Here is a 57671-nt window from a genome sequence, read left to right on the forward strand (position 1 = left end):
TAGTGGGTCAGTTTCGAGTTGGCAGGATGGAGGCGAGCCGCCCTGCGTGCCACGGAGACACGAAGACACGGTGAAAAACGCTTTAGAGGGAAAGGCGCTTCATTCCGTTAATCAGAGTGCTCGAGTTCCCAGCAAAGACAACCTTCGTATGTCGATTCCAGCAATCCCAACAACCGTTTTCCTCCGTGTGCTTCGTGTCTTGTGGCAAGTGCAGAGACATGGCTAAACTGACCCACTACCCTGTCCGCCTGAAACCTTTTCCACCCTAAAGTGTCTAATCAAGGGAATCGTTAAGAGAACCCTTAACGCCATACTTGACGCCAGTTGATCGCGGTTGTACATACCGCAACGGCCAAACGGCGCCTTTTTCCAAAGTCGGGGTACCTATGCACGCATTTCCGCAGAAATGATCGGCACAGCTCGACGTCGCCGCACGTCTACCAGCGACCCCCTAAAGAAGATTAGCCTCCAAATAAGCGAGTCCGTCTACGAGGCCGTAAGGACGCTTGTTAGCGCCGGTGAGGTCGCCAGTACTAATGTGTTTGTCGAGGAAGCCGTCAGGGGCAAGCTAAGAGAGCGCCGCAAGGCGAAGATCTATGCGGCATATGAGCAAGCGGCCCGTGACCCTGCCTTCTTGCGAGACATGAACGCCGATCTCGAGGCGTTTGACGTGACTCTTTCGGATGGACAGGCGCCGATCCGTTAGTGCCTTACCTCGGATTAGTTCGCCGGTGGGACACTTATTGGGCTGACCTGGAACCCGGGGTAGGCCGTGAGCAAAAAGGCGCGAGGCGGCCCGTAATCGTAATCTCGAACGATGGCTTTAATGCAAAGTTCGAGATGGTAACGGTCGTGTCGCTGACAAAGCTGGAAGGCAAGCAACGAACGGTATACCCGTTTGAGGCCGTGCTGCCGAAGGGCACAATTACCCCGGACCACGCCAGTATTGTTTTGATTCATCAAATCCGTGCAATCTCGAAGCTACGACTGCTGGAGCCAATCGGGTCAATCTCGGACGAGGGACAACGAGAGGAGATTGAGCTTCGGATACTCGAACACCTGGAAATTGCGTTTGAGGAAGATGACACCTTCTAGAATATGACGCAGGATGACAAAGGATCCGGCCGTCGCAACTACGCGTCCGGCGCACTATGGGAGCCGCTGGTTGGCTACTCGCGTGCGGTGAGAGTGGGCGCGCATGTCCACATCTCGGGGACCACCGCCACCGCGGATGACGGCACGATCGTCGGCCGCGGAGACCCCTACGCGCAGACGGTGAAGACTCTCGCCAACATCAAGCGCGCGCTCGAAGCGGTCGGGGCAACGCTGGAAGACGTCGTCCGGACGCGGATATATGTCACCAACATCGCGGAGTGGGAGCACGTCGGGCGTGCGCACGGCGAAGTGTTCGGCTCCATCCGCCCGGCAACATCCATGGTCGAGGTGAGCGCGCTCATCTCTCCGGACATGCTGGTGGAGATCGAGGCGGATGCGTTTCTCGGACCGGCGGTGGAAACATCGCCCGAGCCGCCGGCCCACTGACCGGATGACATACCGATACCATACCGCCGACGTCTTCACGGACGCGCCGTTCGGAGGAAACCAGCTCGCCGTGATCCCCGATGCGCGCGGACTGACGACGGCGCAGATGAACTCGATCACGCGCGAGTTCAACTTCTCGGAGACGGTGTTCGTGCTGCCGCCCGAGGACCCGAAGCACACGCGCCGCATCAGGATATTCACGCCGGGCTCCGAGCTTCCGTTCGCCGGACATCCGACGGTGGGAACGGCGTTCGTTCTCGCGGCGACTGGCGAGATCGTGTTGGCCGGTGACGAGACTCGTATCGTGCTCGAGGAAGGAGTGGGACCGGTGCAAGTGACGATCCGCGCTGAGAACGGGCGGCCGGTTTTCGCCCAGCTCACGGCGGCCAAGCTGCCCGAGAAGGGACCTGGATCGTACGATGTGGCCACGATTGCGTCGGTTTTGTCTCTCGACACGGCGGACATTGACGCCGGCGGCACTTACGCGATCGAAGCGGTATCGGTGGGCGTCCCATTCCTGTTCGTTCCGATCTGCACCCTCGGCGCCCTCGGGCGCGCCCGCATCAGAATGGACCAGTGGGAGGAGCACCTGCGCGATTCATGGGCATCGGAGATTTTTCTCTTCGTCGAGGACGATGCGTCTCACGCGCGCGACGGCGTGCGGAACGGCGACGGCGTGATGCGCGCGAGAATGTTCGCGCCGACGCTCGGCATTCCCGAGGATCCAGCCACTGGCAGCGCCGCCGCGAGCTTCGGCGGATACCTCGCGTGGCGCTCGTCGAAGCGCGACGGCACTCTCCGTTACACGATTCACCAGGGCGTCGAGATGGGCAGGCCGAGCCGTCTCGATGTCGAAGCCGATGTGAGAGACGGGGATGTTACGGCTATCCGTGTCGGGGGAGCGTCGGTTCTCGTCAGCTCGGGGACGCTGCACGTTCCTCAGCGCCAAAGTCGGTGAGCGCGGCGATGACCAGAATCGCTGCACGAGCGCAAAACGCCTGGCCGGTTTCCCGGCCAGGCGCTCAACGATTCGGCCTGCTGGACTTCGGCGACGGGATCGCCGTCGCCCGGATCGCGCTACTGAACGAAGTTGAACAGTCCGTACAGACCGACGGCGGCACCCGTGACGGCGATCAGCAGGCCGGCCGTACCACCGATTATCGCACCGATGATGAGCGCGGCGCCTCCCACCACCATCAGGGCGACGTTGTTGCCCGCGCCGAGGCGGCGTTCCGCCATCGTAGCGGCCGTCCTCGCCGAGGCGGGAGCCGTGCGACGGATACCGACGGTGCTCGATGCCATCGTCGGACCGGCAGTGCTACGGGGCTGCGAAGCGGCCGGCGTCTGCGCGACCGCAAAGGCGGCCGGCGAAGTCACGCCGAGCACGGCGACAGTGATGAGGGAAATGACCTTGCGTTTCAAATTGCTCTCCTGTGTGCGTTCGTCGGTATTACCTGACGAAAGATAAGCGGGTGTTCACCACCGTCCAGCGGCTTGACTCGCGAACATTGCGCGCGGTCCGCCGGAACGCCGCGCTTCTTTCCTTCTGCAAATAGCGGGCTCTATCCTGGCACCCCGGTCGTTTCCCCTGTCGCCGGCGCGGTGAGCCCGATCAGCCTCGGCGTCTCCGCTCGGGAACTCGGACGGTTCCCTTCACGACGTCGTACCTGATCGTCCCGCTGCCGCCGTTGTCCACGACGAAATCTCCACCCACCCGGTCTACGTCAATGTTGCCGGAGCCGTCACTCACGACGCGCATGGTGCCGCCCACGCCGGACACGTCCATGTTGCCGGAGCCGTCGGATTCCACGGTGAAATCGCCAGTGACGTTGCTCGCCCTGATCTCTCCCGAGCCGTCATCCACGACCACGTTTCCTTCGACTCCGCTGATGACGAGGTTGCCCGAGCCGTCACTGACTCTCACGTCGCCATGCGAGCCACGGATGTTGATCTCACCGGATCCATCGTGGAGAACGAGCGGCCCCGTGTTGATGAACTCCGCGTCGCCGCTGCCGTCGCTCACGTCGAGCGCAATCGAAGTCGGGACCTCGATCACAAGGTCGAGCTCCATGCGTCCATTGTCGCCGTTCATGAGATTCCAGAATCCGATCGTGGTGACCGGCATGTTCGCCTTGATGAAAACGACATCACCGCGTCGCTCGGCGATGAGCTTGATGTTTGCGAGGCGTCCACGCCGGCTCGAGCGCGCGCTGCCGCGCACGCGCACCTTGGTCAGACCGCTCTGACCTTCGACGCGGAGGCCCCCCGCCGCCGCCTCGATTCTCACCGATCGCGCCCCGCGCGCATCCACTTCGGCGTTGCGCGGCGCGGTGAAGAGCTCGAGCGCCTCGGTCCGCACCGGAATGAACGCGGCCGTGACGATGAGCAGTCCCGGCAGTGCCCTCCGTATTCCGATCATTGTGCGTATCATCGAGCCTCCTTTACCTGGCGATGAAGCAATCCACAGGGCTCTTGGAAAGCGGGCGTGCAGCCCCCATTGGCGACTGCTGACTGTCTTTGGATGCCTTCAGAGCCCATACGGTTTGGTTCCTGGCCGGGTTTCAGTCTCCCTGGAGAGCTTTCCTGAGCGCGGCTTCGAGGTCCTGTTTGCCGCCGAGCCCCGTGTAGACGACGGTACCCCTGGCGTTGACGATGACGACGTAGGATGTGGCGGGAACGTCGTACGCCTCCGTGGCGTTTCCGTTCGCGTCCCAGAAAGTCTCGTGCGCATAGCCGTGCTTCGCGGCGTACGCTTTCACCCTCTCGCGCGACTGGTTAACGGATACAGCCACGCCGACGAACTTCACTCGCGACCTGTACTTCTTCTGGAGTGAGAGCAGCGACGGCTCGAGCTCCTTGCAGTTGGGGCACCAGAAGGCCCAGAACTCGATGAGCATCGGCGTCTTGCCGACGTAAGCACCGAGATCGGCGGCCTTGCCGTCGAGCGTCTGCACTTTGGCGCCGGGCGCGCGGGCTCCGACGGCGATTCCCGATTCCTGGGAAGTCGCGACATGAGGCAGGACCACGATGGCAACCACGATGGCAACCGCGATGGCAACCGCGATGAGCGAGGCGCGAAGAATTCCGCGGAACAGTGGCAGGACCATGCTTCGAGTCTAGACGAGGAGCTCGAAGCGCGCCAGTTCAGAAGAGCAGCTGGCCCATCTTCACCAGGTAGTACTCCGCGACGCCGAGCATGATCAGCGCGAAGCCGCGCTTGATCAAGATCATCCACGCGCCAGCGCGCGGGAGGCGCGACACGGAGCCGCTGAAGATGCCGACGACGACAAGCAATGCACACATGCCCACCGAAAAACTCAGGAGATAGACGAATCCGAGCGCGGCGCGCTGGGTAGCCGTGACCCACGTGAGGACGGCAGCCATCACCGGGGCAGAGCACGGTGCGGCGACCAGTCCGGAGACTGCGCCCATGACGAGCGCGCCGGAAACGCGGCCGGCGGTGCCCGCCGTGGAAGCCCGGTTGAGCAGCGACGATGGAATGCGAATCGGAATGACGTCAAGCATAGAGAGCGACGCGAGCACCAGCAGGTTGGCCATGGCGAAGTAGAGCCACGGATTGGTGCTCACCGTGCCGAATATCGTCCCCGTCATCCCGGCGACAACGCCTAGCGACGCGTAGACGATCGAAAGTCCGGCGACGTATGCGAGGGTCAGGACGACCGCTCGGCCGCGGGGTGCGCCGCCATCGCCCACCGATTGCCCGCCGACGATCGCCGCGGTGATCGGGATCATCGGGTAGATGCAGGGCGTGAGACTGGTGAGGACGCCGGCGACGAACAGGACGCCGATGGCGAGCGCCGGACTCGATGAGAGCTGGGCTGAAATACCGGTGAAATCCATGGCATAAAGGTAGTGCGGGGCCGTGGCACCGGCCGTCTGACGACGTGGGAGAGTCCCGCTTCCGGTTGTAGATTTGTTGGCTCATGCCAATCCACCAGCAGAATCTCTCGAACCAGCAATGACAGCAGCCAATACCAGATCGGCCTCAGCCAGGACGGCGGCCGCGTCACGTGCGAACACCGATACGGGCGCGGGCTACGAGCCCTCGTACAAGGCAGCGGGAATCGCGGCGCTCGCGGTGTTCGTCCTCTACTTCGTGACGATCGCGCCTTCAACGGCGATGTGGGACACCGGCGAGTACATGGCGGCGGCGAAGGTGCTCGGCCTGCCGCACCCGCCGGGCAATCCGTTCTTCATGCTGATCGGCCACGTTTTCGGAGAGCTGCCGCTGCCAGGAAGCTACGCGCAGCACATCAACACAATGTCCGCGCTGGCAAGCGCATGCTCTGCCGGGTTCTGGTTCCTGATCACCGAGCGAATTCTTTCCGGGTGGCTGCCGCGAAGCTGGCAGAGACTTACCGGCGCGGCGCTCGCGACTCTGATCGGCGCGACGGCATTCACCGTGTGGAACCAGAGCGTGGTGAACGAGAAGGTGTACACCATCTCGCTCTTCTTCTTCACCGCCGTGTCATGGCTGATGATCTCGTGGACCGACGACCCGGAAGGTCCGAAGGCGGAGCGGAGACTGATACTCGTCGCGTATCTGCTCGGGCTCGGCTACGCGAATCACCCTGCGGGCCTCCTCGCCGCGCCGGCGGTCGGCGTGGCGATACTGGTACGCCGCTGGCAGACATTCCTCAGCTGGCGCCTCATCGTGAAGGGCGTGCTGGTTTTCTGCCTCGGACTGACGCCGTTCATCTACGAGCCGATCCGCGCCGCCTATTTCCCGCCACTCAATGAGGGCGAGCCGACGGCATGCGTGGACAAGATTGAGACGTCGTGCACGTTCAGCGAGCTGACGAAGAAGCGGCTCATGGACAACATCAACCGCGAGCAGTACGGAAAGAAGCTGGAGCGCGGGGCGCCCTACACCGCGCAGGTCGGAATGTGGTGGTTGTACTTCAAGTGGCAGTGGCTGCGCGACGCCTACAACGAGAACGCCGCGCTCCAGGCGATACTCGCCGTGCTCTTCCTGTCGCTCGGTCTGATAGGAGGGTACGTCCACTGGACCAACGACCGGCGAACGTTCTGGTATTTCGGGCCGCTGATGTTCACACTGACGTTGGTGCTGATCTACTACATGAACTTCAAGTACGGATGGTCACAGTCGCCTGAGCTTGGCGACAACGTCGAGCGCGAAGTGCGCGACCGCGACTACTTCTACATATGGAGCTACTCCGCCTGGGGCGTGTGGGCGGCGCTGGGTCTGGTGTACATCTGGCAGGCGGTGGCGCAGATCCTCGACAGGTCGACTGACGACGTTCCCGACAAGGCGGGTTACGCGACCCGTCGCTCGTGGCTGCTGGCAACGCCGCTGCTGCTGATCGCGTGCGTGCCGCTCGTCGGGAACTGGAACGCCGCGTCGCACCGCGGCGACACCTTTGCCGCGGAGTGGGGCAAGGACATGCTCAACTCGGTCGAGCCGTACGGCATTCTCATAACGAACGGCGACAACGACACATTCCCTCTCTGGTACGCACAGGAAGTGGAAGGGGTCAGACAGGACGTGCTGGTGCTCGTGACGTCGTACCTCAACACCGACTGGTTCGTGCGGCAGATCATCCGCCGCCCGATCCGCGAATACGACGCGGCGAAGGGGCCGGCGATCTATCGCGGGAAGACGTGGCCGAAGCCGAAGGGACCGCCGCTCAAGTGGTCGTACGCCGAAGCGGACGCACAACCCGACTACATCGAGCTGCGCGAGCCGCAGATCTTCAAGCAGCGCGACCTCGTCGCGACGATTCAGCCCGGTTATCTGACGCGCGACCAGATCGTCACACTGTCGCTCATCAAGGATGCATACCCGGAGCGCTCGATCTACTTCTCGACAGGCGGTTACGGACGCTCGCTCGGGCTGGCCGCATACACGCTGCGCCAGGGTCTGGTGGAGAAGCTCGTCGAGAAGCCGGTCGTCGCGACGAAGGACACAGTGCAGGTCGGCGACGGATTCCTCGACGTGCCAACGTCATACACGCTGTGGACGCAGGTGTACAAGGGACCGCAGGAGCTGATAGACGAAGGCGGGTGGGTGGATCGCCCGTCGTTCGGCATCCCGTACACGTACACGGTAACCGGTTATGTTCTGTCCGAAGCGCTCAAGGCGAATGGAAAAACGGCCGAAGCGGCCCAGCTGATGAGCAGCGTGCAGAAGATGGCGGCGGCGGCGAGGATAACCGACGTCCTCGCCACCCTCAGCGGAGACCGCTAGTCGCGGACGAGAATTCGTGAGTGGTATCATCGGGGCCTCTGACACTCGATCGCTGAAAACGGTTCTGTCGTCGGAAGTCAGAAGTCGAGATGATTCCAGTTGGCAATGGCATTGATCGCCAGCGCGAACGACCCCTGCGATTGCCACCGCCACAGCGGTCGAATTCCGAACAGGACGACATGCCCCTTCCCGACCGGCGCATCCACGACCGCGGCTTTCCCGGCCAGCTCGCTGCCTCCCGCGAGAAGCCCGGAGACGAGCAGCGAATCAGCGTTCGTGTGGTACCGGAGGATCACCTTTGCCCGCGTAGCCTCGCGCGCGGCGACGATGGCCGGATTCACCCCTGCGGTTTCGGCGGTCGTGTCGCGTGGCGTCACGGACATTACGGGCGCCTGATTGAAGTAGATGGGGAAGCTCCCGCTCTCGTACCCATAAAGAAGCGGACTGCCTGTCGCGACTGGCTGAGCACGATAGATCCCGCCGCGGGCGTTGAGCTGGCTCGTCGTGTTGACGCTGACGCTCGTATTGAAGCCCATGTCAATCGGCAAGCGGCTGGAGTTGCCTGACGTCAGCAGGAGTCCGCCCCTCTCGACGAATCTTCTGAGCGCAGCCAATCCATCAAACCCCATCCCGGGGCGAATGTCATCGGTTTCATCCCACTTGCCGAGGTTGGGGTAGGCTGCCGTTTTCTTCCATGGTATCGGCGGCCCCACCATCGGACGGCCATTCACGAGCGCGGTGACGGGCCCGCTGACGTGCGGATAGACCACGACGTCGAAGCGGTCGAGCGTGCCCGCCTTACGGAGCTGCTGGTCGGAGATGTAGGTGAATGGGATTCCCATCTGCTCGAACGCAAAGCGCACCCAGCCCTCGTTCTGCGTCTCTAGCCATGAGTGCATGAGCGCCACGCGGGGAACCGAGGTAGCGTGCTTTGCCACCGTTATGGGCGATGCTGACGACGCGGCGGTGAGGCCCAGTGCCATGACGGCTTCACGCGCGCTCGCCGGGGCATTCTCGATGATGTAGGTCCCGGCCGGATAGTTGGCGCCGTCCGCCTTGAATGCGGCTTCGGCGACGCTCACCTTCGCCGAGCCCGTCTTCCATGGGAGGACGGCCGACCGCCAATCGCCCATGTGCTTGACGAGTAGCGTACCTGTGGCGGGAACAGAGCCGCGCACCGATGCACCGGTCGTGAGAAGCTGCATCGGCTTCGCGAGAATCGTCGAGTCGGCGACCTTGATCGTCTCGACGTGGCGGAGCGCGTCGAGTGTCCATCCGGTGTCGTCGTAAGGACGAGGATCGTCGGCCTTGTACTTCTGGATCGCGAGCAGAGTCCGGACCGTTGCCGAGTATGGCTGGTCGAGGCGGACGATCCAGTCGCCGGCGTGGACTGCGGTGGAAGTCGTGTCTTTTGCTCCCGATTTCACGCGGAAATCGTTCGTAGCGGCGTGCACCTCCGACCCCTGCGCGCGGAACAGATTCACCAGGTCAGCCGCTTCGGCCGGGTGCCTCTGATTTCGCGGAATCACGAACGCGTACGGCGCCGACGTGCGGCCGCGTTCGATCATTCGCTCTGCCTTGGCAACGTAATTCGTGAGGAAGGTCTGGCGATGATCTGCGACATACCGGAGCGCGATCAGCGCTCCCGACTGCTGGTAATTGATGTTGCTCCTGATGCACCATTTCACGCCGTTCACAGGCGGATTCGGACGATCCCACCTGCGCTCCGTGCTCGACGCGGGCAGGCGCACCGTGAGGCAGTCCGCGCCGCGCGATGTGTACGTCTCGTAGAAGCGGCCGATCGAGTTGTGCAGGTTGGCAACGGCGAGAAGCGTGTAGTTCGGGGCCCAGCCGTCGTAGAAGCCGTGCGTCCACACGCCTGGAAGACCGCGACGCGTGAGCTCGGTGATCTCCTGATAGGCGAGGGTGTGCCACTCGTCCACTACTATTGGATCGAACTCGTCGTTGTACGGGCCGGTGCCGGTGCTCGTATAGAGAAATGGAACAGACTCGTGCAGGTCGTGCACGACGACGGGCTTCCAGCGGAGAAACGCCGCCATTACGTTCTGCGTCAGCTTCTGCGACAGCACGATTCCGTCGCGATTGTTGTCGTGCGCAGTGTACTTGCCCCAGTAGATGAGAGGAACGCCACCCGGTCCGAGCTTCAGGTCGCGCGCCTCCTTGTCCGCATCAACCATCCGGTCGCGTCCGTCCACCTCGGTCACCGGCGTGATGATCGTAATGACGTTGGCGCGTATCGCCTTCGAGTTCTCGGATTCATCCACGGCCAGGCGATAGGCAAGCTCCATCAGCATCTCGGGGCTTCCGGTCTCCGGCGAGTGAATCGAGCCCGAGAGCCAATAGATGGGCCTGGCTTCCTTGATGAGCCGGGCCTTCGCCGAGTCGCTCAGGCCACGCGGATCGGCGAGCTTCGCCAGCTCGGTCCGGTACTTCTCGAGATTCTGAATCGTCGCTTCGTCGGCGATCACGAGCCCGATCATCTCCCGTCCTTCGTCGCTCATGCCGAACGAGAAGAGCTTCGTACGCGGCGATGCGTCAGCCACCGCCTTGAAATAGCGATTCAGCTCGGCGACATGCGACAGCTTTCCGATCGTGCCCGGCACGTAGCCAAGGACCTTGAGCGGAGTCGGAACGGTGCTCGATGCCGGCAACGTCTCGACGAGCTCGGTCGTGAACTTCCACCGCGGATCAGTCGGCGTGAGCTCCTTGATTCGAGCGGAGTAGGCGCTGTCTATCGGCTGCTGCGCGGCGGCGAGCACGGGCACGGCCGCGACAGCCGCGGCGAGGAGAGCGGATCGGATTGACTTCATGTCGAGCGAAACCTCAGGAAGCGGTGGGAACAGGCGTGCGACGCGCACGCATGAGAATGTAGATGAGCGTGAGTACGGCGATTGCCACTCCGATTGCGATGAACTCCTGTCGCGTGGAGCTGCTCATGAGCCAGATCACCATTGCCGACGCCAGCAATGGAATGACAGGTCCTCCCGGTACGCTGAACGGAACCGAGCCGTCGGCGCGAACATCCCTGCGCTGAAGCTGAATCGTGGCGAGACAGCAGATCAGGTAGACGATCAGCGTCGCGAGAACCGAAAGGACCACCAGCGCGGTGAAGCTTCCCGTGACGGCGAACCCGGCGCAGAGGACCACGTGAATCAGGATCGCCACATGAGGCGTGCGGAACCTGTCGTGAATCCTGCTCGTGAACGACGGCAGGAGACCGTCGCGCCCGAGGGCGTAGATCGTTCGAGGGGAGGCCAGGACGTCTCCCGCGACGTATCCGAAGGTGGAGATTGCGGCCCCGGCGAGCATGAGAATCCACCCGGCACTTCCGATCGCTCTTCGGGCAGCTTCGGCGAGCGGCGCCTGCGTGTTAGCCGCAAGATCGGCGCCGAGCACGCCCTGGGAGACTATCTGAATGGAAATGTAGAGCAGTGTTACAACGACGAGTCCGATGAACACGGCGCGCGGTACCGTGCGCGCGGGGTCGCGAACCTCCCCGCTCGGAGTAAGCGCCGACTCGACACCGAGGAAAGCGAACATCAGCATGACCGACGTGCGGGCAACGTCTCCAGCCGCCGGCATGCCAGGCCACGAGAGGTTCGATCCCTTCACCGCGAAGAAGCCCACGGTCACCAACACGAGCAGCGGAATGAGCTTGGCTGCAGTGACCGTCTGCACCGTTCTGCTTCCCGCCTTCACTCCACGGATGTTGATCGCGGCGAACAATGCATACATGGCAAGGAGGAACGCCGTCCGCGCCGCTGGCTTTGCGAACAGAGGAAAGATCTGCGCGAGCGTGTCCACACAGACGTTCGCGACCGCGGCCGATGCGAGTACGTTCGTGCCGAACCAGAGACACATGGCGACCATGAAGCCTATGTATGGTCCGAACGCGATTTCGGCGTAGGCATATGTCCCGCCCGACAGTGAGACTCTGCTTCCCGCCTCGGCGAAGCATATGACGATCAGCGTCATTGCCACCGCGCAGACGAGATAGATCACCGGCGCCGCATTTCCAACCATTCCGGCGACCACCGCCGGGAGAACGAAGATGCCCGCGCCTACTGTGTAGTTGATGATCGCAGCGGAAAGCCCGCGCACTCCCACCGCTCTGATAAGTCCTTCGTCAGTCTTCATTGTCCCTGTCTCACGGTGAGTCTGGCGCTGGCATCCGCCTGCGCGCGCAGCCTGATGGCTGTCCGGCGCGCGTGAACCGAAAGTCCCTGCACACGCTTCACGTCGGCGGCGAGCCTCACACCCGGCGCCAGATCGCGGTTGAGTCCCTTGAGAAGCTGCTCCTTTCCCGTCTGCATGACGTCGCCCACCGACCAGCGGGCCTGGCTTCGGATGAAGTCGCGCACTTCGTCGTGCTTCACCCACTCCACACCGCGCACCAGGAGGCTGGCCGATCCGACGTCGTAGTCCAGATCGGGCACAAAGAGCTCGTTGGTGCCGGGATCGTACCTGGGAGTACCCACGAGGTAGATGCGACCGTTGGTCGCTCCCTTGAAGAGCAGCTCGAGCGCCAGCTTGCCTCCGCCGATTCCGAACAGGCGGACATCCTTTACCTCGAAGGTCTGTCCGCCGCGCTCGATTTTCTTCCCGTTAACGTGCTTGCGCAGCAGATCGGTTGCGAGGTCGTAGCCGATGACGCCTTCGAGAAGAATGTGAAGTCCATCGCCGACCGCCGCGGGATAGAGCGGTGGAAGTGGACTTTCCGTCGCCTCGGGCCGGCGACCCGTAACGACGACTGGCGAGGCCGAGAATCCCAGCGCGGTGACGAGGGTCTTCTTCACGCCGACCGACTGTCCCATCCGAACTGCCGAGGGGTTGATGAGAAGCCACACGCTGTCCGTGAGCGGAATCGGCCGCTCGAGCAGGTGCCACCAGCTCTCGAATCTCGAGCGGATGTCAATCGAGGCGATCTTTCGATCTATCATCGGACGCTGCTTCTCCAGCACTTCCTTCGTTGCGCTTATCACCCGGTTGGTAACGTCAATGTTGAGGAACGTCACCCGGCACTGGTCGCGACGCTCGTCACTGTAGGGTACGACCCGGGCGACGCGCGTCTTTCCGCGCAGATTCCACGCGGGAGTGATCTGGAGATCCGACGACATCGCGACGCGTGCGCGCGGACGCTCGTCGTCAATGCCGCACGAGCTCGATATCTCAGGGCCGACAGGGGGCTTGTACCATCCCCTTCCCTTGTAATGCACGACGGCGGAGATGTTGGCCGTCTGGCCGTTGAGGGAGACTGAGAAAGGGTCTCGCGTGGCCTCGAAAGCGATGTGCATCCGCTTGTTCGCGAGCTGATTCCGCTCGTTGATGTTCCCGAACTTCCTCGGCACCGCCTTCTCCAGCGCCAGCGCGACCGGCGTGAGGTCGTAGGTGAGCGGGATGTCGAGTGTAGAAGTGGGAAGCGTCGGAAGGGTATCGATGTCGGCGAGCATCGCCGGCGCAGGCGCATCGACGTCGAGCCTGGTCTTGCAGCCGGTCGCGACAAAAGCGGCGGCGACGAGCGGCGCCAGAAATCGAAACGCGCGAGCGCCGCGACGCGTAATGAGTGCGCGCGGATCGGTCACGATTGACCGGAAGCCGGTTCGCGTGGTCTCAGGGGTTGGCAAGGGCACCCCAACCTGTGGCTGAACAGGATGATTATCAATAGCGACGGGCTGGGCCGCGGGTATCTTTGACACACTGCGGCCATCCGGCCAGTTGCGCGGTGGTCTGGACATCATGCCTCTGGAGGCGATTCATGTTCGGGATAGTGCTCCTCGCTCTCATCGTCATTTTCGTTTTCTTCGCGATCGGCGCGTACAACCGTCTCGTGTCGCTGAAGAACCAGGTGGCGAACGCCTGGAAGCAGATCGACGTGCAGCTCAAGCGGCGCCACGATCTCATCCCGAACCTGATCAACACGGTCAAGGGCGCGATGAACTTCGAGAAGCAGACTCTCGAGGCTGTAGTGGCGGCGCGCAATCAGGCGATCGCCGCGTCGGGCACCGGCAACGTGGCGGCGACGGCTCAGGCGGAGGCGCAGCTCACCGGCGCCCTTTCGAGACTGCTTGCCGTGGTCGAGGCCTATCCCGACCTCAAGGCGACTGGCAATGTCGCGCAGCTCCAGGAAGAGCTCACCGCGACGGAGAACAAGATCGGTTTCGCGCGCCAGCTCTACAATGACACGGCCACGCAGTACAACACCGCGCAGCAGACATTTCCCACCATGCTGTTCGCTGGAATGGCCGGCGCGTCGCCGGCGACGCTCTGGGAGATCACCGACGACGGTGAGCGCGCTGTCCCGCAGGTGGACCTCACGCTCGGCGCGCCGCCCAAATGACCGTGGCGGGCAACCTGTTCGCCCTGAAGACGCACACATTGCCGTCACGGCCGGGCTACTCGACACGGTAAGCCGCGAAGAGCTGCAGGCCGTCGTCGCGCATGAGATGGGACACGTCGTGAACTACGACGTGAGGCTCATGACGCTGCTCACCGCGCTCGTCGGAATGGTCGCGCTGGTCAAGATCGGCGGCTCGAACGTCAAGCCCACCGCCATTCCGAAGAGCTCCGCGCAGCTATGCATCGCCGACCCGTTCCATTCGGTGTGGGGTGATCGCGAAGGAAAGCTCGCCGATCTGATGGCGACGCATCCGCCGCTGCGCGAGCGGGTCGAGCGTCTTCGCCAGATGGCGTATCAGAATGCGGGTAGTTACGACCCGCCCCCGGGTACAGTGGAGAGTCGTGACATCCCCCCGCCGAATGTTTCGGTTCCGACCATCTCGTGCAGCAGCGCAAGCGCGAGTGCCAGCGCCAGGGGAGTCGCGCTATAGCTGCCCGGATGCACGCGATACGGCCGGCAGCTCCTCGAGCGGCGACGGAGTCTCGGGGGTGAAATCCTCTCCCGGGTTGATGAACCGGTCGCGCTCAATTCCATACTGCTTGTCATACAGCTGGCGATATCGTCCGTTCAGCGCAACGAGCTCGCGGTGCGTTCCACGCTCGACGATCTCGCCTCCTTCGAGAACGAGGATCTGGTCGGCGCTTTCGATTGTCGAGAGCCGGTGGGCTATGACGAAAGTCGTGCGGCCACGGCGGAGCGATCGGAGGCCGTCGCGAATCATCGCCTCGCTCTCGCTGTCGAGACTCGACGTGGCCTCGTCGAGGATCAGGATGCGGGGATCGGCGAGAATCGCGCGGGCGATGGCGACTCGCTGCCGCTGCCCGCCGGAGAGCTTGACTCCGCGCTCGCCGACGATCGTGTCGTATCCGTGCTCGAATCCGTTGATGAACTCGTCGCAATGCGCGATCCGGCTCACCTCGCGGATCTCCTCTTCCGTAGCCTCGGGCCGCGCGAACGCGATATTCTCGCGGACCGTTCCATCGAAGAGAAAATTGTCCTGCATCACGACGCCGAGCTGCGAGCGGTAGTCGCGCAGGCGAACGTCCACCAGCTCCTGGTCGTCCACCAGGATCTCACCGGATTCGGGACGATTGAACGCCATCACGAGTCCGATCATCGTGCTCTTGCCAGAGCCGCTCGATCCGACGAGAGCGGTAGTGGATCCCGCCTCCGAAACGAACGACACTCCCTTGAGCACCGGCACGCCGGGCACGTAGGCGAAGCTCACTTTGCGGAACTCCACCCGGCCGCTGATCTCGCCCATGTGCGCGCGCTGCTCGTCTTCCTGATCCTCGGTCGCCATGTCGCGGATCTCGCGGATGCGATCGAGTCCCGCGAAGGCCTCGCTGATCTGTGTTCCCACCGAAGCAATCTGGATCAGCGGCGCGGCCACGAGGCCCACGAAGAAGACGTACATCACGAGCCCGCCGAGCGTCATGGATCCATTCAGGATCGAGCGTCCGCCAACGATGATCATGAGCACGCCGATCGCTCCGACGATGAGCGTCGCACCCGTACCGACGATGGACGTCCCGGTGATCGAGCGCTTCACGTTGTCGAACAGCCGCTCGACGCCTTCGCCGAACAGCTTCTCCTCGCGATGCTCGGCCACATAGATCTTGAGGATTCGAACTCCGCCGAGCGATTCGGCGAGCCGTCCGGTGACTTCGGCGTTGATGACGCTCCGCTCCCGGAACAGCGGGCGCAGCCGCGCGAACGCCACTGCCATCAGCCCGCCGAACGAGAGGAGCACGACGAGCATGATCCCGGTGAGTCTCCAGTTCAGCGCGAAGAGAACTCCGATGCCGATGATCGCCGTGAGAAGGCCGCCGGTCAACTGGATGAGTCCCGTTCCGACAAGATTGCGGACCCCTTCGGCATCGGTCATGATGCGCGAGATCAGTATGCCGGTCTTGGTGGAATCGAAATACGACACCGGCAGATGGAGAACGTGCTTCTGCACGTTCATGCGCATGTCGGCGATCGCCCGCTGTGCCGCGATGCTCACCACCTGCGAGAGCGCGTACGTCGTCGCGGCCTGTACGAGAACGGCGACGGCCGCGGCGAGCGCGATCGGAATGAGCAGATCGCCGCGGTGCTTGGCGAGCACTTCGTCTATCAAATACTTGGAGCTCGCCGGAAGCACGAGTCCGGACAGCCGGTTGATGAGCATCAGGACCAGCCCGATGGTCAGCGACCGGCGATGGCGCCAGACCAGCTCGCGCGCCTCGGCCCACGCTCTTTGATAGTTGATGCTCTTCTTCGGTTTGGCGCTCAAGGCTGTCGGGACAGGGGCGGTGTGAGGCGGAGCCGGGCCTTACATTCCATCATCCCGGACAGCATAACGATAACCGTCCGGACGCGGTCGCGTGCAAGCGGCCGCGTCGTCTTTGTTCCCATCTCCGAAACAGGATCCGATCGCCGAATGCCGAATCTCCAAAGACTCCGCAGCGCTGCACCTGCAGCCCTGCTTGCCCTGTGCCTCACCGCGGGCGTCGCTCCACTTTCCGGCCAGGTGTTGTCGCCCGCCGAGCAGAAAATGCGTGCCTATGTACATCAGCACGTCGCCGATCAGACCGCATTTCTCGAGAAGGTGGTCAATATCAGCTCGGGCACCATGAATCATGCTGGTGTTCGCGCCACAGGCGACGCGTTCGCGGCGGAGCTCAAGGCGCTTGGCTTCGAGACGCGGTGGGTCGGGATGCCTCCGGAGATGAAGCGCGCCGGTCACCTGTTCGCCGAGCACCGGGCACGAAAGGGTAGAGGAGCGAAAACGGGGATGACTGTTCTGCTGCTGGGGCATCTCGACACCGTTTTCGAGGGCGAGAGCCAGAGGTACACGCTGATTGACGACTCCACGGCGAAGGGAGCCGGCACGGGCGACATGAAGGGTGGAGACGTCGTATTTCTGTATGCGCTCAAGGCGATGGCGGCGGCAGGGACACTGGCCGACGCGAACATCATCGTCGCGTTGATGGGCGACGAGGAAAGCGGGGGAGAGCCGGACAGCGTGTCGCGCCGCGACCTCGTCGAGGCAGCGAAGCGAAGCCAGGCGATTCTGGCGTTCGAGGAAGACGCAGGCAAGGCGACGATCGCGCGGCGCGGCTTCAGCTCATGGCAGGTTGCCGTGACGGCGCGGCAGGGCCATTCGGCGGGAGTGTTCTCGAAGGGATCGGGCTACGGCGCGATCTACGAGGTCGCGCGGATTCTCGACGAATTCAGGGAAGCGCTGTCGTCGGAGCCCAATCTCACGTTCAATCCCGGCGTGATCGTCGGCGGGACCACGGTCACGTTCGACAGCTCGACGCTCTCGGGTACGACGGCGGGCAAGCTCAACATCATCGCACCATCGGCGTTCGTCGAAGGTGATCTTCGATTTCTGACCGCGGATCAGCTCAACAGCGCCCGCGCGAAGATGACCGGGATCGTTTCGATGAGCCTGCCCGGCACTTCGTCGAAGATCACGTTCGCCGACGGCAATCCTTCCATGCCGCCGACTCCGGGCAACTACGCGCTGCTGGCGGTGCTCGACAGTGTTACGCGCGCGCTGGGTCAGGGCCCGACAGAGGCGCTCGATCCGGGGCAGCGTGGCGCGGGCGACATCTCCTACGTCGCGCAGTACGCTGACGCGCTCGACGGGCTCGGCGTGAATGGAAGCCGCTCGCACACGCCGGACGAGACGGTGAACCTCAAGTCGCTTCCGATCGCCACCGAGCGCGCGGCGGTGCTCATCAACCGCCTGGTGCACCGCAAGCGCTAGTCGCTCAGGTACGCTTCATCCCCGGTGAAGGCAGCGACGAGCAGCTCGCTGATTCCTTCCCGGGTGACGGCACGCGGGTTGGGGTACTGGCGCGCCACCGCAAGCTCGGCGGCGCGATCGAGATCTTCCTCGTGCATTCCGATCTCACGCAACGAAAGGGGCGCGCCGATTGCCCGTCCCAGCGCGTGCAGCCGCGTCGGCGTATCGCCACCGTCGAGCGCGCGCGAGACTGATTCCATCGCCCCGTGCGCGGCGGCGCGATTGTACGCGGCGGTGTACGGCAGCAGCACCGCATGAGTCTCGGCATGCAGGAGATCGAAACTTCCGCCAATGGTGTGGCAGAGCTTGTGGTGCAGCGCCATCTGCACCGTCCCAAGCGAGAATCCGGCGAGCCATGCGCCGCGCAGCGCGGCCGATCTCTCTTCACCATCGGACGGAGCGGTGACGAGATTAGGCAGGGCACGCGACAACAGGCGAATTCCTTCCTGCGCGGCCAGCGAGGTGAGCGGATTGGCGTCGGCAGCGTAAAGCGCTTCGACGCAGTGAGCGACGGCGTTCAGCCCGCTGCATGCAGTCGTTCGCGGCGGAAGCCCGAGCGTGAGATCGGGATCGTAGATAACGACCCTCGGCTGCACGCGCGGATTCCGGCCCGTCTCCTTTCTGCCTTCGGTCGTGAGCCCCCAGATCGGGGTCATCTCGGATCCGCCGTAGGTCGTCGGCACGGCCAGGATCGGGAGCGTAGTGCTCAGCGCTACTGCCTTCGCCACGCCGATGGCTGACCCGCCTCCGAGCGCGACGATGCAATCCGCTCTCGAAGACGAAGCGGCCTCGCGCGCCGCGAGTGCAATCGCCTGCGGCACGTGCGCCACCGCCCTTTCGAAGCTTTCGACGATCCGGCCGCCAAGCATCGCGCGCGCGCTTTCCGCGAGTGATGAGCGCCCCGGGGTGGATACGAGCATCACCCGTGTTGCGCCAAGCCGGTCCAGCTCTACCATTGCCTGCGCGAAGCATCCCGCGCCGAAAACGACACGCGATGCCTGCGATTCGAATGTGAAGGAGCTCACGATTCCGTGCCGGCTGCCCCTATCATCATCGCGCGCACGGCCGCGATCTCATCCTCGTTGACGAGATGGCCCATCCCCGGGTACAGCCGCATCGTGACTCGCGCGTTCATCCGCTCGAGTACCGCTGCCGAGTCGCGCACGCGTTGCGCCGGGACATGGCCGTCCACGTCGCTGCACCCCAGAAACGCCGGCGTCTCGCCGAAGTCGCCGTCGTAGTCCCGCGTCGTCCCGTCGGGTCCGATGAGGCCGCCGCTGAGGCAGGCGATTCCTCCGTACCGCATCGCGTGCCGCGCCGCGTACTCGAGCGACAGGCACGCTCCCTGTGAAAATCCAAGCAGCATCGTGCGCCCGGCGGGAATTCCCGCGTCACGGATGCGCGCGATCACGTCACCGATCGCGGCGAGTCCCGACGTGATGCCGGGCTCATTGCCCGGAATCGGAGCCATGAACGAATTCGGATACCACGTGTCGCCGCTCGCCTGCGGAGCGAGGAAGGCGAAACCGCTGGCGCCGAGCGCGGGCACAAGGGTGAGGATGCTTTCGGCGGTCGCCCCGCGACCGTGCACAAGGACCATCGCGGCGGTCGCGCGCTCAAGCGGCTCGCCCGCCATGCGCACGGGTTGATCCTGATGCGGTTCCGCCATTCGCTCGTCTCCCTGATTCACATCATCACCGGTCAACCAACAGCTGCGGCAGCGTCCGGCGTGCGATTCCACGGGTCCACAGTGATCGGCTCGAGCGAGGCTTCGATCCTGTCGCGGCTTGCGGCAAGCCACGGCGGGAGCATGAGACTCTCGCCCAGCGATTCGGCCGTCTCGTCCACGTGGAATCCGGGACCGAGCGTCGCCAGCTCAACGATGTGTCCGTCGGGATCGTGCATGTAGATGCTCTTGAAGTACACGCGGTCCATCACCGGCGTCACCTGCAGGCCGGCGGAGACGAGCTTCTCGCGCCACTCGAGCTGCGTTTCGTCGTCAGCGACGGCGAGCGCGAAGTGATGCGTTTGTCCGGCGCCCATCCGTACGGGCTTCTCGCGATCGGGCTTGCGCTCGAAGTAGGTGACGAGCGTGCCCGGCCTGCCGTCGCCGACTCCCCAGTACCAGTGGAACGATCTGGGATCGTCGAAGTTGTTCGTGCGCTTCACGAGGCGCATCCCGAGCAGCCCGCTGTAGAAGGCATTGGTCCGCTCGATGTCCTCACCGATGGCGGTGAGGTGATGAATTCCATGCTCGAGCCGCATGGAGGGCGTGATCGCGGGCACTGGCTCCGGCCACGTTGTAGCCTGTATGCGCGCCTTGTCGCGATTTCCGGTGAGCATCTCGGGCGGCGGCGCGCGATGCGACATGCCGAGCTGATCGGCGGGCTCGTCGCGCGTCCATCCCGGACCGCGAGTCGCGATCTCCACGATCGTTCCGTCGGGATCGCTGATGTAGATGCTGGTGAAGTAATGCCTGTCGAGCGGACCGTTGACGGCGATTCCCATGTCCACCAGGTGGCGCTTCCACCTGAGCAAACCATCGTAGTCGGCGACGTGCAGCGCGAAGTGATGAGTACCGCCAATGCCCGGAGCTCCGTGAGTGGCGTTCGGCCACTCGAAGAACGTGATGAGCGATCCGGGGTCGGCGGACTCGTTGCCGAAGTAGAGATGGTACGAGGTGGGCGCGTCGAAGTTGACGGTGCGCTTCACCAGTCTCAGACCCAGCACGCGCGTGTAGAAATCAGTGGTGCGCTGGGCGGACTGGCAGACGATCGTGATGTGATGCAGGGAGAGGATGGACATGGCCGGAGGAGATCGGGTCCCGGCCGCCCTCACAGTGGCGGCCTTCCATGAACTTTCGCGCACATCACGCCGCGCCGCTAGTCAGGACGCGCGCGTCGTCCTCCTACCCGCTACCCGCTGAACTTCTACTTCAACGACCGGACATACGCGACGAGCGCCGTGACCTGATCGCTCGACAGATGCTTGCTCTTGTGAGCCGAGGACGAAAGCGTTCCGGTGCCGTTGGCGATGCGGTTGGCGAGATCGGCGTCGCTACGTCCCTGTACCGTGCTGCTGCGGAGATCGGGGATTTTGTTTTTCCTTCCCATCGCCGTGTTGCCGCTGGCGTCGGCGCCGTGACAGGAGACGCACTTGCTCTTGAAGATCGACTGCCCCGTGGAGACCAGCGACGCGTTCGACGAAGGCGCTGGCGAAGGCGTCGAACTCGTCGTGGGAGCGGGCGCGGCGGGCGGCTTCGCCTCCGTCGCCGGCGGCGCGGTATTCGCGGGTGGCGGCGTGCTCTTGCTCGTCGTCGAGCCGGCCGTGCTCGGTGTGGTGTCCGTCACCGGCGCGGACATCGACACCGTCGCCGTCGTCTCACTGCCCGTCGTCTTCACGTTGTCGGTCTGCTTACAGCCGACGGTGGCCAGAAGGAGGAGCGAAGCGCACAAACTGATGATCGTCTTCATCGGAATCCTTTTCGTCTTGAGCCTGACAGCACGATGGGCGCGAGCGGTCGCGACGGCCCGCTCGGCCTGCTGGCGCTGCATCCCACTCAGGCAATTGGCGTACCAGCCAGAGTACCGCCGCGTGACCTGTCCCCGTCGGCCCCTCGGCCTTGTCGGAGCGGCAGGTCACGTGTCTTGCGCCGACGGGCGCGCGCGTCGTGCGCGCCACAGGTTGAACAACCAGGAGCCGAGGAGCTGGCCCGTCACGGCGCTGGCCAGCATGAACGGGACGAACCACCAGCCGAGGCCGAACGAGAGCCGCATCAGGATGACGAAGGGGATGGGCAGGTGAATCGCAAGAAACCACTGCCACGAGAGCCTGCGCACGGTCGCCCGGTATGCTCCGAACGGCAGATTGATGGCGATGGCCAGGAGTATCGTGACTGATTCGAGTTCGAGATTCGTCATACGGAATTTCGTGTAAGGACTCAGACAGTATAGGGCAAAGTCCACCTCGACAGGCACTGTACTCTCCCAGGATGTTCATGTAGGTGTGATTTTGATCACATTCTCCAAAGATGCGGGATTGAGTTTTTATCTACTTGCAGGGAGAAACCATGGCGGATCGGCTTTCGGCGCTGGAGCAGCAACTCCTGGACTTGCAGCAGAGGCTGGAGAAGCTGGAAAAGCGCATGGACGCCGGTGTGCTGCCGGCTGCGCATGCTGGCACCCTGCGGGAGCTGCGCCCGCGGACAGTTGTTGAACCTCCTGGTGAAGATGAAGAATTGGCAGCAATCGCTTTCAACTTCACTTCCTTTCTTACGCTTTCAGGAAGGAGCCTGATCATCCTGGGGGGCGCGTACCTGATTCGGGCTATTACCGAAAGCCGCACGCTGCCCGCGCCGGCAGGAGTAGCGCTCGGACTGGCTTACGCGGTGTTGTGGATCCTTGCCGCAGGTCGTGCAGCGGGAAAGGGCCTTAAGGGTGATGCCACGTTCCATGTCGTGGTCGCGACCGTCATTGCCTTTCCTCTCATCTATGAAGCCACGGTTCGCTTCCATTTTCTCGGGCATCAATCCAGTGCGACTGCTCTGGGTTTTCTATCTGTCCTTTCGCTCGCGATCGCGTGGCGGTTCAGCCATCAGATCATGGCCTGGATCATCACCGTGGCCGCTCTGATCACCGCAGTGGTTATCATGGCAAATACCGGCGCGGTGCTCTCGTTCGGGGCCTTCCTGTTAGTGCTTGGGCTTTCCACCTTGTGGCTGGGATACGACCGGGAGTGGACCCTTCTGCGCTGGCCGGTGGCCTTGGCGGTGGACTTTGTCGCGCTAGGTCTCGTGCTGCGGGCCATTGGGCCGGAGCGACCAGATCCACCCGCCATGGTCATTGGTTTGCTCATGGCCCTGGTGGGTAGCTACATCGCGAGTTTCGCTGTGCGAACCCTCGTTCGCGGTCGCGATATTGTGCCTTTCGAAATCTTCCAAACCGCCGCCAGCATCCTTCTGGGGCTAGGTGGATCGGTGGTCGTGGTGCGGGCCACTCACTCCGCAGTTGAACCGCTCGGTGTGATCAGTCTGGCTCTGGGCGTGGGGTCCTATGCGGTGGCCTATGCATTCATAAGCCGAACGCACGGGAAGAGCGTGAATTTCTATTTCTATACGGCTCTGGCGTTGGTGTTCGCGCTGGCCGGTCTCCGCCTCCTGCTTGGAGACACGCTTCTCGTTCTTTCGTTCTGTGCGCTTGCCCTGATCGTCACGCTGTTAGGGAGACGATTCAACCACCCCGCATTGCTGCTTCATGCATTCACTTACCTGTTGGGAGCCGCCTGGGTTTCCGGCCTGCTGAAGGATGCGGAATCGTCCATTCTGGGTGATGCGGCGGCCCGTCTCCGGGAGTCGGGGTGGATTGGATGGTTGGTGCTGCTGGCCTCCGTCGGATGTGCGCTCACCTTGAATCGCAAGCGGGAATCTCAGGTTGGCCTCATGACCCGCGTGGCCCGGCTGGGTCAGGTAGGACTTCTGGTGCTGCTGCTGGGTGGAACGACCATTTATCTTCTCGTGGTTCTGATCACCCAGCTTCGCGGCCATCCCCTGGAACAGGGCGGGATCGCCACCCTTCGAACGGTGGTATTCGCTTGTTCCGCCGTCACTTTGGCAGCCAGCGCTCGCCGTTGGAAGATCCATGAAATGGGTTGGCTGGCCTGGGTCCTCTTGGGGGGAACGAGTCTGAAGGTGCTGGTCGAGGATCTGCGGTATTCCGGCCCTTCGTTGCTTTTCATGGCCTTCGCCATCATCGGAATCGCATTCATTCTTGTGCCCAGGCTCCTGTCGAAGACGCGATCAGTAACACATTCGGGATAGACTCACCGATGCACGAACTCCGCCTTCGAGCGGGGGCCGTTGGCGAGAAAGCATGTATGGCGTCGGTCCGGCGCAGCGGTCAGCGGCGCTTGGCTCTTGTCGGCGACTCCGGTTTTGGCAGGAAGTTTTCCATCACCCAGACCTCCAGATTCACCTTGACATCGTCGATCGCCACTCGACGGCCGTCGGGGTGCAGCCGCAGCCCCCCTGTCAACTGACCGGCAACGTTTAGCCCCATCCGCTGCGGTTCTCCGCCCTCGGCTGCGACACGCCACAACTGCCATTGCTGATTCCTGTAGGGAACCTGCGCCTCTCGTTTGATACCTTTCAGAAAGGCGACGTAGCGGCCGTCCCGCGTCCACGTCGGCGAACCCCAAAAGGGGATCTCCTTCTCGCCGTCGACCCTGACCAACTCCCGGGTCTCTCCCCCAGCGGCTGGCATGACGAGCAGGATCTGTGACCCGCTCTCGTTCACAGCGATCACGACTCGCCGGCCATCGGGCGACCGCACGCCCGCGTAGAGCCCTCGTTTCTCAATGACTACCGTCTCCTGGCCGGACCGTAGATCGTGGGCCACGAGACCAGACTTCTTGACGTAGAAGATCGTGTTGCTGTCCCGGGAAAACCCGAAGCGCGGCCAGCCTCCCAAAGCCGGAAGCGGCATCAGCGAAGTCACTTGCCCCGTTTGGACATCAACTCGTATCAGGCTCTTGCCCTTCCCAGCCTCATCTGCCGGAACCACGACGGCCTTTCCGTCCGGCGTCCAGCGTAGGCTACCCATCCCGATTGTCCTCTCCCCGACCCGAAGCTCTCGCTCCTCGCCCGTGTCCATTGAGCGGATGATCACAGCCTGGCTTGGCTCGCTGGAGACAATGCCCGCGAGCGAGCGTCCATCAGGAGACCAGTCTGACCCACGCATGTTGCCGTGCCGGAATGCAGATTGTGACGGTGAGAGCACGTTTCCAATGGCCGAGTCGAGCTCGGCAATCTGGACGCCCCAAACGTTGTTGTTGACCGCGTAGTAGAAGGCACCCGAGCGGGTGAACCCCATGGGCAGGAAACCCCAGTCCTTCTTGACGAACACCGGTTCGCCCTGCGCCTTCCCGCCGGCCACCGCGACGAGCCACGCGTCGGCCGATCCCGAACGCTCACTGGAGAACAGAATGTGCTTCCCGTCCGGAGCCCAGCCCATGACGCTGTGGTTCGACCGATCCGGGATGAGCGGCGACTCAATCCCCGTCTGAAGTTCGAACAGCGAGAACCCCTCCATGGTGGACCACGCGATGTACCATCCGTCAGGCGAGAACACTCCGCCCGGAGAGAGTCCTCTTCCCGCCGCCTTCAGCAGTTTCGCCGAGCCGTCAGCGACGGCCACCAGCATCATGTCGCGGGATCCATCGATCTTCGTGAATTCGGCAAGCAACTGCCTGCCGTCAGGCGACCATGCCAACGGGATGTGGTGTTGGATTCCACTTTCGGCGGCCCGCAGAACCCGCGGCTTCGAGCCGTCGAGCCCGACGACGTAGAGGTCGTACCCGCCGCTCGAGCCGCTCGAGCCGCTCCAGGCGTAGGCGATGCTCTTGCCGTCGGGCGAGGGTACGGAGTACTCGGCGAACCCCCCCGACCCAGTCAGGCTGCCCTGGTCGGTCAACCGCCGGTTCTGGCCGGTGGCGAGGTCGCGGATGGCGACATTTCCGCCAGCCTCCCAGTCCGTGATCGAGAGGAAACGGCCGTCGGGCGAAACCTTGCCCGTCACATCCGCTCCCGCCCACACCCTCCTCACGGCCAGCGTCGAGCCGTTTGTCGCGACTGTCGCACCCGCCGAGAGAGCGCCGAGGCGTGCACGGGCGACCGCCACTTGCTCGGACTGATCCGCGTAATCGCGAATCACGCGCTGATACGAACTCGTGGCGTCCGCGTTCCCCAGCTTCTCGTACGCCTGCCCAAGCTGCACAAGTGTCCTCGCGCTCAGCGCGCGATCGGTGGAGTGCTCGTTGAGGATGCGCTGATACAGGGCAATCGCGGACTTCAAGTCGCCATCAACGCGCTCCTTCCGGAGTGCCTGCTGAAAGAGATCGGTCCCACTCTGCGCCGACGCCGGTGAGGTGCCGGCAAGGGTCAGGAGCACGGCAAGACATGTCAGGACGATGCGCTTCATGGTGCCCTCTGTGTGGATCAGGAGACGTTCTGGTTGTTCTCCAAACTGGAGCATGCTGCCCCGCCATGTGTCACGTGCGCTTCCAGTAAATGCAAAGTTTTTGTCACGAGACGAACTTGTAGCCCACGCCATGTACCGTGAGCAGATGCCGCGGATTGCCTGGATCGTCTTCGATCTTTGCGCGCAGCGACGCCACGTGATTGTCCACCGTGCGCGTCGTGGGATACTCGCGATACTCCCATACCTCCTCCAGCAACTCGGACCGCGTGACGACTTTTCCCGCGCGGCCGACGAGCAGACGAAGCGTTCCGAACTCCTTGCGCGTCAACTTGAGCGGAGTTCCACTTCGCTGCGCCTCGAAGCGCCGGAAATCCACGACGACATCGCCAAACCTCACCTCGTCGGGAAGTTGCGTGGTGGGGTTGCGACGGCGAAGCAGTGCGCGCACGCGCGCCTGCAACTCACGGAGCGAAAACGGCTTGGTGAGATAGTCGTCCGCGCCGAGATCGAGGCCATGCACGCGATCCGTTTCTTCGCCGCGCGCGGTGAGCATGAGAATCGGAACGCTCGCCCCTGATTCGCGGAGCCGCCGGCACACGTCGAAGCCGCTCAGCTTCGGCAGCATCACGTCGAGGATCACCAGATCGAACCCCCCATCGCGAGCCATGCGAAAACCCGAATCTCCATCAATCGCCGTCACCACATCGTACGACTCAAGCCTGAGATTGTCGCTCAACCCGCGCAGGATTGCAGGATCGTCCTCCACCACGAGCAGGCGGCTCATCTGCCTGGCTCGAGCGGGAGGTGAATCGAGAACGTGCTCCCCCGTCCCACCTCGCTCTCGATTTCCAGACGGCCGCCGTGCGCGGTTACGATGTGTTCGACGAGTGTAAGACCCAACCCGGCGCCTGGAATACCTGCATTTTCTGCCGAGGGTACGCGATAGAACTTCTCGATCACGCGCGCCTTGTGCGTGGCGGGAATTCCCACGCCGCGGTCCTGAACGTCGATGATCGCCTCGCCATTCACGCGGCGCAGGCGCAGGTCGATGTCGCGGCTCTCGCCCGAGTACTTCATGGCATTGGTGAGCAGGTTGAGCACCGCTTGCTCCACGGCATCCTCGTCGGCGGCCACGCGTGGCAGCGCGTCAGCCGTTTCCACGTGAAGGCGAAATCCGTGCTGCGCCAGTGGATACTGCAGCATCCGCGCGCAGCGCTCGACGACGTCGGCCAGCGTCGTCGGCTCCAACCGGTACTGCTTCTGGCCGCGCTCGATCTTCGAGAGGTCGAGCACATTATCGAGGAGCCGCGTCAGGCGTTCCGTCTCGTTGACGATTGTGTCGAGGTATTCGCGCCGAGTGGCGGGATCCTGGAAATGATCGAGCGACAGCGTTTCCGCGAACATTCGGATCGCCGTCAGGGGCGTTTTCAATTCGTGCGATACGCTGGCGACGAATTGCGACCGCAGGTTGGCCAGGCGCAGCTCGCGCCGCACGTCGAACCAAAGCAGGTAGGCGCCGAACAGCGTGACGCCAAGGACGACAATGAGCGTGCCGAGGTAGAACGGTCGCGCGATGCCACGGTCCCCGGACAGCCCGCTGACGGGCCCGAGCTCCATGCTCAGAAAGGCGAAGTCAGGGCCCAGCAGCCGTTCCGCTGTGTCGCCAGGCAGCGCCATACGAATGTGGCCGCTCACCCCGAGTTCTGATGGGAGGGTGCGGTTGACCGTCGTCAGAAAGCGTGCAGCGTCGATCGCAATGAGCACCGACGCCCTATCTCCTGCGATCGTCGCCGCGCCCACGAACCAAGGCTCGCGCCCATACATGATCCAGCGCGGCGCACCAGACGTCGCACCGGCGTGCAGCAGCGGGCGAAGTCCAAGCTCAGGAAGCTCCGACTCCAAGGCGACGGTTTGCTCCGCTGTACGGATGCGCTCATCGAGAAGGCGTCGCAGCGACGCGGACTGTTCGACCTCGCGCTCGCGCGACGCACGAGGCGTCAGGGTATCGACAATCTGTCGAAGCATATAGAGCGCTTCAGGCGCGAGACAACACCGCTGGCGGGTCTCGTCAGATAGCCGGTCCAGCACGCGCACCGGTCCGCTATCGGTCAGCTTTGTGGCGGCATAGAGCGCGAGCGGCACCCCATGTTCGTCGGCGGCATCGAAGCCGAGCGCGAAGACCTGCGCGTACTGCGCCGTCGCCTCGCGAGCTTGACCAAGCCTTGCGAGCACGCGAGCGAGTGCGAGTTGTGCATAACCCGCCTGTTCGGTGCGACGACCCGCGGCTATTGCCTCCCGATACAGCGCGGCCGCTTCCACGAGATTTCCGCGCCCGAACTCCTGAGACTCGGCGAGGCGAAGCTTGTCGCCAAATACTCCCCCGGACGAAGCGGAGGAAAGGCTCACGCGGGCTACCGCTTGCCATGGCGGCACGAGGCGGCCACCAACAACGTCGGCGACGAGCCGCACGCTGGAATCGGTGTACGACAGATTGCGGGCGACAGAGCTGCGCGCGGCACGCGTGCTCAACTCCTGCGACGTGATGCTTTCCAGTCGTGCACGAAGGGCCTGCCGAACCTGCACGAATACGCGAGCCCGGTCGTCCACAGAGCGCTTCCCGGCCAGCTCGCGCTCCTGCCGCATGCTCTGCACCGTGAGCAGTACGAGCACGGCACAAGGCAGAAGGACGGCCGCCAGAAACAGCGCGATGAGGCGCCGTTGAGAGCGTAAGACCATCATGATAAGAGGGCCGGGGAAAATCGCGGGTCTGTTACAACTTATAGGTGCTCAGGATGCAGATGTCATGAAAATGTCACGTAGCTGAGCGCGAGCGTTCAGCGACACGATTCCGGGTAATGCTCCCCGATCTCATTGACGCCGTAGGGGCTGGTGATGGTTTCGCGCACTCATCACATACTCGGGCCGCCACCCAACTGCCGCCACAAATAAGCATACGTAAGCGCCAAACTCTTCGCCCTCTGCTCGTTCGTAACCCCCGCACCGTGGCCGCCTTCAGTATTCTCGAAATAATAGAACGGCAATCCCATTGACTCCATTTTCGCCGCCATCTTTCTGGCATGTGCGGGATGCACGCGATCGTCCCGCGTCGTCGTCGTGAACATCACCTTGGGGTATTTTGTACCAGCCCGAAGATTCTGATAGGGCGAGTACTTCGAGATGTAAGCCCACTCCTCCGGCTTGTCAGGATCGCCATACTCCGCCATCCAGCTCGCGCCGGCGAGCAGGTGGTTGTAGCGCTGCATGTCGAGCAGTGGTGACTGGATCACAACCGCCTTATACAGCTCCGGCTTCTCGGTGAACGCAACGCCCACGAGCAAGCCGCCGTTACTGCCGCCCATGATCCCCAGATGCTCTGGTGATGTTATGCGTTGGCGTATCAGCTCTTCGGCGACCGCCGCGAAGTCGTCATAAATGCGCTGGCGATTCTCCTTGAGACCAGCGCGATGCCACGCCGGGCCGAACTCTCCGCCGCCGCGGATGTTCGCGAGCACATAAGTCCCGCCGCGCTCGAGCCAGTTGGCGCCGACCGTAGCGCTGTATGATGGCGTACTCGACGACTCGAACCCGCCGTAAGCGTAGAGCAGCGTCGGATTATTGCCATCGTGCGCCATCCCCTCGCGGTGCACGATAAAGAAGGGGATCTTCGTTCCGTCCCTCGACGTCGCTTCCATCTGCTCTACGTGCAGGCCTTTCGCGTCGAACTGCGCCGGCAACCGCTTCACCTCGGAGACTTTCCCATCCTCGCTCGCGAGATAGAGCGTGGTTGGCTGAATGAAGTTCGTGTAAGAGAAGAAGAACCGGTTTGACCTGGGCGAGCTCGCCATCACGGCAATGCCGCCGAGGTCAGGTGCCGGCACTTTCTCGAACGACCAGGCGCCGTTCTCGTGGCGGTACCGGCGCAGCTCGCCGCGCACGTTATTGAGCACGTTGATCAGCAGATAGTCGCGCGTGGACGCGATGCTGTTGATCGTTTCGCGAGGCCCGGGCTGTATCACCAGCTTCGGGTCACGCTTGCCGGCGAGAAAGTCGTCGACCGGCATCGCCACGAGTGATCCCGTGCCCCATGTCTTCCCACCAACCTGCCACGGATCGCGCACGTACACGACCATCTGATCGCGCACCAGATACAGATCCGCGTCCGCCGGGACGTCGAGCTTGACCAGGCGGCCGTCCCGATACAGCGACTTCGTACCCTCGTAGAAAGTCTTGTTGTCGTAGACCACGACGTAGCGCCGATCGCCCGCGTCGCTCGCTCCTGTAAACGCCCCCATATGCTCGGCGGGCGTCTCGTACACTATCGTCGCGGAGGACAGCGGTGTACCACGTTTCCAGAGCTTGATCACGCGCGCGTAGCCGGAGGTGGTCATCGAGCCCGGTCCGAAGTCCGTGCCCACCAGGAGCGTGTTCGCGTCGACCCACGCGGTAGACTTCTTTGCCTCCGGCAGCCGGAACCCATCCTTCACGAACTGACCGCTCCGGAGATCGAACTCGCGAGCCTCGCTCGCGTCCGACCCACCGCGCGAGAGAGAGACCATGCACAGCCGCTCCTCCGGATCGAAGCAATCGGCGCCACCCCACGACCACGTCACGCCTTCCGCCTTGGCCAGAGTGTCCACGTCGAGCACGGTCTCCCACTTCGGATTGCCGGCGATGTAATCGCTCCAGCTCGTCCGCCGCCAAATACCGCGCTTGTGATCGGCATCCTGCCAGAAGTTGTAGAGCATGTCTCCGACGATGCGCGGATACGCGATTCTGTCCTTCGAGTCGAGGATCTGTTTCGTGCGATCGTAGATCGATTGATAGAGCGGCGTGGCGCCGAGCACCGCGATGGTCGCCGCGTTCTTGGCGTTGACCCAGTCCATCGAGCGCTTGCCGTCGATATCCTCGAGCCAGATGAATGGATCCGTCGCAGTCTGTTGCGCGGCCAGCGCGACCGGTACGATCGCGGAGCAGGAGAGAAGAGCAAAAAGGCCGAGCGAAGTGGCTGTGTTTCGTTTCATGATATCTCCAGTGGGACGTCGCACGGCGTTTAATATCCCCCGCAACGGTTGTCCGATAGTCCTACTGGCCGCGCAGAGCGACATCAACGGTGTAACCGTCCTTCGCCAGCAGCATGCGGAGGAGCTCTACCGCACTTTCGTTCACGTGACGTAGCAGCTCGAGCTGTCCACCCGCCGCGGTGAGCTGCGCTCTCGCCTGACGCTGAATGGCATCTCCTGTCTTCGCGCGTAAACGGGTTCCACAGTGCGCAGCGATCAGCTCACCGATGCACGAACTCCGCCTTCGAGCGGGGGCCGTTGGCGAGAAAATTCCCCACGCCAATCCGCATGTCCTCGGTCGCACAGCACTGCCCGAACATCTCCGATTCGAAGTGCAGGCCTTCGGGGAGTGGCTTGCTGCATCCTTCGAGCAGCGCGCGGCACATCAGTGCGTCAATGGCGCGGCTCCTGTGGCCAAGCTCGACCGGGGGAAGTTCCGCCGGCGTCGCCATCGCACCTGGATCAATCACCGGGAGCGTGACGTCGCCGCGCGCCGCCGCGCGCGCGAGCTCGATCGCCCGGTCCACTACGTCCCCGTCAACCTCCTCGCGAATCAAACCGCAAGCAACCGCCTCCGGTCCCGACAGACCGCGCCCGGTGCGCAGCATTTCCGCGGCCTTGCTGATGCCCACCAGACGCGGGAGACGCTGTGTAGCGCCGGCGCCGGGGACGATCCCGAGGTTTACTTCGGGTTGTGCAACCGCCAGCGCGAGACCTTTGCGCGCGACGCGCGCAGTGCAGCACATGGCGAGCTCATTGCCCCCTCCCAACGCCGAGCCGTTGAGCGCGCACACGACGGGTTTCCCCAGCTGTTCGATCAGATTCCCGGCGCGCTTCGAACGCTCCGACGTCATCGTGCCGTGCGCCGGACTTTCGATACGCGACAGAAAGTTCACGTCGGCGCCGGAGACGAATGACTTGGTGCCAAAACCGGTCAGCACTACGGCCGCGATTTTCGGGTCCGACTTCAAGGCGACGAAGCTTTCGTAAAGTTGTTCGAACACGTCATCGTTGAGCGCGTTGAGCACGCGCGGCCGGCGAATGGTGAGCACGGCAACGTCGAGCGCGTCGCGCCTGAGCACGTGGTTGACGCGGAACGGATGCCCGTCGCGCGCCTGATCCGAGATGCAGCGCGGAACGGCAAACCCCGAATGGCTTGCGGCGTACGCTTCGACCAGCGTCAGCGCTGTACCGACCCCCAGCTCATTCATGAACCCGAACGGCGAGCGCATCGCGAGCCCGGTTTCAACTGCGACCTCGAGGTCGGCGAGTGAGATGATCCCGCTGTCGAGAATCTGTCCCACGAGACCGAAATACGCGCCGCGCATTGCGTCGCGTATCCGCTCCTCCTGTTCCGGCGGCATGACGATGTGTTCGTCGCGCCCGGGAACGTCCCACGGTTTGCCCGAGGTGATCGCGTCCCGCATCAGCCGCGGTGAACGCCACCAGATGCCGAGCTTCGATGTCATTTCATCGAGCGCATGATTGGTGATCGGGTTGCCCCCCGTGAGGTTCATCGCCGTGAACGGGCCCACGCCAAGGCCAAGGGCGGTGCGCGCGGCCGCATCGACCTCCCTGGTCGACCCCAGCCCCTCTTCCACCGCGAGGGCCGCGGCGAGGAACAGCCCTTCGAACACAGGGTTCACGGCGAAGCCATACCGCCCGCCAACCCGGACGGGCACTTTGCCGATCTCCTCATACAGCGCCATCAATGCGTCGACGAGCGCCGGGGCGGTCTCGCGACCGGGCACAATCTCCACCAGCGCGTTGCGGTCGGCCGGGAAGAAGTAATGAATGACGAGGGTGAGGTGTCGCGCGCCAAGAGACGCGAAGAGCTCATCGGGTTCGATGTGCGATGAGTTCGACGCGAGAATCGCCCCGGGACCGCACAGCTCTTCGAGTTGGGCGAAGATGCGACGCTTGACGTCGAGGTTCTCCGTGGCCGCCTCGATGACGAGACTCGCGCCGCGCAGCTGCTCGTAGTCGCTGGTGAAGGTGAGCAGGCGCCCCATGCGCTCTGCCGCCTCCGGGGTGAACGCGCCGCTCTCGCGCCCCTTGGCGATTTTCTGCTCCACCCTGGCGCGTCCGCGCTCGAGCGCCGCGGTGGAGACGTCAACGACGACGACGGCAACATCGCGGGCGCACAGGGACTTGGCGAAATACAGCGCGATGTCGGGACCGATCTGCCCCGATCCGACGACACCGATCTTGTCGATCTGGAAACCTCTGAAGGTGTATCCCACTGTCGAATCCTCCGGTTGCAACCGGGCTTAACTCGCGGCCGGGGGGCGCGCATGCAGGGCAATCACCCTTGAACACCGGCCCTCGGCAACTGACATGTATTATATCGAACGTACGTTCGCAATTCAGGATAGGGCGGCGGTTGGTCGGATCAAGGAGCCGTCGTCTGCAGACGCCGTAAAGCGGCACCGTCCACAAGCCATGGCGGAGTTCGGCTGCTTACTGCGAACGTCGCTTTGCAACGAGCGCGCTCCAGCGTGCCATGACATCCCTGTACTGCTGTCTCGCCTTCGCCACAGCATCCAACTCTCTCGCGGTGGGAGCGACATCGGCTTCCTGCATCGCCATCGCCGCCGCCATCATCGCCGCACGTGCACTCTCCAGAGTAGCCGGCCCACTCGGCGCCTGACGGAATCCGGGCCTCGTGCCACTCACAGGTGGCGGTGCGATGGAGTCGACCTGCGACTTCAACGCCGAGTCGCCGGCACTCGTCAGTCGATCGGACATCGCACGCGCCGCCACGTAGGCTGCGCGCAGCGCGACCGCTCCGTCGTACATCTCACGCGAAAGCGCCGCGACCTGCGCGATCGCTGACGCGGGGGTCTTCACGCGAGGGTCGAGAACGAGCGTGAGCGGCTGCGTCCAGATCTTGCCATCGGCAACGAGGCGCACTGTGTACGAGCCTGGCGGCGCCCACGGCGTAGTTGCGGCGAAGTACGTTCGATGCGGCACCGCTCCGGTTGCCGACTCGCTGGGCGCCGTTCCATCGATGGGATCGTATCTCATGTCCCAGCTGAAGCGATGCATTCCCGCACGCGACGATAGCGCCACGTCCGGAGCGGCCCAGTACAGGGGAACCGAACAGCGTGGCGCGCCGGGATTCCGCTGGCAGATCCCGTAATACGCCTCAGGATTCAATGCCGGATCGGGTCCGGGAATCGTGTCGCTGCTCGAGTATGCGCGAATGACCTTGCCCGCTGCATCCACGATCTCGAGTCTCACCGTGCCGGCATTCGCGGCAAGGTGGTAGTCGATGATCGCACCGGGCGGTGGATTCTCGCCCGCCGGAACGTCCGGCGGCCACGGAGTTGGATCGTTCTCCGCGAAGCGCACGCGGACTGCTGTTGCCGGCTTCACCAGATATGATGCGAGCCGCGTGTTGGCAGCAGTCGCCATCGCCCTGAGCGGCGTCACGTTGTCGAGAATCCAGAAACCTCGGCCGTGCGTGGCGGCGATGAGGTCCGAGCAGAGGCAGGCGGAGTCGTCTTTCAATTGAAGATCGCGCACGGAGATCGCCGGCATGTTGAGGCGAAGCGATTGCCAGTGATCGCCGTCGTCACGCGAGACCCACACCTGGGTGTCCGTACTACCATACAGTAGTCCCTTGACCTGCGGATCCTCGCGGATCGAGTTCGTCACCGAGCCAGGCGCGATACCGGTGTTGATTTCCGTCCACGTGCGCCCGCCGTTGTGCGTCCGCCACAGGTGGGGATTCATGTCGTTGACACGCATCGTATTCGCGGCCGCGTACGCCGTGTTCACGTCGAAGTGCCCCGCCTCGATGTTGAAGATGCGCGTCCATGGCTTGATCTCGGGCGGCGTAACGTTCGTCCACTTCGCGCCGCCGTCGGTCGTCACCTGGATGTTGCCGTCGTCGGTGCCCGCCCAGATGACGCCGATGTTCTTCGGCGAAGGCGAGAGCGCCGTAATCGCTCCGAGCGGGACAGGGGTGACGCCGCTCGCGTACTTGCCGGCGTTCGCGGGCACTTCCCAGGTCTGCCGGGCGAGGTCGGGGCTGATGCGGGTCCATTCCTTGCCGCCGTTTGTCGTCTTCCATACTGCGTTGGAGACGTAGTACAGCGTGTTGGGATCGGGCGGCGACCAGTTGATCGGCATTGTCCGAACGTTGCGGTTGTAGCTCTCGCTGTTCGGGCCTTTGGCGCTCATGTCAGGTCCGACGTATGTCGTCTGCGACGTCCTGCGATTGTACAGCGACACGTTGGTGCGCGCGCTTCCGTAGACCAGGTCCGGATCCTTCGGGTCTGGCGCGGCGATTCCATACTCCTGGATATTCGCCGGATGCCAGTCGTGGAAAGTGATCATCCCGTCGGGTGAGCGGCTGTCGACACAGGCGGAACCGGCATCCTGCTGGCCGCCGCATACACGGTATGCGAAAGTATTGTCCGTGGAGACGTGATACATCGCGGCCGCCGGCTGCGTATACCAGTTGCTCCATGACACGCCGCGGTTGGCCGAGACGACCCCGCCCTGATCGGAGATGGCGAGGATGATGTCGGTATTGTCCGGATTGATCCAGATGCGCTGGTAGTCGTCGCCTCCCGGCGAGCCACGCACGGCGGTCCATGTGACGCCGCCGCTCTCGGAGCGCCACATGACAACCGATGCGCTGTAGATCACGTTCTCGTTCTTCGGATCGACGGTAACTGTAGGAAGGTCGCCGCCGCCGATGCGCGCGAGCGGCCGCGGATCCACGACTTGAGTCGAGTCGCTGATTACGGGTGCCCAGTGCTCGCCGCCGTCGGTGGTCTTGTAGAGATTCACCACGCCGGTGACGCTGTTGGTCGGTGTCGCCGTGGATGCGAGCGCATAGATCACCTTCGAGTTGCTCGGTGCGATCGCGATGTTCGCCTGGATTACGCCCGGCAATCCAGTGGTGAGCTGCTTCCATGTGGTGCCGCCGTCGGTGGACTTGAACACGCCGTTGGCCGCATCGCCGAATCCCTGTCCTTCGATGAAGCTCTGCTGCTGCTGCCAGAGCGCCGCGTAGACGATGTTCGGATTGGCCGGATCTATGCGGACATCGTTGCCGCTCGTGTACTCGTCCCGGTAGAGAACCTTCTCGAACGTTTGTCCGCCGTCGGTGGAGCGGAAGATTCCGCGCTCCTCGTTCTGCCCGTACGGATGGCCAAGTACTGCGACGAAGAGGCGTTCGGGATTCCCGGGATCGACGTCTATGTACGCGATCATCTGGCTGTTGCGGAGGCCGAGGTGCGTCCACGTCTTGCCGGCGTCGGTGGACTTGTACATCCCGTCGCCGGTAGCGAGGTCGGGTCGAATGATTCCGGCGCCGCTGCCTACATAGATGATGTTGGGGTTGGATGGCGCGACTGCGATGGCGCCGATCGATCCCGTGGGCTGGTCGTCGAAGAGCGGGAACCAGTTGGAGCCGAAGTCGGTCGAGCGCCAGACTCCGCCGTTGTCGAAGGTGATGTAGAAGGTGTTCGGCTGCGATGGCACTCCTGCCGCGGCGCGCCCCCGGCCCCCGCGAAACGGCCCGATGTGGCGCCAGTGCATCTCGGCGCTCGGAATGACGAGTGATTGCGCGTCAGCGGCGGAGCCGAAGGTCGCAAGGGAAGCGATGAACAGGAATGAGCGCAGGGGCGACGCGCGCACGGGTACTCCTCGTTAAATGGGCCGACGGTCGAGGTAACCTGCCGAGAGGGGGTGGGTCTCGCCAGAGCTTTGAAACCTGAGACTGCTACCTTGGATGCATTCCCGCTGCGCGTCCGCGTACCCGCCCGGACTGCCGGACTCGGAACACGGCTTGAGGGAACACGGCTACAATCCACCGGTAGTATTGCGTTTTCCGGGCAACGGCGTTCCTTCTGTGCGCTTGAAGCCGGTCGGATGACTGGCTCGCCGGCATTCCGTCGAGCCGATACCCCATCGCGCTTCCCGGCGGAAAGAGGTGGACGATCGGCGAGCTCATCCTCGGCATTGCCCAGCACGATGCGTATCACACCGGCCAGATCCAGATGCTCAAGAGACTGTGGGCCGCACGGTAGGGGCGATCACTCAGTCGTTGCAAGAGTGATAAACTTCCTCGATGCAATACAGCCATGACATGAGGTCGTCGCGTTGACCTCACCCCCTGACAACTCGATCCCGCTCACTGCCTTCGACGAGGAAATACGCGCGAAGCAGTTAGCCGACATGAAGATGCGCGCCGCCGGACTACTCGTCCTGGCGGCGATCGCCTTCGGATTCTCCCACTACTTCGGCGCACGCTACCCCTGGCTCGGGTGGGTCCAGGCGTTCTCGGAAGCAGCCATGGTCGGCGGGCTCGCCGACTGGTTCGCGGTGACGGCGCTGTTCAAGCACCCGATGGGAATCCCTATACCGCACACCGCCATCATCCCGACCCGCAAGGACCGCGTAGGCGCAGTCCTCGGCGCATTCGTAGAGCGAAATTTTCTCAACCGCAACGTCATCGAAGCCAGGCTGATCGACGCCAGACTTGGCGAGCGGCTCGCGCGATTCCTCAGTGATCCCGTCAACAGCAGAGCCGTGGCGCGGCATGCGGCGCGCGGTCTGGTCGCCGCCGCGGAATCACTGCGCGACGAAGACGTGCAGGGGATGATCGACGCGACGATCGCCGAGCGAATTAGGAAGACGCGTGTTGCGCCGCTCATCGGCAGAGGACTGTCGCTCATGACGACCGGCGACCGCCACCAGGAGTTGCTCGACGAGGGAATCAAGCTTGCCGCGCGAGCAGTCACCGAAAACGAGGATCTCATTCGCCGCCGGATCGAGGCCGAGACACCGTGGTGGGTGCCGGGCGTCGTGGACGACAAGATTCTCAAGAAGATCATGCGGGGAATGGAGCGCACGCTGGCCGAAGTGCGCGACGACAGGAATCACCCGCTGCGCGAGCGATTCGATACCGCGCTCAAGAAGTTCATCGACGATCTCCACAACTCTCCCGAAGTGATGGCGCGCGCCGAGGAGCTGAAGGAGGAGCTTTTGAGCGCGGATGCGGTGCGGCATTTCTCCGCATCGATCTGGACAGACACCAAGGCCACTCTGGTGCGGCGTGCAGAACGCGCTGAGGAGTCGGACGTCGATACGATCTCGACCGGACTGGCAAGTCTCGGCAAAGCGATCCTCGACGATCCGATGTTACTCGAGCGCGTGGATGGGTGGCTGCGCAACGGCGTCGTAGGCCTCGTCGAGCGATATCAATCGGAAGTGAGCGACCTGATCGCGCATACGGTGCGCGGCTGGGATCCGACCGCGACGTCGCAGCGGATCGAGCTCGCCATTGGCCGTGACCTTCAGTTCATCCGCATCAACGGGACGATTGTCGGCGGACTCGTCGGTCTGATCCTCTACGCAATAACACGGTAGCCAGACGCCAGACGCACTACGGAGGCGTCGAAGCGGCTACGATGCTTTGCGTCTGGTTGATGCAGTTCGTGTACGTGGTGATGTCAGGTCCTGTTTCCAAAGTGCTCATACGTGCATATTCTGCGCGCCGCGCCTGTGCTGGCCGGTTCCAACCATCGACCCGCGCCGCACAGCATCTGGCGTGGGCAAGAGACTACGAGAGGATCATGCGTTCATTTAGTATTGCTGCTTTGTTGCTTGCCGCGTTGCCTGCATCGGCAGCGGCGGCGGGGTTTTCGGGCCCTGCCATCGGCCCCGTGCCGGTCGAGTTCATCCTGTTCGGCCTCGTGCTGGCGTGTGTGGCGCTGTTCCACCGGCACACGTTCGGCATCGCGGTCACCGGCGTCATCGTCATTACGCTGTACAAGATCATCGCATCGCCCTTTGTGACGGGCGCTGGCGTGAGTGGCTTCGGGCTGCACCTGGAGCATGAGTGGGTGATCCTGGTCAACCTCGGATTGCTGCTGCTCGGTTTTGCGCTGCTGGCCAGGCACTTCGAGGAGAGCGGGGTTCCCGCCGTGCTCCCGCGGTTCCTTCCGAACGACTGGAAGGGCGCCTTCGTGTTGCTGCTGATGATCTTCGTGCTGTCGAGCTTCCTGGACAACATCGCGGCGGCGATGATCGGCGGCGCCATGGCGCACACCGTGTTCAAGGGCAAGGTGCATATCGGCTACCTCGCCGCCATCGTGGCGGCGTCGAATGCGGGGGGTGCCGGCAGCGTGGTCGGCGACACCACGACAACCATAATGTGGATTGCCGGCGTGAGCCCGCTCGAAGTGGTGGAAGCCTTCGTCGGTGGAGGGTTGGCGATACTGGTCTGCGGCATCCCCGCTGCCATGGCACAGCAGAAGTACTCCCCCATGCAGTCTGATTCGGCGTCAAATGCCCGGGTCGACTGGACGCGGGTGGGCGTGGTCGCTTCCATCCTGGCGGCGGCGGTGATCGTGAACGTGGTGGTCAACGTCCATTACCACGAAATATCGGATCGCGCTCCGTTCCTTGGCGCGGCGGTCTGGGTGGCGATTCTCGGGACGGCGGCGTTGCGCAAGCCTGAGTGGAAGCTCCTGCCCGAGACCCTCAAGAGTTCGATCTTCCTGCTCTCGCTGGTGCTGTGCGCGTCGATGATGCCGGTGGAAAAACTTCCGGCGGCGGGGTGGCCCACGGCGCTCGGGCTCGGGTTCCTTTCGTCGGTCTTTGACAACATCCCGTTGACGGCGCTGGCGCTCGCGCAGGGCGGCTACGACTGGGGTTTCATTGCCTATGCGGTTGGCTTCGGGGGCTCGATGATCTGGTTCGGCTCTTCGGCCGGCGTGGCACTGTCGAGCATGTATCCTGAGGCGCGGAACGCAGGCCAATACCTGAAGAAGGGCTGGTTCGTCACGGTGGCGTACATCGTGGGCTTCTTCTTCATGCTGCAGATTCTCGGGTTCCATCCGGGCAGCACACCCAGGACGGCCCGGCCCGCGGAGACGACTGCGCCAGCGGCCGTGGTGCGCTGACAGGACGTGATGGCCCACTCCGCCTCACTGCTTCGCGACGTTTCTCAGCAGGAGATACCCGGCCGCGCCCGCGAGAATCGAACCCGCCAGGATACCGAACTTCGCCGCGTCCATCTGCCCCGATTCGCCGAAGGCAAGACCGGCGACAAAGAGCGACATTGCGAATCCAATTCCGCCGATCCACGACACGGCGTGAATCATTTGCATCGTCACACCGGTGGGCAGTGATGCGCCGAGAAAACGCACGGCGAACCAGCTGCACGCCGTGATGCCAATCGGCTTGCCGGCGAGGAGGCCGAGCGTCACACCAATCGTGATTGGACTGCTGACAAAGCGTTCAATCGTATCGACGCGCACGCCGGCGTTCGCGAGGGCAAAGATGGGCATGATGACGAACGCGACGGTGGCGTGGAGCGCGTGCTCCAACCGAAGCAGTGGTCCCTGAACGTCGCCGCTCGCGAGATCGAGCTGGTGTATCGCCTCTTGTTGTCCCTTGCTCGTCAGCACCAGCAGGTCGCCGGTCTCCGTGCGATCGAATTCATCCAGTAGCGCACGAGCACGTGTGGAGTACTGGTCGGCGTTGATAGTTGTGTGCGCGGGGATGACGAGCGCAAGAATCACACCGGCGATCGTCGCATGAAGCCCCGACGACAGGAGGGCGAGCCAGAGGAGAACGCCGAGAAGCAGATAGGGTGGCAGGGAGGTGATCCTGAAGGCGTTCAGGCAGATCAGTACAGCAACGATCGCCACGGCGGCGCCAACGGCGAGCCACGAGATACTCGTGGTGTAGAAGACGGCGATCACCAGCACGGCACCCATGTCATCCACGATCGCGAAGGCTGTGAGGAACACCTTCAGCCCAATGGGAACGCGCGACCCTACAAGCGCAAGCACGCCGAGCGCGAACGCGATGTCCGTCGCCATCGGAATGCCCCAGCCGGCTGCACCTTCGCCGCGGAGGTTGAGCATTGCGTACAAGGCCGCTGGAACGATCATCCCGCCGATTGCGGCCGCGATCGGGAGGGCCGCCTGCCGGATCGAGGCCAGTTCGCCGACCAGCAATTCGCGCTTGATCTCGAGGCCGACCAGCAGAAAGAACACGGCCATCAGCCCGTCGTTGATCCAGTGCTGAAGCGACTTGACCAGTGGCGCGGAGGGTGGACCGATCGCGATGACGGACTGCCAAAGCGAGAAGTAGCGGTCCCCCCACGGGGAGTTGGCCCATGCGAGCGCTAGGAGCGTGCATGCGAGCAGCGCAATCCCGCCCAGCGCGCCGGTGTGCGCAAATTCCTGGAACGGTTGCAGCGCGCGCGTCAACAGGCGGTTTCGGGGAGGCCGGTGCGAGCGGGTGTGGGAGTCCGAAGGCATGGAGGCAACGTAAGGACCGCGGATCACTACGAGAAGTCCGTGGCAGGGTCGCCGCCGGGCCGGCCAACGCCGGACGGGAGCGAAGTGTGGCGGTCTTGACGCGCCGGGGCGCGTCACTCGACAGCCGTTTGGCCCCCCATAGCGAGTTGGCGTCGAAGACTACCGTCGTTACCCAGTGCGACGAGGGGCACAAGTTCGTGCCGGAGATCCTGGGGCTCGATACTGGCGAGTAGCAGGCGGCGCGCCACGTGGTGCGCCGCCTCACGCGTGCGCAGCACGAAGAGGTCGACGATGGTGATGCCGCCTGGGGGCGGGAACGCCCAGGTGGCAGCGGGCATTTCGAGTTTTCCCTAATATACAACCATGCGGCTTTCGCTCCGGTTCATCGTTCCGCTGCTCCTCGCGCTCGCAGCCTTCGCCTACGCGCTGGTGCCGTTCGTCGACGGGCTCACACAACAGTGGTTTGTGCGGGACGTCGAGCTGCGCTCAACCCTCGTCGCGAATTCCGTGCAGGAACAACTGCGCGACCTGCTGCGCGCAGGCAATAGCACGCGCATGACACAGTTCTTCACCCGTCTCACGCAGGACGAACGCCTCTTCGCCGTCGGCTTCTGTGCCCCCCAAGGTCGTGCGCCCGTGGCAACGCGGTCGTTTCCTGCGGAGATCAAGTGCGCCGACCTCGAGAAGTTCGCGGAACCGGCTGCACGCCAGCTCGGCACCGCGCGAAGTTCACTCCACGTTACCATCTCGCCCGTTGAACTCGACGGGGTCTCCGCCGGCTCGCTGGTGCTCGTGCACGACATGAGCTTCATCGGTCGCCGCAGTGCGGAGACACGGAAGTACCTGTTCTATCTTTTCGTGGGCCTCAGCGTTGTCGTCTCGCTCATCACGGTGGTCATCGCGCAACTGAGCTGGCGCGGGTGGGTGCAGGGACTGCGCGCCCTGATGCGTGGTGAAGGCCTGCTGCGTCCTTCCGGAAAGGATGAACCCTCGGAGCTGCGGCGAGGCGACTTCGTGTTTCGTTACGTGGATGAGGATGGGTTCGGAAAGCCCCAGAACGCGTTCCTGGTGTGCACGTTCTGGTACGTCAGCGCTCTCGCGGCACTCGGCCGTCGCGACGAGGCGCGGGCACTGTTCGAAACGCTCCTCGCCTGCCGCAACCGGCACGGCCTGCTGGCGGAGCACATCGATCCGTTGACGCGCGAGCAGTGGGGAAACTTCGTGCAGACGTACAGCATGGTGGGACTCATTGGTTGCGCGGTCCGTCTTTCGATGCGATGGGACCAGGCGTTCTAGCCTCGTGCAGGAGCGCTACGCGCTCTTGCGGAAGAACACTAGCATCGGCCTGATGCCACAACCGATCCACAGAACAACAAACCACCACACGCTCACATTCAGAATCTCTGGTATGAGCTTCACGATGATGAGGGCCAGGAACATCGCGGCACCGAGTGCAAGCTTCGTGTCGACAATACCGAGCCGCCTGGCTCGAGAGTCAAAGTACTCCCAGAGTGACATCGTCTTGCCCCCCCCTTGAATTCGTGTCGTCGAGCTCCGTCTACCGGAAACCAGGCCCGAGCGCCCACACCAGGGCAAACACCGCAGCGCCAGCGAGCAGCACAATCAGCAGGTAGCGCTTGAAGTGGGCCATCGTGGCCGGCTCGTCGTTAATTGTCGTCCCCTCAAATCGGGCGATGTCGATGTAGCGGGCGCCAATCATCAGAGCAATGATAAGCCAGTAGGCCAGATCCGCGATTGACCAGCCGGCGCTCTCATAGATCAAGAACGCCACAACGACCAGTGCGAGGTTGCCAGCCAACATCCAGACGAGCCGTGCGAGGCACCCGACTGGACTCTGGTCCTGGGGTTGTGAGGGGGGTTGTTCCACCTTTTTGACCGCCATCGTCGCCACGCCTCTCGCCTCCGTGAGGAAGCGAACGCTGTGGCTGGCGGCCCGACCAGCTTGTCATGTCCTCCGAGGGGTGTTGCGCTCCCGCGGACCCCGTGCTGTCCCTGTGTGCCGTAGCGTAACAGTTTCGGTGCCTCCGGGCAACCGCGGATCACGAGGACTGTTTGCTATCAACGCCATGTTGCGTGACCGTCACCATTCATGTTGGGCACACCACAAACGCACGGGCCGCCGCAATTGCGACGGCCCGTGGAACGCGTGGCGACAGTGCGTCGAGCTACTCTCGCACTACTCCACGGTGCGCACCTCGTTGATGAGGGCCGTCAGCGACTTCTTTGCATCGCCGAACAGCATCGAGTTCTTGCGGTCGTAGAACAGCTCGTTGTCGATGCCGGCGAAGCCCGGATTCATCGACCGCTTCATTGGGTTGGCCCGGTCCATGTCCAGCAGCGACGGCTACGACCTGTCCCCAATATGTTAACCCGCGCATATTTCGCGAGCCGCGCCTGACATGGCGGGTTCCCACACAATCAACCCCGCGCTGCGCAGCATCTGGCATGGGCAACAGACAAGAAATTCATGCGTTCATTGAGTATTGCGGCATTGCTGCTTGCCGCGTTGCCTGCACCGGCGGTAGCGGCCGGGTTTTCGGGCCCTGCCATCGGCCCTGTACCGATCGAGTTCATCCTGTTCGGCCTGGTGCTGGCAGGCGTGGCCCTGTTCCACCTGCACACGCTGCGCATCGCCGTCATTGGCGTCATCGTCATTACGCTCTACAAGCTCATCGCGTCGCCGTTTGAGACGGGTGCAGGTGTTGGTGGCTTTGGGCTGCACTTGGCGCATGAGTGGGTGATCCTGACCAACCTCGGCCTGCTGCTGCTCGGTTTTGCGCTGCTGGCGAAGCACTTCGAGGAGAGCGGGGTTCCCGCCATCCTCCCACGGTTCCTGCCGGATGACTGGAAGGGCGCCTTCGTGCTGCTGGTGCTGATCTTCGTGCTGTCGAGTTTCCTGGACAACATCGCGGCGGCGATGATCGGCGGGACCATCGCGCACACGGTGTTCAAGGGCAAGGTCCATGTTGGCTACCTCGCCGCCATCGTGGCGGCCTCAAACGCGGGCGGCGCCGGCAGCGTGGTAGGTGATACGACAACGACGATGATGTGGATTGCCGGAGTGAACCCGCTCGAAGTAATTGAAGCCGCCATCGGTGGAGCGTTGGCGTTGATGGTCTTCGGCATTCCCGCAGCGCTGGCGCAGCAGAAGTACTTCCCCATCGAGGCGGACCCGGCATCGGATGCCCGGGTCGACTGGACGCGGGTTGGCGTGGTTGCCGCGATCTTGGCTTCGGCCGTCACCGTAAACGTGGTGGTCAACGTCCACTTCCACGAGATTTCGGATCGCGCACCGTTCCTTGGCGCCGCAGTTTGGGTGGCAATTCTCGGAACCGCTGCGCTGCGCCGACCCGAGTGGAAGCTCCTGCCGGAGACCCTCAAGAGTTCAATCTTTCTGCTCTCGCTGGTGCTCTGCGCGTCCATGATGCCAGTTGAGAAACTGCCGCTGGCGTCGTGGCCCACGGCGTTCGGGCTGGGCTTCACCTCGGCGGTGTTCGACAACATCCCACTGACCGCGCTGGCGCTTAAGCAGGGAGGTTATGACTGGGGCTTCCTGGCCTATGCGGTTGGGTTCGGCGGCTCGATGATCTGGTTTGGGTCGTCGGCAGGCGTGGCGCTCTCCAGCATGTATCCGGAGGCGCGCGATGCGGGCCAATACCTGAAGAAAGGCTGGTTCGTCACGGTGGCGTACATCGTGGGCTTCTTCTTCATGCTGCAGGTCCTCGGGTTCCATCCAGGCAGTACGCCCAGGACAGTACAGACTCCGGCGGCCGCTGCCGCGGTGCGCTGAAGACCACGCGCGACTGAGTTTGAGTAGAGGTTGCCCGGTCTTACGGCCGGGCAGCCATCGGATCCACGATCTCGATGAAGGCGAATGGAAGTCGGTGTCTCGCGTGCAGACGCGGCGGATGCCGTCCTCAGCAATACCGACCTCTCGACGTTCCTCGACACGAACCGCATTCAGGGGCCCGGGTGTCGGCCAATCGCCCTTGACTTCGGCCCTCAACAACGGACATTGTATTATATCGAACGTACGTTCGAAATTGGAAGGGGGTCGAATGGGCTCTGGAGACGCTCCAACGCGCGCCGCGCTCGTGGAAAAGGCCCGCGACATCTACGACGACCTCGACTTCGGCGCAGTCCGCCGATGGCTCGCGGACCATCCGGGACGGAAGGCGGCGGGCTACCTCCCAGTCTACGCGCCGCGCGAGATCATGCACGCGTGCGGATTGCTGCCGGTGGGCATCCACGGGGGCGGCGACCGGCTCGAGATCATTCGCGGCGACGCCTTCTACCAGTCGTACATCTGCCATCTGCCGCGCTCGGTCATCGAGTTGGCGCAGTCGGGGCGGCTCGACATGCTGTCGGCGGTGCTGTTCCCGTCAACGTGCGACGTGATCCGCAACCTCTCGGGAATGTGGAAGCTGCTCTACCCCGAGGCGTACGTCCGCTACATCGACGTGCCGCAGACTCCCGACAAGGGCGCCGCGGCGGACTTCTGGGAGAGCGAACTCCGCCGCCTGGTGCGCGACCTCGGCCGTGTCTCAGGACATCACCCGACGGACGCCGAGCTGCGCTCGTCGGTGGAACTCTATAATGAAACGCGGGCGATGGTGCGCGCGCTCTACACGGCGCGGCGTGAGCGCCCGTGGGACCTGCCCACCGAAGAGCTGTACGTCCTGCTTCGCGCGGGCGAGCTGATCCCCGCGGAGGAGTTCATCGCAATGTCGCGCGATTATCTCGCCGCGGTGGAGGCGGAACCCAGGCGTCCCCGCGACAACAGCCGCGTGGTCGTGGTTGGCGCGTTCTGCGAGCAACCCCCGCTCGGGCTGATCATGTCGATCGAGCGCGCCGGCTGCTACATCGTGGACGACGACTTTCTGCTCGGCAATCGCTTCCTCACGCGCGACGTGCCGCTCGACGGCGATCCGGTGCGCGCTCTGGCCGAAGCGTTCGTCTCCAACGACCAGCGTACGTCGGTGCTCTTCGAGAGCGACCCGCTCGGCAAGAAGCGGCTGATGAAGGAATGCGTAGCCGCCGCCAACGCCGACGGGATCATCTTCGCAACACCGAGCTTCTGCGACCCGGCGCTGCTCGACCAGCCGATGCTCCGTGCGGGCGCCGAGAATGCGAGCATCCCGTGCATCGCGTTCAAGTACGCCGAGAACACCGGGCAGTTCCAGCAGTTCCGCGAACAAGCCGGGACGTTCGCCGACTCGATCAAGCTCTGGGGGGACGCCTGATGGCTGAAGCGCTGAAGGACCGCTCGATGGTGCTGCAGAAGGAGATGATCGCGAACCATTTCGCGCGGCTGGCGCGGGCCCCGGAAACGGGCGAGCCGGTGGTCTACACGTTCGTGCCCGGCAACCTCACCGAGCTGATTCGCTCGTTTGACGCACTCCCGGTACTACCCGAGATCAACGCGTTGCAGTCGGGGATGCGAAAGCTCTCAGGCGACTACATCGCCGAGGCGGAGCGCGCCGGCCATTCCGAGGACGTGTGCACTTACGTGAAGTGTGACATCGGGATGATGCGCTCGGGCAACCTCGGACCAGGCGGCTTGAAGCTCCCCAAACCCGACTTGCTGCTCCTATCGTACACGGGCTGTTACACGTTCATGAAGTGGTTCGAGCTACTGCGCGAGGAGTATGACTGCCCGACAGTCATGTTCCACGTTCCGTACCAGGGCGACGGCGTGCTCGAACCGGAGCACCGCAACTACATGCTGCGGCAGCTCAAGGAGCAGGTGATTCCAGCGCTCGAGAAGGCGACAGGGCGCAAGTACGACGAAGACAAGTTGCGGCACCATCTCGCGCTCTCCGCGAAAGCCGAGGACGACCTGGTGGCCGTTCTGCAAGCGGGAAAGAACAGGCCGAGTCCGATTGATGGCTACTTCGGCACCGTTTACTACGTAGGGCCGATCTTCAGCGCATTTCGCGGAACCGAGGAAGGCGTCGAGTACTACCGCGCGCTGCGACAGGAAGTCGAGGAGCGCGCGGCGCTGGGCCTGGGCCCCATCACACCGGACGGGCCGCTCGAGGGCGAGCGTTACCGGCTGGTGGTCGAAGGCCCGCCGAACTGGACACACTTCCGTGACTTCTGGAAGATGTTCTCCGACGAGAAAGCCGTGGTGGTCGCATCCACGTACACGAAGGTCGGCGGCACCTACGATTTCGGCTTCAGGCACAATCCCGACGATCCGCTGGGCACACTGGCCGACTACTGCAGCGGGTGTTACACGAACCTGAATCTGCCGACCCGAATCGAAATGATTTCTCGTTACATCGAGGAATATCAGGCCGACGGATTCCTGATCAACTCGGTCAAGTCGTGCAACTCGTTCTCGGCGGGCCAGTTGATGATTCTCCGCGAAGTCGAGAAACGCACCGGCATACCGGGGGCATTCATCGAGTCCGATCTCGTGGATCCGCGCTATTTCTCAGCCGCGAACATCAAGAACCGGCTGGAGAGCTATTTCCAGATGATCGACGCGCGGCGACTGGGGAAGACAGCGTGAGTTGCGTCGTTGGCATCGACCTCGGCTCGACCACCACGAAAGCGGTCATCCTCGACGAGAACCGCGAGGTGCTCGGGCGCGGTATCACGAACTCCCGCTCCAATTACGACCTCGCCGCGGCGGTCGCGAAGACCGAGGCGTTCATCAACGCGCGGTTCGGACTCATCGAGCAGCAACTCCAGGCGACCAAGACTGTGGCGATGGTGAGCCGCCTGCGCCGCGCCTTCGTGATGGAGCAGATACTCCAGCAGTTGCGGCGGCTCGAGCAGCTGATGCTCGAAGAGAGCGAACGATCGGCGCCGGAACAGCTCAAGCCGGCGTTCAGGACGAGCATCGAGGAGATCTGCAAGCAGATCACGCTGGAAGAAGAGCAACGGTTCAAACAACCGCCGATGCTGCGCTCGGATTTCTTTCGCGATGCGGCGGGTTCGGCCTTCATGCGCATCGCCGAGCAAATCGCCGACCCGGCCGGTGTGAGCTTCGACCGCCTGGTGGGCGTGTACGACAAGTGCATCCTTCGGGTGGAGAACGAGCCACTCGACCTCGACTTCCGCGATCACATCGGCGACGCGTTGCGGCGCGTGGGCGACCCCCCCGGCCTCGCCGACGCGATCGAGTACGCGGTTGCGAAAGACCTGGCGCCCTCGTACACGGTGGGAACGGGGTACGGCCGGGCGCGCCTTCCCTTCCCCAAGGAGCAGATCCGCTCCGAGATCCTGTGTCACGGGCTCGGCGCACACGCGATGTTCCCGGGCACGCGCACGGTACTCGACATCGGCGGGCAGGACACGAAGGCGATTCAGGTGGATCCGCAAGGCATCGTCACGAACTTCCAGATGAATGACCGGTGCGCGGCGGGTTGCGGGCGCTACCTCGGTTACATCGCCGACGAGATGAACCTCGGACTCCACGAGCTGGGACCCCTGGCCGAGCAATCGAAGCGGTGCGTGAAGATCAACTCCACGTGCACCGTGTTCGCCGGCGCGGAACTGCGCGAGCGTCTCGGACTCGGCGAGAAGCGCGAAGACATTCTCGCGGGATTGCACCGGGCGATCGTGATTCGCGCGATGAGCCTGCTCGCGCGCTCCGGGGGTGTATCGGATGAGTTCACATTCACGGGGGGCGTGGCGAAGAATTCCGCCGCCGTGCATGCCATTCGTGACCTCGTCGGAGAGAACTACGGTGAGCGTACGCTCAATATCTCCCCGGACAGCATCTTCACGGGCGCCCTTGGCGCGGCGCTCTTCGCCAGCCGGATAGCCGCATGACACATGTCAGCGCGGGAATAGATGTTGGCAGCGGCGCCGTAAAAGTGGCCGTGATGCGAACGGACGGCGACAAGGAAGAGACGGTCATCGCGAAAGAGTCGGCGCGAATCCGGCGCCGCGAAGTCGCCAAGGTCGTGGACGAAGTGTTCGAGGCCGCGGTGTCAGCGGCGGACGTGGACGATATCCACTACATCGCCACGACCGGCGAGGGGGCGGAGTTCCCGTTCGCGACGGGGCACTTCTACGGCATGACGACGCACGCGCGAGGCGCGCTGTATCTCGATCCGCGCGCGAGGGCAGTGCTCGATGTCGGCGCGCTGCACACACGTGCCGTCGCGATGGACGCGCGCGGGCGCGTGTTGGACTACAAGATGACAAGCCAGTGCGCGTCGGGCTCCGGGCAGTTCCTCGAGAACATCGCCCGCTATCTCGGCGTCTCGCACGACGAGATCGGCGCGCTTTCGATGGAGGCGAAGAAGCCGGAGAAGGTGAGCTCGATCTGCGCGGTGCTCGCGGAGACCGATGTCATCAACATGGTGTCGCGGGGAATCACGACACAGGACATCCTGCGCGGCGTACACGAGAGCATGGCTGACCGCTTCGTGCGTCTCCTTCGATCGCTCCAGTTCGACGGCCCCGCGTTCGTGAGCGGAGGACTCGCGTCGGACGTCGGATTGCTCAGTGCGTTGCGCGACGGTCTCGCCAGGAAGGCAGGTGCGGCCACCGTTCCGTTCGACGTAGTGACGCACGCGGACGCCATTTTCGCCGGTGCGATCGGCGCTGCGCTGTGCGGGGGATTCCGGTACCGGAAGTTGGGCCAGGGGGGCGTCGCGTGGGCCGCCGCGCAGAGCATGGCCTCGGCCAGCTCGGGCACGGGGATCGGATGACAATCGCGGCGATCGCCTATCACCGGCCGGCCAGCCTGGCGGAGGCGTGCGCGCTCGGCCAGCATTATGGGAGCGACGCGGCGTATCTGGCCGGGGGGACAGAGTTGATCCCCGACTATCAGCGCGAGCGGGAGACGGCGCGACATCTGATCGCGCTCGACAGCATTCGCGAACTGCGGGGGATCTCAGAGGAGGCCGGGCTGCTGAGAATCGGCGCGCTCACGACCATCGCCGAGATCGCCGCATCGCCGCTCGTGCGCGCGCGGCTCCCGGCGCTCGCTGACGCCGCGCGCGCGATCGGCAGCCCGCAGATCCGGAGCATGGCGACGATCGGCGGGAATTTCTGCCGCGCTGTGCCGTGTGCCGACACCCCACCCGCCGCCATCGCGTGTGCAGCTCGCGTGCGGCTCGTTGGCGTGCTGGGGGCCCGCGAGCTCGACGCCGAGGACTTCTTCACTGGCGTGCGGAAAACCGCGCTCGACCCGGGAGATGTGCTGGTCGAGATCGTAGTGCCCGCGCAGCCCCACCACTCGGGCGCGAGCTACCAACGCTTCGCCCGGCGGCGTGGCCCTGCGCTCGCGGTCGCGGCGGTGGCGGCGCGGGTGACGCTCGAGAATGGGAAAATCACGGGCGCGCGCATCGCACTCGGTGCCGTGGCGCCGACCCCGATCATCGCAGCGCGAGCGGCCGCGCTGCTCGAAGGGGAGCCGCCATCCGACGCGCTCTTCGAGCGGGCGGCTGCGCTGTGCGCGCAGGACGCTCTGCCGATCAGCGACGTGCGCGGGTCGGCCGACTACCGGACGGAACTCGTCGGCGTACTTGCCCGGCGGGCGCTTCACGAAGCCGTGGCACGCGCGGCAGGTTGGGCCCAATGAGCGGCGAGCTCATGATCCGCCTGAATGTGAACGGCGAAGACCGCACGCTTGCCGTTCGGCCGAATGCGACGCTGCTCTCGGTGCTGCGGGACGACCTCGATCTCACGGGCGCAAAGCGGGGATGCGGCACGGGGGACTGCGGCGCGTGCACCGTGCAGGTAGAGGGCGAACCAATGGCGTCGTGCCTGCTGCTCGCCGTGGCCGCGAACGAAAAGCGCATTACCACGGTCGAGGGACTCGCCCGCGACGGTGATCTGCACCCACTGCAGAAATCGTTCGTCAAGCATGGCGCGCTCCAGTGCGGCTACTGCACGAGTGGCGCGCTGATGTCGGCCAAAGCGCTCGTTGACCGGGATCCCGATCCATCACGCGAAGACATCAAGACATCGCTCAGCGGGAATCTCTGCCGGTGCGGTGCGTACGGTCGGATGGTCAGCGCGGTTGAAGGGTGGAAGGAATATGATGGCGTGGCGCTCGACGCACGGCCGCACGCGCACGGCGAACGCGACCAGCAGCGGGACCACGCCGTGGTCGGCCACGGCGTCACGCGGTACGACGGGCCCGACAAGGTGACGGGCCGCGCGAAGTACACCGCTGACCTGCGGTTTCCCGGCATGCTTCACGGAAAGCTGCTTGGGAGTCCCATCGCGCACGGGCGCATCACGCGGCTCGACGTTTCCAAAGCCCGCGCGTTGCCGGGTGTCGTTGATGTGCTCACCGCCGCCGATGTACCGGATGGGTGGTACGGCGTCAGTCCCGCACGCGAGGACGAGCAGATTCTGGCCAGGGATCGCGTCCGCTACGTCGGCGACGAGATCGCCGCGGTCGCCGCGGTGGACGAGGAGACCGCTGAGCACGCCATCAAACTCATCGAAGTGGAGTTCGAGGAACTTCCGGCGGTGTTCGATCCGCAGGCGGCGATGGCGCCGGGCGCACCGGTGATTCATCCCGAGAAGCCGCGCTATGCCGGCAACATCAACACGCGCGTGGACTGGGACTTCGGCGACGTGGAGAAGGGGTTCGCCGAAGCGGACCACGTGCGCGAGCAACGGTTCGTCGGCAACCGCACCTACCAGGCGCCGATGGAGCCGCACGCGGCGCTCGCGCGCTGGGAGCACCACGCCGGCCGGCTCACGATCTGGTCGTCCACGCAAACACCGCACTACGTCCATCGTTCGCTGTCGCGGATGCTCGGCATCCCGATGGGGAACATTCGCGTGATCCGGCCGCCGGTAGGCGGCGGCTTCGGAGCCAAGGCCGAGGCGACGCCACTCGACTTCTGCTCCGCGATTTTCGCGAAGCGGACCGGCCGGCCGGTGATGATGGAGTACTCGCGCGAGGAGATGTTCAGGCACTTCCGCGGGCGCCACAAGCAGTACATCGACCTGAAGATCGGCGTGAAGCGCGACGGCACGATCACCGCCGTGGAGCAGCGCGTCGTGCTCGACGGCGGCGCATACACGTCGTACGGCGTGATCACGGCGTACTACGCGGGCTCGATGCTGCCCACGCTCTACAAGATGCCGAACTACCGCTACCGCGGCACACGCGTCTATACGAACCTGCCCGCATCGGGGGCGTTCCGTGGCCACGGCGTGCCGCAGCCGCGGTTCGCGTTCGAGTCGCTGCTCGACATGATCGCGGAAGACATCGGGCTCGATCCAATCGAGATTCGGCTCAGGAACGCGATGACGCCGAACACGCGCACGTGCAACGCGCTCGACATTACGTCGTGTGAGTTCACGGCAACGCTTCAGCGCGCGCGCGACACGTCAAAGTGGATCGAGAAGAAGGGCAAGCTGCCGCGCGGCAGGGGAATCGGGGTCGGATGCGGTGGGTTCGTTTCCGGCGCCGGGTATCCGATCTATCGGTCCGATTTTCCGCATTCGAACGCCGTCATCCGCGTGCACGAGGACGGCACCGGCGTGTCGCTGCACATCGCCGCCGCGGAGATCGGCCAGGGATCCGACACCGTGCTCGTGCAGATGGCGGCGGAAGAGCTGGGGGTGCCTTACGAATGGGTATGGCTCGCGGATTGCGACACGACGACGAGTCCGCTGGATCTCGGCTCGTACTCGAGTCGGGTCACACTGATGGCCGGCCACGCGGTTCAGCGCGCGGCAGCGAAAGTGCGCGCGCAGCTGCTCGCGGTCGCTGCCACAGAGTTGTCGCGCGACGTCGCGTCGCTCGTCGCGAGGGGGGGCCGGATCTTCGCGAACAATGATCCCGCTATGGCAATGGACTGGGCCGTGGCTGCACGGCTCGCGTTCTCAGCGCAAGGCCCGGTCGTCGGGACGGGATCGTACCAACCGCCGAAGAATCTTGGCGGCGACTTCAAAGGAGGCGCCGTTGGCACATCGCCGGCGTACAGTTTCTCGACCGTGGTCGCAGAGGTCACGGTGGACCTGGAGACCGGTCAGGTCTCGGTGGATCGGGTGACGGACTTCAGCGACGCGGGCACGGTGATCAATCCGATCACGTTCCACGGCCAGGTGGAAGGTTCGATCGTGATGGGGCTCGGCGAAACGCTGCTCGAGGACACACTTTTCGACGCGAAGGGACGTGCCATGAATCCAAACCTGCACGATTACCTGATCCCGACGATGCTCGAAATTCCAGAGATTCACACGGCAGCGGTCGAAAGCTTCGAACCCAACGGTCCGTTCGGCGCGAAGGAAGTCGGGGAGGGATCCCTGCTCCCGGTGCTCGGCGCGATCGCCAACGCGATCTACGATGCGTGCGGCGTCCGCGTCACCGAGTTGCCCATCACGCCCGAAAAGATCCTGCGCGGCCTGGCGAAACACGCCCCGGTCAATGGAGTCCCCGCATGACCGCCCGGCCCATCGCGCACATCGACGCAGTACGTCCATCGCGGCTGGTTCGCGCGTCGTCGCAGAAAAAACTCGACCGGCTGCTGAAGAAGACGGCCGCGCTCATCGCGAAAAACGGGTTCAACGCGATGACAATGCGCGACCTGAGCACGGCGCTCGGCACGAGTCTGGCGGGGCTGTACCACTATTTCGCGAGCAAGGAAGATCTGCTCTTTCAGCTGCAATACCGCACTTTCGCGTCGCTGCTCGAGCAGCAGGAGAAGATCGCTGAGCAGCCGGGCACGCCGGAGGAGCAGCTCGCGCGATTGCTCACCGGCCACCTGCAGTTCTACTCGCGGCACACGAACGAGCTCAAGGCATGCACGTTCGAGATGGAGTCGCTTGGCCCCAAGCCCTACAAGATCGTCGAGGAGATTCGACGCCGTTACTACAGGCTGATGGCCTCGGCGGTCGCGCAGGTCACTGACGGGCCGGCGGCCGGCACGAGGGAAACCAGGCAGAGCCGGCACACGGCGCTGTTCATCTTCGGGATGCTGAACTGGATTTTCATGTGGTACGAGCCGTCGCGGCACGGGACGGTCGAGCAGATCGGACAGGAAATGCGCGACTTGCTGTTGAACGGCCTTCGGCGCACAAAACGAAGCAGTTGATCCCGGAGGCGGCGCCAGCGCCTTTGGGATCTTCATTTATGAGGAGGGTTCAGTGCAGTTCAACGATGTCTGGATTCCCTACGGTGGGTACTGGTCCACGCCGTTCACCCCGTGGCAGGGGGCGTTCGCGACGCTGGCGCCGATTCCGTTCGCCGCCGAAATGGCGGCACGCGCCTTGTCGGATCGCGGCGTCGCCGCAACCGACATCGACGGTCTCTGCCTCGGCACGACCGTCGCGAGCAAGCATTCCTTCTACGGTGCTCCGTGGTTCGCCGGGCTGGCGGGCCTCGGCCACGTGGGTGGACCGACGATCAACCAGGCGTGCGCGACGTCGGTGCGCTGCCTGGTGCAGGCCGCACAGGAGCTCGAATCGAAGAGCGCACACACCTACCTGGCCGCCACCGCCGACCGCACCAGCAACGGTCCGCATGTGTTCTACCCGAATCCCGCTGGTCCAGGCGGCACGGGCGACTCAGAGAACCTCGTGCTCGACAGTTTCGGGCACGACCCGTACGCCAGGAATTCGATGCTGCAGACCGCGGAGAATGTGGCACGCGAGGCCGGAATCACACGCGAAGCGCAGGAAGAGGTCACCCTTCTGCGCTACAAGCAATACGAGCGCGCGCTCGCCGACGACAGCGCGTTTCTCAGGCGCTACATGTTGTGGCCGGTGGAGATCAAGGACGCGCGAGGCAAGAAGGTGCTCGCGACGGTGACTGGGGACCAGGGTGTCTTTCCGACCACGGCGGACGGACTCGCCGGACTCCGGCCCGTGATGGAGGGGGGCACGGTCACATTTGGCACGCAGACACACCCCGCCGATGGCAACGCGGCCATGTTGCTCACGTCGGGCCGCGACCGCGCCCGCTCTCTCGCGCGGAATGGCACAGTGGACGTGCAACTGCTCTCGTACGGACAGGCGCGCGTCAAGAAGGGCTTCATGCCGATGGCGGTGCTTCCCGCCGCGAAGCTCGCGCTCGAACGCGCGGGAATCCAGCCGAACGCGCTGGCCAGCGTCACGACGCACAACCCGTTCGCCGTAAATGACGTGTACCTCATGCGGGAGTTGAAGCTCGACGCCGAGCGGATGAACCGCTACGGATGTTCGCTCGTGTGGGGCCACCCACAGGGACCGACAGGGCTCCGGTCGATCATCGAACTGATCGAGGACCTGACGATCCTGGGCGGCGGATATGGACTGTTCACCGGCTGTGCCGCAGGCGACAGCGCCGCCGCGGTCGTGCTGAAAGTCAGCGTGCGCTGAACCATACGAATGGCCGAGAGGACCTTTACGATGAACTATTTCGCCCCGAAAGAGGCTGCCGGATTCGGATTCAAGGACATCCTGTACGAGAAGAAAGACTGGGTAGGACGCATCACGATCAACCGGCCCGAGTCGTTCAATTGTTACACGACTGCCACGCTGCAGGAGCTGATCACCGCGATCGACGACGCCTCGACCGACGACAACGTCGGCGTGATCGTGCTGACGGGCGCCGGCGACAAGGCGTTCTGCACGGGCGGCGATGTGAAGGAATACGCGAACACCTACACCAGGAGCCCGCACGACTACTTCAAGTACATGGGGCTCTTCGCCAAGTACATCGAGAGCATTCTGCGCAGCGGCAAGGTGACGATCGCGCGTATCAACGGGATCGCGGTCGGCGGCGGCAACGAGACCCAGCTGGCGTGCGATCTCGCGGTCATGGCTGACGACACCTATCTCGGCCAGGTTGGAACGAGTGTGGGGAGCGTTGCCTGTGGCGGCGCGACCCAATGGCTGTCGATCCACGTGGGGGACCGCCGCGCACGCGAAATGCTGTTTCTCAATCCGCGCATCCCCGCGGCAAAGGCGCTCGAATGGGGACTCGTGAACCGTGTTGTTCCGCGTGCCCAACTCGACGAAGAAGTGGCGACGCTCGTCAAGCAGTTGCTCGAGAAGTTCCCCGAATGCACGCGTTACACCAAGCAGCAGGTGAACTACTGGAAGGAAGTGTCGTGGCACGCCACCGTCGGGCATGCGCGCGACTGGCTCTCGACACACTTCACCACGCTCGAGCCCTACGAGGGGATGCAGGCGTTCGTGGAGAAGCGGAAAGTGGACTTCATGGGACTGCGGCGCAAAGCCGCCGGAGCGGGAAGCAGCGAATTCCTCTGGGGCCCATACAGCAAGGCGTGCACCAAGTGCGGCGCGAAGGGTATTCCGGAGCAGTTCACTTACTGCGGCGGTTGCGGCGCCGCGCTCACATAGCACTGCGAATGTCATGAGTCTCGAACTCGCTGGTCAGGCGGCGCTGGTCACTGGCGCTGGACGCGGCATCGGCGCGGCGATCGCGCGCGAGTTCGCGCGCGCTGGTTGCGACGTGGCGCTCGTGGAGTTCGGGGCGTTCAATGAAGCGCAAAGCCTGGCCGATGAGCTGCGCCGGTCAGGGAGGCGCGCGGTCGCGATCCGCGCCGACGTCTCGGATGTCGGCGCGGCTGAGCGGGCGGTCGCGGCCACGGTTGAGGCGTTCGGCCGGCTCGATCATCTCGTGTGCAACGCGGGCATCACGCGCGATGCGATGATCTGGAAGATGACGGAAGAAGCCTGGGACCAGGTGATCGACGTCAATCTCAAAGGCTGTTTTGCGTACTGCCGCGCGGTGGCGGGCTTGTTTCGCACTCAGCAGCACGGGCGCATCGTGAACATCGCGTCGATCAACGGGCTGCGCGGAAGGGCCGGGCAGGCGAATTACGCGGCATCGAAGGCGGGGATCATCGCGCTCACGCGTACGCTCGCGCGCGAGCTAGGGCCGAAGGGAGTGAACGTGAATTGTGTCGCCCCCGGCATGGTGCGAACCGAAATGGCGGCGAAACTCCCGCCGACCGTCCTCGAGAAAGCCATCGCCGAAACGGCCCTCGGCCGGATCGCCGAGCCGGAGGACGTGGCGCGCGTCGTCGTCTTTTTGTGCAGTGAAGCCGCACGCCACATCACGGGAGAAGTCATCAGAGTGGATGGGGGCCAGTTGGCATGACACGTGAGAGATATGCATGAACGGAGCGCGGACGCGATGACCGGGAACGCAAGCCTCGTGAGGTATGAGGTGCGCGATGGCATCGCGCACGTGACGCTCGACGCACCGCCGCTCAACATCCTGAGCGCGGCGATGATGCTGCAACTCACCGACGCACTGGAACGCGCGCAAGCGGATCGCTCACTCACTGCGGTTGCGGTTGGCTCGAATGGTCGTGCGTTCTCCGCCGGCGCGGACATCGGCGAGCACCGTCCCGAGCAGGCTCCCGGGATGATCGCCGCCTTCAGCCGTC

General features: G+C 63.8%; 49 protein-coding genes (1 of these 49 running past the window's edge). 26 read left to right on the forward strand and 23 right to left on the reverse strand.

Annotated features, from left to right (window positions below; all coding sequences use genetic code 11):
* Nucleotides 1–406 precede the first annotated feature (406 nt).
* The 4 genes from Q7S20_11475 to Q7S20_11490 are packed head-to-tail and all read left to right on the forward strand — an operon-like array spanning nucleotide 407 to nucleotide 2500.
* Nucleotides 407–706: a hypothetical protein gene (locus Q7S20_11475; protein MDO8502450.1), complete on the forward strand. Its 300-nt coding sequence runs from the start codon at nucleotides 407–409 to the stop codon at nucleotides 704–706.
* A complete protein-coding gene (locus Q7S20_11480) occupies nucleotides 706–1095 on the forward strand; it encodes a type II toxin-antitoxin system PemK/MazF family toxin (GenBank protein MDO8502451.1) in 390 nt (129 codons plus the stop codon). The genes Q7S20_11475 and Q7S20_11480 overlap by 1 nt, the downstream gene beginning before the upstream one ends.
* Before the next feature lie 3 nt (nucleotides 1096–1098).
* A complete protein-coding gene (locus Q7S20_11485) occupies nucleotides 1099–1542 on the forward strand; it encodes a RidA family protein (GenBank protein ID MDO8502452.1) in 444 nt (147 codons plus the stop codon).
* 4 nt (nucleotides 1543–1546) lie between these two features.
* Nucleotides 1547–2500 (forward strand): PhzF family phenazine biosynthesis protein, encoded by a 954-nt coding sequence (locus Q7S20_11490; protein MDO8502453.1) that lies wholly within the window; start codon nucleotides 1547–1549, stop codon nucleotides 2498–2500.
* A 119-nt stretch (nucleotides 2501–2619) separates the two neighbouring features.
* Here Q7S20_11490 and Q7S20_11495 read toward each other — a convergent pair whose 3' ends face one another.
* The 4 genes from Q7S20_11495 to Q7S20_11510 all read right to left on the reverse strand — a co-directional run bounded on the left by Q7S20_11495 (nucleotide 2620) and on the right by Q7S20_11510 (nucleotide 5403).
* Nucleotides 2620–2964: a hypothetical protein gene (locus tag Q7S20_11495; GenBank protein ID MDO8502454.1), complete on the reverse strand. Its 345-nt coding sequence runs from the start codon at nucleotides 2962–2964 to the stop codon at nucleotides 2620–2622.
* A gap of 190 nt (nucleotides 2965–3154) precedes the next feature.
* On the reverse strand, nucleotides 3155–3973 hold the full coding sequence (locus tag Q7S20_11500) for a hypothetical protein (protein MDO8502455.1): 819 nt from the start codon (nucleotides 3971–3973) through the stop codon (nucleotides 3155–3157).
* 130 nt (nucleotides 3974–4103) lie between these two features.
* On the reverse strand, nucleotides 4104–4649 hold the full coding sequence (locus Q7S20_11505) for a TlpA disulfide reductase family protein (GenBank protein MDO8502456.1): 546 nt from the start codon (nucleotides 4647–4649) through the stop codon (nucleotides 4104–4106).
* A gap of 37 nt (nucleotides 4650–4686) precedes the next feature.
* Entirely contained in the window at nucleotides 4687–5403 is a 717-nt protein-coding gene (locus Q7S20_11510) for a cytochrome c biogenesis protein CcdA (GenBank protein ID MDO8502457.1), read from the reverse strand.
* Nucleotides 5404–5521: 118 nt separating this feature from the next.
* Between Q7S20_11510 and Q7S20_11515 the strand changes: the two genes are divergently transcribed.
* Nucleotides 5522–7771 carry a DUF2723 domain-containing protein gene (locus tag Q7S20_11515; protein ID MDO8502458.1) on the forward strand — a complete coding sequence of 750 codons (2250 nt, stop codon included), beginning with the start codon at nucleotides 5522–5524 and terminating at the stop codon, nucleotides 7769–7771.
* 77 nt (nucleotides 7772–7848) lie between these two features.
* Here the strand turns inward: Q7S20_11515 and Q7S20_11520 are convergent, their stop codons facing one another.
* Genes Q7S20_11520 through Q7S20_11530 form a run of 3 tightly spaced genes read right to left on the reverse strand, consistent with a single transcriptional unit; the run spans nucleotide 7849 to nucleotide 13374 of the window.
* The gene (locus Q7S20_11520; protein MDO8502459.1) at nucleotides 7849–10602 is read right to left on the reverse strand and encodes a M14 family zinc carboxypeptidase; all 2754 of its coding nucleotides are present in this window, start codon (nucleotides 10600–10602) and stop codon (nucleotides 7849–7851) included.
* A 13-nt stretch (nucleotides 10603–10615) separates the two neighbouring features.
* On the reverse strand, nucleotides 10616–11929 hold the full coding sequence (locus tag Q7S20_11525) for an amino acid permease (protein ID MDO8502460.1): 1314 nt from the start codon (nucleotides 11927–11929) through the stop codon (nucleotides 10616–10618).
* A complete protein-coding gene (locus Q7S20_11530) occupies nucleotides 11926–13374 on the reverse strand; it encodes a DUF4403 family protein (protein ID MDO8502461.1) in 1449 nt (482 codons plus the stop codon). Before Q7S20_11530 ends, Q7S20_11525 begins: the two co-directional genes overlap by 4 nt.
* Before the next feature lie 173 nt (nucleotides 13375–13547).
* Between Q7S20_11530 and Q7S20_11535 the strand changes: the two genes are divergently transcribed.
* Nucleotides 13548–14129: a LemA family protein gene (locus Q7S20_11535; GenBank protein MDO8502462.1), complete on the forward strand. Its 582-nt coding sequence runs from the start codon at nucleotides 13548–13550 to the stop codon at nucleotides 14127–14129.
* Nucleotides 14077–14619, forward strand: a complete 543-nt coding sequence (locus tag Q7S20_11540; protein MDO8502463.1) for a M48 family metalloprotease — start codon at nucleotides 14077–14079, stop codon at nucleotides 14617–14619. Before Q7S20_11535 ends, Q7S20_11540 begins: the two co-directional genes overlap by 53 nt.
* Here the strand turns inward: Q7S20_11540 and Q7S20_11545 are convergent.
* Nucleotides 14614–16467, reverse strand: a complete 1854-nt coding sequence (locus tag Q7S20_11545) for an ABC transporter ATP-binding protein (GenBank protein MDO8502464.1) — start codon at nucleotides 16465–16467, stop codon at nucleotides 14614–14616. The two genes, Q7S20_11540 and Q7S20_11545, sit on opposite strands and share 6 nt — an antisense overlap.
* A 147-nt stretch (nucleotides 16468–16614) precedes the next feature.
* Between Q7S20_11545 and Q7S20_11550 the strand changes: the two genes are divergently transcribed.
* Nucleotides 16615–17949 (forward strand): M20/M25/M40 family metallo-hydrolase, encoded by a 1335-nt coding sequence (locus Q7S20_11550; GenBank protein ID MDO8502465.1) that lies wholly within the window; start codon nucleotides 16615–16617, stop codon nucleotides 17947–17949.
* Here the strand turns inward: Q7S20_11550 and Q7S20_11555 are convergent.
* The 5 genes from Q7S20_11555 to Q7S20_11575 all read right to left on the reverse strand — a co-directional run bounded on the left by Q7S20_11555 (nucleotide 17946) and on the right by Q7S20_11575 (nucleotide 21908).
* Nucleotides 17946–19013 carry a maleylacetate reductase gene (locus tag Q7S20_11555; protein MDO8502466.1) on the reverse strand — a complete coding sequence of 356 codons (1068 nt, stop codon included), beginning with the start codon at nucleotides 19011–19013 and terminating at the stop codon, nucleotides 17946–17948. The two genes, Q7S20_11550 and Q7S20_11555, sit on opposite strands and share 4 nt — an antisense overlap.
* Complete coding sequence (locus tag Q7S20_11560) at nucleotides 19010–19657, reverse strand: hypothetical protein (protein MDO8502467.1); 648 nt, start codon at nucleotides 19655–19657, stop codon at nucleotides 19010–19012. The genes Q7S20_11555 and Q7S20_11560 overlap by 4 nt, the downstream gene beginning before the upstream one ends.
* A 32-nt stretch (nucleotides 19658–19689) precedes the next feature.
* The gene (locus tag Q7S20_11565; GenBank protein ID MDO8502468.1) at nucleotides 19690–20793 is read right to left on the reverse strand and encodes a VOC family protein; all 1104 of its coding nucleotides are present in this window, start codon (nucleotides 20791–20793) and stop codon (nucleotides 19690–19692) included.
* A gap of 125 nt (nucleotides 20794–20918) precedes the next feature.
* Complete coding sequence (locus tag Q7S20_11570; protein ID MDO8502469.1) at nucleotides 20919–21542, reverse strand: c-type cytochrome; 624 nt, start codon at nucleotides 21540–21542, stop codon at nucleotides 20919–20921.
* 84 nt (nucleotides 21543–21626) lie between these two features.
* Nucleotides 21627–21908 carry a hypothetical protein gene (locus Q7S20_11575; protein MDO8502470.1) on the reverse strand — a complete coding sequence of 94 codons (282 nt, stop codon included), beginning with the start codon at nucleotides 21906–21908 and terminating at the stop codon, nucleotides 21627–21629.
* 149 nt (nucleotides 21909–22057) lie between these two features.
* Between Q7S20_11575 and Q7S20_11580 the strand changes: the two genes are divergently transcribed.
* Nucleotides 22058–23803 carry a hypothetical protein gene (locus tag Q7S20_11580; GenBank protein MDO8502471.1) on the forward strand — a complete coding sequence of 582 codons (1746 nt, stop codon included), beginning with the start codon at nucleotides 22058–22060 and terminating at the stop codon, nucleotides 23801–23803.
* A gap of 79 nt (nucleotides 23804–23882) precedes the next feature.
* Here the strand turns inward: Q7S20_11580 and Q7S20_11585 are convergent, their stop codons facing one another.
* The 3 genes from Q7S20_11585 to Q7S20_11595 form a co-directional block, all read right to left on the reverse strand.
* The gene (locus Q7S20_11585; protein MDO8502472.1) at nucleotides 23883–25961 is read right to left on the reverse strand and encodes a hypothetical protein; all 2079 of its coding nucleotides are present in this window, start codon (nucleotides 25959–25961) and stop codon (nucleotides 23883–23885) included.
* Between the two features lie 103 nt (nucleotides 25962–26064).
* Nucleotides 26065–26745 carry a response regulator transcription factor gene (locus Q7S20_11590; GenBank protein ID MDO8502473.1) on the reverse strand — a complete coding sequence of 227 codons (681 nt, stop codon included), beginning with the start codon at nucleotides 26743–26745 and terminating at the stop codon, nucleotides 26065–26067.
* Complete coding sequence (locus Q7S20_11595; GenBank protein MDO8502474.1) at nucleotides 26742–28280, reverse strand: HAMP domain-containing sensor histidine kinase; 1539 nt, start codon at nucleotides 28278–28280, stop codon at nucleotides 26742–26744. Before Q7S20_11595 ends, Q7S20_11590 begins: the two co-directional genes overlap by 4 nt.
* A 99-nt stretch (nucleotides 28281–28379) precedes the next feature.
* Here Q7S20_11595 and Q7S20_11600 point away from each other — a divergent pair, with 99 nt between their 5' ends.
* Complete coding sequence (locus Q7S20_11600; protein MDO8502475.1) at nucleotides 28380–28691, forward strand: hypothetical protein; 312 nt, start codon at nucleotides 28380–28382, stop codon at nucleotides 28689–28691.
* Between the two features lie 179 nt (nucleotides 28692–28870).
* On the opposite strand, the gene Q7S20_11605 is transcribed toward Q7S20_11600, so the two are convergent.
* From Q7S20_11605 to Q7S20_11615, 3 genes are all read right to left on the reverse strand, one after another.
* Complete coding sequence (locus Q7S20_11605; protein ID MDO8502476.1) at nucleotides 28871–30982, reverse strand: prolyl oligopeptidase family serine peptidase; 2112 nt, start codon at nucleotides 30980–30982, stop codon at nucleotides 28871–28873.
* Between the two features lie 260 nt (nucleotides 30983–31242).
* On the reverse strand, nucleotides 31243–33264 hold the full coding sequence (locus Q7S20_11610) for a 3-hydroxyacyl-CoA dehydrogenase NAD-binding domain-containing protein (protein ID MDO8502477.1): 2022 nt from the start codon (nucleotides 33262–33264) through the stop codon (nucleotides 31243–31245).
* A 217-nt stretch (nucleotides 33265–33481) separates the two neighbouring features.
* A complete protein-coding gene (locus Q7S20_11615; GenBank protein ID MDO8502478.1) occupies nucleotides 33482–36676 on the reverse strand; it encodes a hypothetical protein in 3195 nt (1064 codons plus the stop codon).
* Between the two features lie 465 nt (nucleotides 36677–37141).
* Here Q7S20_11615 and Q7S20_11620 point away from each other — a divergent pair, with 465 nt between their 5' ends.
* Together Q7S20_11620 and Q7S20_11625 are read left to right on the forward strand one after the other, a co-directional pair.
* On the forward strand, nucleotides 37142–38410 hold the full coding sequence (locus Q7S20_11620; protein ID MDO8502479.1) for a DUF445 family protein: 1269 nt from the start codon (nucleotides 37142–37144) through the stop codon (nucleotides 38408–38410).
* 206 nt (nucleotides 38411–38616) lie between these two features.
* Complete coding sequence (locus Q7S20_11625) at nucleotides 38617–39948, forward strand: hypothetical protein (protein MDO8502480.1); 1332 nt, start codon at nucleotides 38617–38619, stop codon at nucleotides 39946–39948.
* 24 nt (nucleotides 39949–39972) lie between these two features.
* On the opposite strand, the gene nhaA is transcribed toward Q7S20_11625, so the two are convergent.
* Nucleotides 39973–41265, reverse strand: coding sequence for a Na+/H+ antiporter NhaA (gene nhaA / locus Q7S20_11630; protein MDO8502481.1), 1293 nt, complete (start codon nucleotides 41263–41265; stop codon nucleotides 39973–39975).
* A gap of 137 nt (nucleotides 41266–41402) precedes the next feature.
* Between nhaA and Q7S20_11635 the strand changes: the two genes are divergently transcribed.
* Both Q7S20_11635 and Q7S20_11640 read left to right on the forward strand, forming a co-directional pair.
* A complete protein-coding gene (locus Q7S20_11635; GenBank protein MDO8502482.1) occupies nucleotides 41403–41549 on the forward strand; it encodes a hypothetical protein in 147 nt (48 codons plus the stop codon).
* A 130-nt stretch (nucleotides 41550–41679) separates the two neighbouring features.
* Entirely contained in the window at nucleotides 41680–42612 is a 933-nt protein-coding gene (locus Q7S20_11640) for a hypothetical protein (GenBank protein MDO8502483.1), read from the forward strand.
* 15 nt (nucleotides 42613–42627) lie between these two features.
* Here Q7S20_11640 and Q7S20_11645 read toward each other — a convergent pair whose 3' ends face one another.
* The 3 genes from Q7S20_11645 to Q7S20_11655 form a co-directional block, all read right to left on the reverse strand.
* Nucleotides 42628–42834 carry a hypothetical protein gene (locus Q7S20_11645; GenBank protein ID MDO8502484.1) on the reverse strand — a complete coding sequence of 69 codons (207 nt, stop codon included), beginning with the start codon at nucleotides 42832–42834 and terminating at the stop codon, nucleotides 42628–42630.
* Between the two features lie 40 nt (nucleotides 42835–42874).
* Nucleotides 42875–43228 (reverse strand): hypothetical protein, encoded by a 354-nt coding sequence (locus Q7S20_11650; GenBank protein MDO8502485.1) that lies wholly within the window; start codon nucleotides 43226–43228, stop codon nucleotides 42875–42877.
* 285 nt (nucleotides 43229–43513) lie between these two features.
* Nucleotides 43514–43648 (reverse strand): NAD(P)(+) transhydrogenase (Re/Si-specific) subunit beta, encoded by a 135-nt coding sequence (locus tag Q7S20_11655; protein ID MDO8502486.1) that lies wholly within the window; start codon nucleotides 43646–43648, stop codon nucleotides 43514–43516.
* A gap of 156 nt (nucleotides 43649–43804) precedes the next feature.
* Between Q7S20_11655 and Q7S20_11660 the strand changes: the two genes are divergently transcribed.
* The 12 genes from Q7S20_11660 to Q7S20_11715 all read left to right on the forward strand — a co-directional run.
* Nucleotides 43805–45127, forward strand: a complete 1323-nt coding sequence (locus Q7S20_11660) for a hypothetical protein (protein MDO8502487.1) — start codon at nucleotides 43805–43807, stop codon at nucleotides 45125–45127.
* 268 nt (nucleotides 45128–45395) lie between these two features.
* Nucleotides 45396–46580 (forward strand): benzoyl-CoA reductase subunit C, encoded by a 1185-nt coding sequence (gene bcrC / locus Q7S20_11665; protein ID MDO8502488.1) that lies wholly within the window; start codon nucleotides 45396–45398, stop codon nucleotides 46578–46580.
* Nucleotides 46580–47854: a benzoyl-CoA reductase subunit B gene (gene bcrB, locus Q7S20_11670; GenBank protein ID MDO8502489.1), complete on the forward strand. Its 1275-nt coding sequence runs from the start codon at nucleotides 46580–46582 to the stop codon at nucleotides 47852–47854. The genes bcrC and bcrB overlap by 1 nt, the downstream gene beginning before the upstream one ends.
* The gene (gene bcrA / locus Q7S20_11675) at nucleotides 47851–49122 is read left to right on the forward strand and encodes a benzoyl-CoA reductase subunit A (protein MDO8502490.1); all 1272 of its coding nucleotides are present in this window, start codon (nucleotides 47851–47853) and stop codon (nucleotides 49120–49122) included. Before bcrB ends, bcrA begins: the two co-directional genes overlap by 4 nt.
* On the forward strand, nucleotides 49119–50009 hold the full coding sequence (gene bcrD / locus Q7S20_11680; protein MDO8502491.1) for a benzoyl-CoA reductase subunit D: 891 nt from the start codon (nucleotides 49119–49121) through the stop codon (nucleotides 50007–50009). Before bcrA ends, bcrD begins: the two co-directional genes overlap by 4 nt.
* Nucleotides 50006–50884 carry a xanthine dehydrogenase family protein subunit M gene (locus Q7S20_11685; protein MDO8502492.1) on the forward strand — a complete coding sequence of 293 codons (879 nt, stop codon included), beginning with the start codon at nucleotides 50006–50008 and terminating at the stop codon, nucleotides 50882–50884. Before bcrD ends, Q7S20_11685 begins: the two co-directional genes overlap by 4 nt.
* Nucleotides 50881–53715: a molybdopterin-dependent oxidoreductase gene (locus Q7S20_11690; GenBank protein MDO8502493.1), complete on the forward strand. Its 2835-nt coding sequence runs from the start codon at nucleotides 50881–50883 to the stop codon at nucleotides 53713–53715. The genes Q7S20_11685 and Q7S20_11690 overlap by 4 nt, the downstream gene beginning before the upstream one ends.
* Nucleotides 53712–54365, forward strand: a complete 654-nt coding sequence (locus Q7S20_11695; protein MDO8502494.1) for a TetR/AcrR family transcriptional regulator — start codon at nucleotides 53712–53714, stop codon at nucleotides 54363–54365. Before Q7S20_11690 ends, Q7S20_11695 begins: the two co-directional genes overlap by 4 nt.
* Nucleotides 54366–54417: 52 nt before the next feature.
* Nucleotides 54418–55629 (forward strand): thiolase family protein, encoded by a 1212-nt coding sequence (locus Q7S20_11700; protein MDO8502495.1) that lies wholly within the window; start codon nucleotides 54418–54420, stop codon nucleotides 55627–55629.
* Nucleotides 55630–55659: 30 nt separating this feature from the next.
* Nucleotides 55660–56616, forward strand: coding sequence for an enoyl-CoA hydratase/isomerase family protein (locus tag Q7S20_11705; protein MDO8502496.1), 957 nt, complete (start codon nucleotides 55660–55662; stop codon nucleotides 56614–56616).
* Nucleotides 56617–56629: 13 nt separating this feature from the next.
* The gene (fabG, locus tag Q7S20_11710) at nucleotides 56630–57379 is read left to right on the forward strand and encodes a 3-oxoacyl-ACP reductase FabG (GenBank protein MDO8502497.1); all 750 of its coding nucleotides are present in this window, start codon (nucleotides 56630–56632) and stop codon (nucleotides 57377–57379) included.
* 36 nt (nucleotides 57380–57415) lie between these two features.
* Nucleotides 57416–57671: the beginning of an enoyl-CoA hydratase/isomerase family protein gene (locus Q7S20_11715; protein ID MDO8502498.1), read on the forward strand. It continues 518 nt past the right edge of the window; the window shows 256 of its 774 coding nt (coding positions 1–256); the start codon lies at nucleotides 57416–57418; its stop codon lies beyond the right edge, outside the window.

The organism is Gemmatimonadaceae bacterium, from assembly GCA_030647905.1.
Lineage (GTDB): Bacteria > Gemmatimonadota > Gemmatimonadetes > Gemmatimonadales > Gemmatimonadaceae > UBA4720.

Excerpts from the sequence above, each read along its gene's own strand:
- Q7S20_11475 (MDO8502450.1), top strand. The coding sequence starts at position 407 with ATGATCGGCACAGCTCGACGTCGCCGCACGTCTACCAGCGACCCCCTA.
- Q7S20_11625 (MDO8502480.1), top strand. The coding sequence starts at position 38,617 with ATGCGTTCATTTAGTATTGCTGCTTTGTTGCTTGCCGCGTTGCCTGCA.
- Q7S20_11550 (MDO8502465.1), top strand. The coding sequence starts at position 16,615 with ATGCCGAATCTCCAAAGACTCCGCAGCGCTGCACCTGCAGCCCTGCTT.
- Q7S20_11500 (MDO8502455.1), bottom strand. The coding sequence starts at position 3,973 with ATGATACGCACAATGATCGGAATACGGAGGGCACTGCCGGGACTGCTC.
- Q7S20_11645 (MDO8502484.1), bottom strand. The coding sequence starts at position 42,834 with ATGTCACTCTGGGAGTACTTTGACTCTCGAGCCAGGCGGCTCGGTATT.
- Q7S20_11525 (MDO8502460.1), bottom strand. The coding sequence starts at position 11,929 with ATGAAGACTGACGAAGGACTTATCAGAGCGGTGGGAGTGCGCGGGCTT.
- Q7S20_11520 (MDO8502459.1), bottom strand. The coding sequence starts at position 10,602 with ATGAAGTCAATCCGATCCGCTCTCCTCGCCGCGGCTGTCGCGGCCGTG.
- bcrD (MDO8502491.1), top strand. The coding sequence starts at position 49,119 with ATGACACATGTCAGCGCGGGAATAGATGTTGGCAGCGGCGCCGTAAAA.
- Q7S20_11575 (MDO8502470.1), bottom strand. The coding sequence starts at position 21,908 with ATGACGAATCTCGAACTCGAATCAGTCACGATACTCCTGGCCATCGCC.
- fabG (MDO8502497.1), top strand. The coding sequence starts at position 56,630 with ATGAGTCTCGAACTCGCTGGTCAGGCGGCGCTGGTCACTGGCGCTGGA.
- Q7S20_11685 (MDO8502492.1), top strand. The coding sequence starts at position 50,006 with ATGACAATCGCGGCGATCGCCTATCACCGGCCGGCCAGCCTGGCGGAG.
- Q7S20_11560 (MDO8502467.1), bottom strand. The coding sequence starts at position 19,657 with ATGGCGGAACCGCATCAGGATCAACCCGTGCGCATGGCGGGCGAGCCG.
- Q7S20_11590 (MDO8502473.1), bottom strand. The coding sequence starts at position 26,745 with ATGAGCCGCCTGCTCGTGGTGGAGGACGATCCTGCAATCCTGCGCGGG.
- Q7S20_11695 (MDO8502494.1), top strand. The coding sequence starts at position 53,712 with ATGACCGCCCGGCCCATCGCGCACATCGACGCAGTACGTCCATCGCGG.
- Q7S20_11485 (MDO8502452.1), top strand. The coding sequence starts at position 1,099 with ATGACGCAGGATGACAAAGGATCCGGCCGTCGCAACTACGCGTCCGGC.
- Q7S20_11505 (MDO8502456.1), bottom strand. The coding sequence starts at position 4,649 with ATGGTCCTGCCACTGTTCCGCGGAATTCTTCGCGCCTCGCTCATCGCG.
- Q7S20_11580 (MDO8502471.1), top strand. The coding sequence starts at position 22,058 with ATGGCGGATCGGCTTTCGGCGCTGGAGCAGCAACTCCTGGACTTGCAG.
- Q7S20_11640 (MDO8502483.1), top strand. The coding sequence starts at position 41,680 with ATGCGGCTTTCGCTCCGGTTCATCGTTCCGCTGCTCCTCGCGCTCGCA.
- Q7S20_11510 (MDO8502457.1), bottom strand. The coding sequence starts at position 5,403 with ATGGATTTCACCGGTATTTCAGCCCAGCTCTCATCGAGTCCGGCGCTC.
- Q7S20_11705 (MDO8502496.1), top strand. The coding sequence starts at position 55,660 with ATGAACTATTTCGCCCCGAAAGAGGCTGCCGGATTCGGATTCAAGGAC.
- Q7S20_11655 (MDO8502486.1), bottom strand. The coding sequence starts at position 43,648 with ATGAAGCGGTCGATGAATCCGGGCTTCGCCGGCATCGACAACGAGCTG.
- Q7S20_11570 (MDO8502469.1), bottom strand. The coding sequence starts at position 21,542 with ATGCAGCGCCAGCAGGCCGAGCGGGCCGTCGCGACCGCTCGCGCCCAT.
- Q7S20_11690 (MDO8502493.1), top strand. The coding sequence starts at position 50,881 with ATGAGCGGCGAGCTCATGATCCGCCTGAATGTGAACGGCGAAGACCGC.
- Q7S20_11490 (MDO8502453.1), top strand. The coding sequence starts at position 1,547 with ATGACATACCGATACCATACCGCCGACGTCTTCACGGACGCGCCGTTC.
- bcrB (MDO8502489.1), top strand. The coding sequence starts at position 46,580 with ATGGCTGAAGCGCTGAAGGACCGCTCGATGGTGCTGCAGAAGGAGATG.
- Q7S20_11605 (MDO8502476.1), bottom strand. The coding sequence starts at position 30,982 with ATGAAACGAAACACAGCCACTTCGCTCGGCCTTTTTGCTCTTCTCTCC.
- Q7S20_11660 (MDO8502487.1), top strand. The coding sequence starts at position 43,805 with ATGCGTTCATTGAGTATTGCGGCATTGCTGCTTGCCGCGTTGCCTGCA.
- Q7S20_11565 (MDO8502468.1), bottom strand. The coding sequence starts at position 20,793 with ATGTCCATCCTCTCCCTGCATCACATCACGATCGTCTGCCAGTCCGCC.
- Q7S20_11515 (MDO8502458.1), top strand. The coding sequence starts at position 5,522 with ATGACAGCAGCCAATACCAGATCGGCCTCAGCCAGGACGGCGGCCGCG.
- Q7S20_11585 (MDO8502472.1), bottom strand. The coding sequence starts at position 25,961 with ATGAAGCGCATCGTCCTGACATGTCTTGCCGTGCTCCTGACCCTTGCC.
- bcrC (MDO8502488.1), top strand. The coding sequence starts at position 45,396 with ATGGGCTCTGGAGACGCTCCAACGCGCGCCGCGCTCGTGGAAAAGGCC.
- Q7S20_11535 (MDO8502462.1), top strand. The coding sequence starts at position 13,548 with ATGTTCGGGATAGTGCTCCTCGCTCTCATCGTCATTTTCGTTTTCTTC.